Here is a 54,097-nt window from a genome sequence, read left to right on the forward strand (position 1 = left end):
GGGGCGGGTCGCGGGGCAGCGGGCTGGGGCGCGGCGGTCTCAGGAGCGGACATGGTGAATCCGTTTCGGCGTCGCCGCAGGGGACCACGCCAACCGGCAAGGTTTCGTTACCCACGCGCGCAGACAGGGGCAGCGTGTCGCCCCGTCGTCACCGCCGGGTTAAGGGCTGCGGGGTCAGGGTCGGCCCAGCAGTCCGGCGGATCCCGATCCGCCGGTCCCCGAGATTGATGGCAAGGATGATGAGATGGCCGTTCTCGCCCATGAACTGACCGGAGCCGGAGCGATGCGCGCGCGGGTGCGGCACGGCCTCGCCGCGGAGGTCTTCCCCGATCTGGCCGCCGCCGAGGCGCTGTGGCGGTCCCTCGAGGCCGATCCGGCCGTCCTGGCCACGCCCTACCAGCGCTTCGACTGGGTCGCGGCCTTCGCCCGGACCGCGCCGGGCGCGGACCTGCGGATCGTGGTCCTGCGCGACGCCGCCGGGCGTCCCCGCGTGCTCCTCCCCCTCGTGGTCGCCCGCGAGGGCGGGGCGACCGTGGCCCGGGTCGTGGGCGAGAAGCACGCCAACTACCACATGCCGCTCTTCGCCTCGCGCGAGGCGGCCGCGATGCCGCCGGAGGACCTCGCCGAGGCCCTGCACCGGTTCGGCCGGGAGGCCGGGATCGACGTCTTCGCCCTCTCGCACCAGCCCCGCTTCTGGGACGGCGCGGCCAATCCCCTGCATCACCGGGCCGAGCCCGCCCCGAGCGACGCCTACGGGCTGATCCTCGGTCCCGATCCGGAGTCGACGCTGAAGCGCGTCTTCAGCAGCGATGCCCGCAAGAAGCTGCGCGCCAAGGAGCGCAAGCTGGTGGAGGCTTTCGGTCCCGTGGCCTGCCGGCGCGCCGAGACCCCCGAGGACGCCGAGCGCGTCCTCGCCGCCTTCTACGTCCAGAAGGCCGCGCGCTTCGCCGCCATGGGTCTCGCCGACCCCTATGCCGATCCGGCGGTGCGGGACTTCCTCGCCCGGGCGGCCTCCCCGGCGGGCGGGTCGGCGATCGAGGTGACGTCCCTCGTCGCCACCGAGACCGGGCGCATCTTCGCGGTCTTCGCCGGGGCGGTCGACGCCCAGCGCTACAGCGGCATGTTCACCGCCTTCGACGCCGACCCGGCGGTGAGCCGCTCGAGCCCCGGCGACATCCTGCTGCACCACCTCATCGGCGACCAGACGGCCCGGGGCCGGCGGACCTTCGACCTCGGCGTCGGCGAGGCCCGCTACAAGAGCAGCATCTGCGACGAGACCATCGCGCTCGGCGAGGTCGTCCTGCCGGTGACCCTGCGCGGCCAGGCCTTCGCCCTCCGGACCCGCGCGGTCGCCCGCCTCAAGCGCCGCATCAAGCGCGACCCGCGCCTGACGGCCCTGGTGACGCGCCTGCGCCGGCGCCGGGCGGTGGCGGAGTAGCGGTCCCGCCGAACGCGCGGCACCGCCCTTCCGCGGATGCGGGGGCGGTGCCGGGTGGTTCGACGATCGGGGGTGGCCGGGTTCAGGCGGCCGAGAGGCGCAGGGGCATCGCCTCCTCGGCGAAGGCGGGCGCCTCGGGGGCCAGGGCCGCGGCGGCCTGATCCTGGGCCACCAGGATCTGGCCGGCGCCGGACGCCTCGGCCAGGGCGTAGAGGTCGAGGAGGTCGGCATCCTCGGGGTCGCGGTCCGAGGCGATGATCGCCGTATCCATCAGGCTGCCCGCCACCGCCAGGATGTCGCGGGCGGTGCGGGCCTGCGGCGTGCCGAGGCGGCACACCACCCAGTCATAGGCCTGGGCCAGGGCGTCGAGGGTGATCGCCAGGGCCTGCGGCTCCTCGGCCAGGACCGCCGCGTCGACGAAGCCCCGCGGAATCGCATGCAGGCGCGAGCCGGGGATCGACTGGATCACGTCGAGGAAGGCGGCCTCGCCGGCCACCAGGTCGGTGAGGCCGACATCGTCCGCACCGCAGGCGGGGCCGTTGAGATCGAGCACCACGACGCTCGCGCCGGTCGCGAGGCTGCTGCCGAGGCTGACGGCGAGGCCCGCCTCCCGGTGCCTGGCCGGCACGGCCTCGATCACCAGGACGGCGCGGCCCGCGCCGGACCGGGCCGGACCCGCGCCGGTGCGCAGGCGGGCGATGAGCGGGTCGAGGGCGTAGGCACCCGCATCGGTGGCGGTTTCGGCGGAAGTCTCGGCAGAGGTCGCGACTGAAGTGTCGGCGGGGGTCTGGACGGCCTCGGTCCGTGCCGGGGTGAGGGTCGGCCGGGTGGGTGCCGCCTCGGCCGTCGGGGCCGCGCCGGCGGCCGTCAGCGGGGCGGCGTCGGAGCTGCCGGCCTGCGCCGTGGCGCTGGCGCCCTGCCGCGCCAGGGCGAGGGAGGCTTCGGGGAAGGCGAAGGGCTGGCGGCCATAGGCGGGGCGCTCCGCCTCCGCCTCGGACTCCTCCTCGCGCCGGCGGCGGCGGCCCGGGCCGTCGGGATCGCCGAGGAGGTGGTGGGCGATGACGCCGCCCATGGAGAACAGCAGGCCGAGCACCGCCGCCAGGAGGACGATCGGCAGCTTCTTCGGGAAGGACGGCGTCTCGGGAGTGATGGCGCGCGAGACCACGCGGGCATCGGCCGGGGCGGCGCTCTCGGCGTCGCGGGCCGAGGCCTCGCGGTAGCGGGCGAGGTAGGATTCGAGCTGCTCGCGCTGGGCCTTCGCCTCGCGCTCCAGGGCGCGCAGCTGGACCTCGCTGGAATTGCCCTTCGAGACCACCTCGCGCTGCGCGTCCACCGCCGCACCCAGGCTCTCGACCCGGGCCTCGGCGATGCGGGCATCGTTCTCCAGGGTGCGGACCACGCGCTCGGCGGTGGCCTTGATCTGGGCGTCGAGGTCGGAGATCTGCGCGGTCAGTTCCTTGATGCGCGGATGGGCGGACAGGAGGGTCCGGGATTCCAGGGCGAGCTGGTTGCGCAGGGTGATGCGCTGCTCGACGGTGCGCCGGATGATCTCGTTGTTGGCGACGTCCGGGATCTCGAAGGCGCGGCCGTCCTTGATCATCTCCTTGATCAGCTTGGCGCGTCCGGCGAGGTCGGCCTTGGCGGTGCGGGCCTGGGAGAGCTGGGTCGAGAGCTCGCCGAGCTGCTGGGCGCCGAGGGGCTGGCCGCTGGCGCCGCCGGTGGCGATCAGCCCATGGCTGGCGCGATAGGTCTCGACCTTGGCCTCGGCCTCGGCCACGCGGGTGCGCAACGTCTCGATGTTGCCGCCGAGCCAGGTCGAGGCGTAGCGGGCGGTGTCGGTCTTGGCCGCATCGAGGGAGGCGATGTAGAGCTCGGCGATGGTGTTGGCCGCCTGGGCCGCGAGGTGCGCGTCCTTCGAGCGGAACTCCACCGTGAGGATGCGCGACTTGCCGGCCGGGTAGACGGTCAGGCGGTCGAAGTAGGTCTCCAGCATCCGCTCCTCGGGCGGACGCTCCATCGGGTTCTTGGCCAGCCCGATCATCATCAGGGCGCGCTGGAGCGGGCCGAAGCCGGCGACGCCGGGATCGAACTCCGCATTGCCCGCCAGGGACAGCCGGCGGATCGCCTCGCGGGCGAGATCCCGCGACATCACCACCTGCACCTGGCTCGCCACCGCCTGCTCGTCGATGGGCTGGGGCTGCTCGCCACGTTCCTGGGCGGTGCGGGTGTAGGGCGTGTCGCGGCTCTCCAGCAGGATCTTCGCCTCGCCGGTGTAGCGCGGCGAGACCACCTGCACGAAGGCGATGGCGCCGATGGTGACCAGGGCGGTCGGAACGACGATCCAGCGCCAGGACCGGCGTAGCACGCCTGCGAGCTGAGACAGCCCCAAGCCCTCGCTACCGGCAGGAGACGCATCGCGCGTGGGCTCGAACAGCGAAGAGCGGGGCATGGCTCGATCTTTACGCAAGGCAAGGATGTCGACCGCGAAGAGGCCGGCTTTCCACGACTAGACCGGCTTAAGGTTGACCGGACGTTAAGAACCGCGCGTTTCGTGCGGGCCGGTGCGGGACGTCAGTCTTCGTTAACCATATCGGCTTAGGGCTGGAGTCGAATTCTCCTCACGACGGCAGTAGTGATGAACCGGCGATCACTCCTCTTAGCTCTTACGTCGAGCCTGGCGCTCGGCGGCTGCCTGCGCCCGGATTTCCGGACCGATCAGCTCGACACGACGGGCACCGGCTCCATCGGTGCACGCTACACCCTCTCCGCCGGCGACCGCCTCCGGGTCATCGTCTTCGGCCAGGACAACCTCTCCAACATCTACGCGGTCGACGGGGCCGGCAACATCGCCATGCCGCTCATCGGTCTCGTGAAGGTCGGCGGCCAGCCCACCAGCCAAGCCGCGCGGACGATCGAGGCCAAGCTCTCGGCCGGCTTCGTGCGCGAGCCCCACGTCACCGTGGAGGTGGACGCCTACCGGCCGTTCTATATCCTCGGCGAGGTCACCACCTCGGGCCAATACCCCTACGTCAACGGCATGGCGGTGGAGACCGCGGTGGCCATCGCCGCCGGCTTCGGTCCCCGCGCTGCCCGCGACTACGCCGTGCTCACCCGCGAGGGCCGGGACGGCCTGGTCTCCGGCATCGTGCCGATGACCTACCCGGTGCGCCCCGGTGACACCATCGTGATCAAGGAACGCTTCTTCTGAGAGCCCGCCTCCCGGCCGCGGCCGGATGCGAACGATGCTGCCGGGGCGGTTAGGACTCGCCTAACCGAATCGAGAACTATTCCGCTGATCCGGGCCTTCGCACGCCGCGGCGCGAGCCCGGCCTTAACGGTCCACGCACCGGTGGCGCGCCAAGGTCTCCCGACGGACGAGCGGCCGGGCCGCTCGCGCTACGGTGCGTGGAGCAGCTGTCGTGAACGCGTTCCCTCTCGGTCAGTCCGGTGCCAGCGGCCCGGGCGCGGCCCTCAGCGCCGCCTCGGGCGGCCTCCCCGCCCAGCGTATCCTGCACGTGTTCCGCGCGCCCGTGGGCGGGCTGTTCCGGCACGTGGTCGATCTCGCCCGCCTGCAGGCCTCGGCGGGCCACCAGGTCGGCCTCGTCTGCGACGCCTCCACCGGCGGCGAGCGCGCCGCCCAGGCCCTGGCCGAGCTCGCGCCCTGCCTCGCCCTCGGCATCACCCGCCTGCCGATGCGGCGCAACCCGCATCCCTCCGACCTGGCGGCGCTTCGCACCATCGCCCGGCGCGCCGCGGCGGTGGGGGCCACCGTCCTGCACGGGCACGGGGCCAAGGGCGGCGTCTACGCCCGCATGGCCGTGGTGCCCGGCCCCGCGCCGATCCGCGCCTATACGCCCCACGGGGGCAGCTACAACTACAAGCCCGGCACCCTGCGCCACCGGTTCTACATGGGCCTCGAGCGCCTGATGGGTCTGCGCACCGACGTCTTCCTGTTCGAGAGCGAGTACGTCGCCGGGCGCCACCGGGCCTATGCGGGGGACCCGCGCCGCATCACCCGCATCGTCCATAACGGGATCAGCGAGGCCGAGTTCGCCCCCATCGTGCCGGCCGCGGAGCGGGTCGACCTAGTCTATATCGGCGAGTTGCGCGACGCCAAGGGCGTGCCCTTCCTCCTCGATGCGCTCCTGCGCCTGCGCGCCGCGGGCCGCCCCCTGCGGCTGCTCATGGTGGGCTCCGGCCCCGATTCCGCCGTCCTGGCCGATCGCGTGGTGGCGATGGGCCTCGGCGAGGCGGTGTCCTTCGAGCCGCCGCAGGCGATCCGCCCGGTGCTGGCCCGAGGCCGGCTCATGGTGGTGCCCTCGCTGGCCGAGTCCCTGCCCTACGTGGTGCTGGAGGCGGCCGCCGCGTGCCAGCCCCTCGTCGCCACCAATGTCGGGGGCATCCCGGAAATCTTCGGGGCCGCGGCCTCCGACCTGGTGCCGCCCCGCGACGGGCCGGCCCTGGCCGAGGCCATCGCGCGGGTCCTCGACGAGGATCCCGAGGCCTCCCGCCAGCGCTTCGAGACCCTGGCGGCCTCGGTCCGGGCCCGCTTCTCGATGACCCGCATGGGCTCCGACGTGCTGTCTGGATACGCCGCGGCCCTGCGCGCCCGGGTTCCCGGCGCCGGCCATGCCGTCGCACCCACGGCTCCGTGATTCCCCGTCGCGGACCCCCGGCCCCGTGACGTCCGTTTCTCCGTCCCGATTCGACCCCCAGCCCCGCTCCCCGTTTCCAAGACGCGTACCCGAGCCCGGAAATCAGCCATGAGCGCCTTCGATGTCCGTGACCTGCTGGAGGCCGCGGGCCGCTTCGGACCCCAGTCCGAGGGTGGTCCGGCCGCGGCGCTCCCGCCCGCCGAGGCGCGGCTGCACCCGGCCGCCCCGAAGCTGCTCTCGCCCGTGGTGCTGGCCGGCTGCGTCCGGATCGGGGAATTCGCCCTGATCGCCGGGATCGGGATCGCCATTCAGCGCCTGCAGCTCGCCGGGATCGTGCCGCTGTCGCCGCGCTACCTCGCCGCCGCCCTCGGCCTGGCCGCCCTGGCCGTCTGCCTGCTCCAGGCCGCGGGGGCCTACCGCATGGCGGCCTTCCGCACCCTGCGCGGCTCCGCGCTGCGGCTGGTGGGCGCCTGGTCGCTGGCCTTCCTCCTCGTGGCCACCGCCATGGTGTTCGCCAAGATCGCCGACCACTATTCCCGGGTCTGGATGGCCAGCGTGTTCGTCGCCGGACTCGCCGCCCTCCTGACCGGGCGCTTCGCCCTGGCGCGGTTCATCACCGCCCAGAAGCAGCGCGGCCATTTCGACCGCCGCACCGCCATCGTCGGCGGCGGCCCGGTCGCCGAGGACCTGATCCGCGCCCTCGACGCGGAATCGGATTCCGGCGTGCGCATCGTCGGCGTGTTCGACGATCGCGGCGATATGCGCTCCGACACGGTGGTGGCGGGATACCCGAAACTCGGGACCGTGAGCGACCTCGTCGCCTATGCCCGCACCACCCGCCTCGACCTCATCATCTTCACGATCCCGATCGCCGCCGAGGACCGCATCCTGCAGATGCTGGCCAAGCTCTGGGTCCTGCCGATCGACATCCGGCTCTCGGCCCAGGCCTCGAAGCTGCGCCTGCGCCCGCGGGCCTATTCCTATCTCGGCGCGGTGCCGGTGCTCGACATCTTCGACAAGCCGATGGCCGACTGGGACATCGTCGCCAAGAGCATCTTCGACCGGGTGGTCGGCTGCGCGATGCTGGTGGCCCTGGCGCCCATGATGCTGGCGGTCGCCCTGGCGGTGCGCCTGACCTCCACCGGGCCGGTGCTGTTCCGGCAGAAGCGCTACGGCTTCAACAACGAGCTGATCGAGGTCTACAAGTTCCGCTCGATGTACGTGAACCAGAGCGATGCCGGCGCCGCCCGGCTGGTGACCCGGGACGATCCGCGCGTCACGCCCGTGGGCCGCTTCATCCGCAAGACCTCGCTGGACGAGCTGCCGCAGCTCTTCAACGTCATCAAGGGCGAGCTCTCCCTGGTGGGCCCGCGGCCGCACGCCCTCCAGGCCAAGGCCGCCAACACCCTCTACGACCAGGTGGTGGACGGCTACTTCGCCCGCCACAAGGTCAAGCCCGGCATCACCGGCTGGGCCCAGGTCAACGGCTGGCGCGGCGAGACCGACACCAGCGACAAGATCCAGAAGCGCGTCGAGCACGACCTGCACTACATCGAGAACTGGTCGATCCTGTTCGACGTGAAGATCATGCTGGCGACCCCGGTCTCGCTGTTCCGGACCAAGAACGCCTATTGAGAAACGCCCGCCGACGCGGCGGGTCCACCGCCCCCGAAACGCGACAAGGGCCGCCCCCCGGGAGGGGAGCGGCCCTTGTGCCGTTCAGGGGAACGGGGCGGAGAGGGCCTACGGCAGGGCGCCGGCCTTCTTCTTGACCTCGGTCATCGTGTCCTCGCAGCCCTTCATGTCGCCGGCCTTGTCCTGGGCGCGGGCCTTCGTGATCAGGTCACGGGCCTCGGCGACGCCGCCGGCGCTGGCCTTGGCAGACGGATCCGTCGGCTTCACGTTCGGCGCCTTGTCGAGGGCCTTGTCCGAGTGGGACGAGGTCGGGCCGCCGGGCGGCTCCTTGCCGGTGACCTGCTCGGCGCCGGCGCTGTCGAGGCGGCGCTCGATCGTGGCGATCTGCTCCGAGCAGGACGAGGCGAAGGCGGGTCCGGCCGCACCGAGCAGGATGAGGGCGGCGGGCAGGACGGTGGTGATCCGCATGGATGGGCTCTCCGGGGTAGGGTGGGCACGCAGGTCCGCGGCCCGGGTCGGGGTGTCGCGAGAGAAGCGCCGGCCGGCGGACAGAGTTCCTTTCCGGATCGCCCTCGCCTGGAGGCCCAAGCGTCGCAGGGTGTGGGCTGCGTCGCAGGCTCGGGACGACACCGGAAGGCTGGGGGCTGCGTCGCGGACCCGGCAATGCGAAGGGGCGCGGATCGTTGCCGATCCGCGCCCCCGCTCGTCCGCCCGACCCGGTCTGTCGGGCTACCAGGTCACGCGGACGCCGCCATAGGCCGAGAGCGGCTGCACCAGGGTCGTGGTGCGCGGATCGTTGATCACGAAGTTGCCCGCCACCTGTCCGGTCTCAGCGAAGGTGCCGAAGTTGGCATAGCGGTTGTTGAACAGGTTCGTGACCAGGGCGAAGACCTGCACGTTCGGGCTGATCTGGATGCTCGTGTTCAGGTTGGCGGTGAAGTAGGCCGGCAGCTTGCGGTTGATGTTCGACTCGTCGCCGCGGAAGTAGGACGACGAGAACGCCTGGAAGTTCATACCGAAGGTCCAGATCGGCGTGATCAGGTAGTTGAACCCGGCCTTGAACTGGTGGTTCGGGATCAGCGGGACGTTGTTGCCGCGCCGGACGTTGATCAGGCCGTCATCGGCGAGCGGGTTGTTCGGGGAGGACAGCTCGCCCTCGAACTGGAAGGTGGCGTCGATGAGGGCGTAGTTGCCGTAGAGGCTCAGGCGCTCGCCGACATACTCGCCCGAGACCTCGATGCCCTGGCGCTGGGTCGCCGGCACGTTGACGAAGTAACCGCGGGCGGCGTTGCCCGGCACCGCGACCTGCAGGATGTCGTTGCGCAGGTCGGTGCGGAAGGCGCCGATCTTGTAGTTGAACAGGCCGTTCTCGTAGAAGTTCGGCACCGTGCCGCGGAAGCCGACCTCGTAGGTCTGGCCGGTGACCTGCTTGAGCGGCGGATCGGCCACCAGCGAGTTCGGCAGCAGGCAGGGCCGGTCGGGATTGGCGCAGGCGAGCTCGAGGGGCGTCGGGGCGCGGTTCGACTCGGAGTAGCCGCCGTAGAGGTTCAGCCAGGGGAAGAAGCGGTAGGTCGCGCCCACCACCGGGTTCACCTTGGTGAAGTAGTGCGTCCCCGTCACGTCCGGCGAGAAGCCGGTCTGGTCCTGGGTCGCGATGCGGGCGAAGTTCAGGCGCGCACCGGCGGTGAGCGACAGGGCGTCGGTGACGTCGAAGGTGTCGAGGGCGTAGAGGCCCATGTAGAGGTTCGAGCCGGTGACGTTGCTCGGCGCGATGCCGAGGGCCGCGGCCGTGCGGAGCGCCTCGGTGCCGAGGCCCGGGATCGTGCCGTAGTTCGGGTTCAGCGGATTCGTGGTGACGCTGAGGTCCGGATTGATCACCCCGAGGGAGCTCGACGACTTGTAGGTGTAGTTGGCCGCATCGATGCTGCCGCCGACCACGAAGGTGTTGTTGTGGCCGAAGACCTGGTCGCGGTTGGCCGCCTGCAGGGTGCCGCCGTAGCCGGTGGCCTCGGTGCGGATCGTGTCGAGGGTGCCGTAGGGCACGCCCGCCGTGAAGGGGATGCGCTGGCCCTGGCGGCCCAGGATGGTGAACTGGTCGCGGAAGGCGCGGTCGCTGAGGCCGCCCCGCTCGAAACCGTCATCCTCGAAGCAGAGGAAGCCGCGGTTGCTGGAGCGCGTGCTGCACTGCTCGAAATTGCCGTCGTTGCCGTCGATCACGAACTGGCTGAGGCGGCGGACATAGGCGTTGCCCTGCAGGTCCCAGGTCGGCGAGATCGCGACCTTGCCGGTGACCTGGATCTGGCCCTGCTCGGTGGAGATCGTCTGGGGCGAGGTGAAGATCGCCCGCTCGTCGGCGCGGGTGAAGTCCACCGGCGTGGCGGCGGCGGCACCGAAGAAGGTCTTGGCGCCCGACGCGATGATGTGGAACTCGGAATCGAGGGTCTTGTGGCCGAGATCCGCGTAGACGCGGCCGATCTCGGAGGGCGACTTGATGCGCCAGCCCTCGTCGCGCAGGCCCTCGCCGGCGAAGTAGAAGCTCCAGGGGCCGATGACCTCGCCGTATTGCAGCGAGCCCAGGATGCGCCCGTTGGAGCCGCCGCTGACGGTGATCTCCTTGCCCTGCCAGGTGAAGCCGTTCTTCATCTCGATGTTGACCGCGCCGCCGAGGGCGTTGAGGCCGAAGACCGGGTTGCCGGTGACGATGTCGATCCGGTTGATCGCCACGGAGGGGATCAGGTCCCAGTTCACCACGTCGCCGAAGGCTTCGTTGATGCGCACGCCGTTCTGGTAGACCGCGAGGCCCTGCGGCGCGCCCTGGAGCGGCGAGGCGTCGAAGCCGCGATAGGTCAGGGTCTGGCGGAAGCTGTTGCCCTGCCCGTCCGACAGGTTCACGCCCGGCGTCTTGCGCGCCAGGGTGAAGGTCGGGTCGAGGGTGGCGCGGTCCTGCGCGAAGTCGGCCGCGGTCACGGTCTCGACGGTGTTGGGGATCTTGTAGAGCGATTGGCCGCCGCCGCCGCCCGTGGCGCCGACCGGGGTGGTCGCGACCACGTCGAGCTCGCTCAGCGTCACCGATTGCTGGCCGCCGGCGCCCTGCGCCAGCACGGCGCTCGGCAGCAAGGCCACCGACAGCAGCAAGCTGCTCCGCAGTGTCCGCTTCGTCATCCCCAGTCCCCCAAGATCGTCTTCGTGTGCCTGCCCCTTGGTCGGGGCTTCGAAGACAGTCTTGCGAGGATCGGCTGCTGAGAACAATCGCGCGCCGCGCGGATTCAGCGCTTTTGCGCGTTCCCGGCTTCGTTGGTCACATGGCGTGGCGCAACGGACACGATTTTTCTTACGATTTCAAAGGTTTGGGGAGAGTTCAGCAAGTCGCCCGGGAGGAAGTGGCAAGCGGTCCGGGGCCGCCAGGGCCCCGGACCGTCCGCCGCGTCAGAGGCGGGCCTGGATCTTGCGGGCGATCTCGCCGAGACGCTGCTCCAGCAGGGTCGGGACCTCGCAGACATAGGTCAGCGACTGGCTGCGTTCCTGGAAGATGCGCCGGTCCCAGGTGAACTTGGTCTCCAGCTCCGAGGCGTCCTTGGGGATGTCGCGGGCGTCCTGGACGCTCGGGGAATCCTTGGTGGCGCTGATCTGATCGGCTTCGTCGCGGATACGCTCGGCCATGCGGCGCTGGCCCTGGGCGTAGCGGCCGATGCCGGCGATGACCTTGTTGCGCTCGCCGTTGATCACCTCGAAGACGCCCGCAAAGACCCGGGTGAGGCGCTTCTCCTTGTCGGCACCGGCCTTGGCGGCGAAGTCCTCGAGCAGCGGATCGACCTCGGACAGGGGCGTGCGCCGCGAGGCGATCTTCTGGGCCAGGGCCGCGGCCTCGAAGTCGTCGCCCCAGGGGCCGGCCGCCTCGAGGTCCGGCCCGGTCCAGACCGTGCCCGGGCTCAGGGTCGAGACCTTGCGCTGGACGCAGGGCCAGTCCGGGTCGGATTTCGGCTGGGCGAGGGCCGGGCCGGCACCGAGGCCCAGGAGGGCGAGGCCCGCGAGGGTGCGGAGGGGGAGCGTGCGAGAAATCATCAGGAATTGTCTCCGGCCGGGCCGCCGCGCCGGGCCATGATGCCACGGCCCGGATCGTAGGCGACGACGGCGAGGGTGAAGAAGGCGAGCGTGGTCCCCACGACCACCGCGCAGGCGATCGGCTCGAACTGCCCGTAGAGGGCGAAGCGCACGAGCTGCACGGCGTGGGAGAAGGGATTGAGCTGGCAGATCCAGTACAGGGTCTCGGAGGATTCGCGGATGCGCCAGAGCGGGTAGAGCGCCGAGGAGGCGAAGAACATCGGGAAGATCACGAAGTTCATCACGCTGGCGAAGTTCTCCAGCTGCTTGACCATGGAGGAGAGCAGCAGGCCGATCGCGCCGAGCATCAGCCCCGAGGCGATGAAGGCCGGCAGCGCCGCCACGTAGCCGATGGCCGGGATGTCGAGTTCCCAGAACCACGCGATGGCCAGGAAGGCGTAGGCCTGCACCACCGAGACGGTGACGCCGGCGATCAGCTTGGCGAGCAGCAGGAGCCAGCGCGGATAGGGGCTCGTCAGCAGCACCTTCATCGAGCCGACCTCGCGGTCGTAGACCATCGAGAGCGAGGATTGCATGCCGTTGAAGAGCTGGATCATCACCGCGAGGCCCGGCACCACGTAGACCTCGTAGAGCACGTAGGTCTGGTAGGGCGGCTCGATCGAGACGCCGAGCGTGTTGCGGAAGCCCGCCGCGAAGATGAACAGCCAGACCAGCGGCCGGACCAGGGCCGAGAAGAAGCGCTCCTTCTGGTTGAAGAAGCGCAGCAGCTCCCGGCGCACGATGCCGCCGAGGCAGATGAGGTAGCCGACGGCGTCGAGGCGCCCGAGATGCGGCACCGGCGTCTCCGCCGGCGCGACGACCGGGGGCGGGGTCGTCGCGGTGGCGCGGGCAGCGGGGCTCGGAGTCATGGCGATGGGATCCGTGGGCGTGCTCATGCGGCCTGCCGCGCGGGTTCGGCGACGAGGCGGCGGAAGGCCGCCTCCAGGGTCTCGTCGCCCTGCGCGATGGAGCCGGCGGTGCCGCGGGCGACGATGCGGCCCCGGTGCAGCACGACCGCGTCGTCGCCGGCGTCGATCTCCTCGAAGATGTGGGTGGCCCAGAGCACCGACAATCCCTCCTCCCGCACCAGGGCGCGGACGATGGCGACGATGTCGGCGCGCGATTCGAGGTCGAGGCCGACGGTGGGCTCGTCGAGGAGGAGGAGCCGGGGCTCGTGCACCAGGGAGCGGGCGATCTCGATGCGCCGGGACTGGCCGCCGGAGAGGGTCCGCACCTTGTCGTCGCGCCGGTCGCTCAAGCCCACGCGGTCGAGCAGCGCGGTGATCCGCGCCTTGGCGGCCTTGCGGGCGATGCCGTGCAGGCTGGCGTGGTAGAGCAGGTTCTGCGCGACGGTGAGGTCGGTGTCGAGGGTGCGGGCCTGGAACACCACGCCGAGGCGGGCGAGGGCCCGGCTCGGTTCCCGGTCCAGGGCATGGCCGAGGATCGAGACCTGGCCGTCCTGGTTCGAATACAGCCGGGTGATCACCGAGAACAGGGTCGTCTTGCCGGCCCCGTTCGGCCCGAGCAGGGCGGTGAAGTGCCCGCGCGCGACGCTCAGGGAAACGTCGGACAGGGCCGCCCGCGCGCCGAAGCGGTGGCTGACATGGGCCACATCGAGGGCGGGACTCGCACGCTCTCCGGAACTCATGGCTTCAAGGCCCGCTCGGCGTCGCCGACCGCGTCCAGGCACTCGTCGAATTCGCCCTCCCCCATCTCGCGCTCGGCCACCCGCAGGGCCTTCTTGAGCTTGGGTTGGACCGCCTCCGGGGCGGGCTTGGCGAGTTCGGCCTGGATCATCGCGATGCCCTCCACGCAGGCGGCCTTGTCGTCCGCCAGGGCGGCGACGCTCCCGAGGGCGAGGAGGACGGAGAGGGCGAGTACCGGGGGCGCGCGCATCACGGGGGTCCTACTTCACGGTGAACTTGCCGGTCATGCCCTTGGATTCGAGGCCATGGACCGACCAGGGATACTCGCCGGGCCGGATGGCCACGAACTCGATCGCGATCTCGCCCGGATCGTCGAATTCGAAATGGTCCGGCGGGCCGCTGCCGTGGATCTCCAGGTGCTGAATCACGATCTGGTTGAACCAGATGTTGCGGAAGAACTCGGTGGCGTAGAACTTGTACTCCTGCCGGCCCTTGGCGACGATCCGCAGGCGATAGGCCTTGCCGGATTCGAGCTCGATCTCCTTGTTCTCCACGACGAAGTCGTTGCCCTCCTCGTTGCCGAGGACGAGGTCGGGCAGGTTCTGACGCTTCTTCGTCAGGTCGAGGGCCTGGGCCGGCGCGATCCAGGCGGGGCCGCCGGCGAGGATCGCCGCCAGGGCGAGGGCGGTGCGCCGCATCGTCCGCTTCATGTGTTGTCCTCCCGTTTGCCGCCCCGGGGCGGTGCCGCCTTGGGGGGTGCCGCCTTGGGGCGGTCGTTGCTGGCGCTCTGGCGCTGGCCCCTCCCCGCGGAGGGAGGGGCCCGTGCCCTAGTTCGGCGAGACCGTGACCCCCCAGGGCAGAAGCCCCACGGGGATGCTCTTCACCACCTTCTCGGCCGCCACGTCCACGACCGAGATGTCGTTCGAGGAGCCGTTGGTGGAGAACAGCAGCTTCTGGTCCGGGGTGAAGGCGAGCTGCCAGACGCGCTGGCCCACGGGGAGGTACTTCTCCACGGCGTAGGACTTGGCGTCGATCACCGCGATGCGGTTGGCCGGGCCGAGCGCCACGAAGGCTTTGCTGCCGTCCTTGGTGATGCGGATGCCCACGGGCTGGATCGCCTCGTCGTTCACGCTGGGAATCTTGAAGGTGATCTTCTTGATGACCCGGCGCGCGGCGACGTCGATGACGCTGATGGTGCCGCCCACTTCGGCCGAGACCCAGAGATACTTCCCGTCCGCCGTGAACTCGGCGAAGCGCGGGCGGGCATCGACCAGCACGTTGTCGATCACCGCGAAGGTCGTGGTGTCGATGAAGTGGGCCATGTTGGTGGTCTCGGAGGTGTTCACCAGGATCTTGCCATCCGGCGACAGGCCCATGCCCTCGGGCTCGACGCCCACCGGCACCTCGGCCATGACCTTGTTCTTCTCGATGTCGATGACGGTGACCTGGCTGTCGTCCTCGTTGGCGACGTAGAGCAGGTTGCCCTGGGGGCCGAGGATGAACTGCTCCGGGTCTGGCCCCGAGCGCAGGGAGCGCACGACCTTGCCGGTGCTGGTGTCGAGCACGTCGATGCGGTCGTCGTCGCTGGCGCAGACGAACAGCTCCTTGCCGTCCCGGCTGGTGGTGACGCCGCGCGGGCGGCGGCCGACCTTCCAGGTCCCGGTCACCGCCATCGTCTCGGTGTCGATGACGCTGACCGAGTTGCCCTTCTCGTTTGTGACGTAGACCGTGTAGGCCTGCGCCGGGCTGGCCAGCGAGAAGCCGGCCAGGACGGTGCCGGCCAGCAGCGCCAGGCCCAGTACCGATCCGGACACGTGTGCCCTGTCGCCGCGGCTCATGGGGTTCCTCCTCGGGGCCATCGCTGTCTCGTGCGCGATTGATTGGGCGTTACTATAGTGCAGCCCCGTCTCACGGGGAGCGCGGGACCGCAAGCGGGCGGGAGACCGTGTTGCCGCAGGCGGCCCGGCGGATCCGGGCCTCGCGCGAACGTGACGGGATCAATCGGGGAACTTGCAGGTCGTCTCCGGTAGGTCGATGCCGAGGGTGTCGAGGGGCGTGCGCTGGTGCGTGAAGCCCTGCTCGGGCGCCACCGAGACCATGGCCTTGGGCTGCACCACGATGATGGGCTGGCGCAGCTGGTGATCCCAGGGGCGGTAGCTGAGGGAGACGCCCTTGTAGGCCGGCAGGCTGAAACCCGGGTCGGCGAAGTAGGGCGCGAGCACCGCCGGGTCGGCGGTCTTCTTCTGGGTCGCCGCCTCGCCCACCGAGCGCACCGCCGCCCAGGCCTGGTAGTCGAGGGGCCGCATCAGCCGCCCCGCCTGCCGCCGGAAGCGGTTCTGCGCCTGGGCCGCGCCCCAGGTCTCCAGCATCGGGTGCCAGGTGGTGGCGATCAGCCCCTGCGTGCCGGCCACGGGGCGCGGGTCGACGGTGCGGAACGGAACGTAGTCGCCCCAGTCGCCGGCCTCGTCGGCCACCACCGCGATGTCGTAGTCGAGCCCCCGGGTGAACACCATCGCCTCGGACCGGGTCGGGGTGTCGCCCCGCGCCTTGGCCAGGGGGCCGAAGGTCCAGGGCTTCTCGGCGTTGATCTTCAGGGCGAATTTCCGGGCGGCGTTCTTGAACGCGTCGGCGTAGAGGCGGTCGTTCTCCCCCGGTCCGACGATGAGGAACATCTTGCGCCAGCGCATCAGCGTGAAGAACTGCGCCAGGGCATCCGTCTGCATCGCCCGGCTCGGCAGGACGTGGAAGACGTTGCGGCGGCAATCGGCCCCGCGTAGGCGGTCGTCGGGGGCGGCGATGTTGAAGATCGTGACGCCCTGCCCCTTCAGCGCATCCGTGATGGCGAGGAGTTCGGCCGCCGGCAGCGCCACCACGAGGTAGCGGATGCCCCGCCCCGCGAGGTCCCGGGCCGCCGCCACCCCATCCTTGTCCCCCGCCTTGTCCCCCGCGAGGGCGACCTCGTCGAGGACGTAGGTCTGCTTGGTGAAGCGACCGGTGTTGTTGTTGTCCTTGACCGCCATCCGGGCGCCGGCGACGCCCTCGTCCTCCGGCACCGCCTCGGCGTCGTAGGAGGAGGGCGCGGGCTCGGGCCGGTAGATCAGGCCGATATGCGTCTCGCTCGGAGCGATCCCCGGCGCGGCGGGAGGCGTGGCCGGCTCCTGTGCCGAGGCCGGGGCGAGGCCGCACAGCCCGAGGCTGAGGGCGAGCGGGGCGAAGAGGAGGCGTGCGGGGCTGAGCATGTGGCCGGGAGGCTAACAACATTGCGCCGCCGCGCTCAATCGCGGATTGCTAAGCGGTTCTTAAGGGCGCCCCGCCGAAACCTTGCGCCGACCTCGCGACGGCGCGGCGGCATTTGCGCGCCGGGCCGTTTCCGGGCAGATCTCGCGGAACTGAGGCACCGGCGGGATCACACGGGCGCCCGGCGCGTTCCCGTGATCCGTTCCCGCGGTCCTTCCGTCCCCGCCCCCAGCGGAGAGCTTCGCCCATGGCCCCGTCCCCGATCCGCGCCGTGCGCGGGCTCGCCCTCGCCGCCCTCCTCGCCACCGGCGTTCTCGCGGGTCCCGCCCGGGCCGCGCCGGAGAAGGCCGCGATCTTCGGGGTCGAGTTGTTCGATCCCGGCGTGGTCGGCGGTCGCAAGGCCCGGCCGGACGAGGTGCGGCGTCTCGGCCTCGTCACCGACGAGCTGCGCAAGGCCCTGGCCGACAGCGTCGAGCCCGTGGATGTCGCCCCCCAGGCGGCCGAGATCGCCAAGCAGGCGCCCCTCTACAAGTGCGACGGCTGCGCCGCGACCATCGCCAAGACCCTCGGGGCCGACCTCGCGGTCAGCGGCTACGTCGAGAAGGGCTCCAACCAGATCTTCAACCTCACCGTCACCATCGCGGAGGCCGCCACCGGCAAGGTCATCCGGGGCGGCCGGGTGGTGATCCGCGCCGACACCGACGACACCTGGGCCCATGCCATGCGCTGGGTGGTGAAGAACCGCCTCCTCACCGAGCCCTTGCCGAACCGTTCCTGACCGGGCGGCGTTTCGAGAGACGGGGATTTCCCTTATCCCCGCCCATGCGCTAGGTCCGCGTTCAGGCCGGAAGCGCCAGCTTGAGGCCGAACTTGCCCCGGCCGCGCCACCCTGGGCGCGGCGCTTCCCGACCCGGGCGTCGTCGATGGCCTCCTCCCGAGGCCCCGAGCAACCGAAACCCGCGCTGATGTCCGTGCCCCGCGTGTCCCGATCCTTCGATCTCCGGTCCTTCGACGCCGACGCGCCGGCGCCGCGGCTCCTCGTGAGCGTGCGGAACGCGGACGAGGCGGACCTCGCGACCGGCGCGGGCGCCGACCTCGTCGATGCCAAGGACCCCGAGCGCGGGGCGCTGGGGGCCCTCCCCGCCGCGACCGTCCGCGCCATCGTGGCGCAGGTGGGCGGCCGCACCCTGGCCAGCGCCGTGGCGGGCGAGCCGGACCGCGCGGCCCTGGTTCCCGCCATCGCCGCCATGGCGGCCACCGGCATCGACGTGGTGAAGGTGGCCGTGGGGGACGCCGTGTCGGCGGACGACCTCGCCCGGGCCGCCGAGGCGGCCTCCGGACGCCTGATCGCCGTGCTGTTCGCGGAGGCCGGCGATGCCGCCGCCCTCGTGCCGCGCCTGCGCCGGGCCGGCTTCCTCGGTGCGATGATCGACACCGCGGGCAAGGACGGGCGCCGGCTCACCGACCACCTGACCCTGCCGGCGCTGGCGGCGTTCACCCGCGCCTGCCGCGATCACGGCCTGATCTCGGGCCTCGCCGGCTCCCTGGCCCTCTCCGACATCGCCGTCCTGGCCCCCCTCGGGCCGCATTACCTCGGCTTCCGCGGCGGCCTCTGCGGCGCCGGCGACCGGCGTCAGGCCCTCGATCCCGTCCGGGTGGCGGAGGCCGTGCGCCTGATCCGCGCCTCGGCCCGGCGGGACGCCGCCTGATGCGGAAACCGGCCGCCCCGATCGTGGTGAAGCTCGGCGGCAGCCTCGTCGCCGACGCGCCCCGCCTGCGGGCCTGGCTCGCGCACCTCGCCGACGGCGCCGCGGGGCCCTGCGTCGTCGTCCCCGGGGGCGGACCCCTCGCCGAGGCGGTGCGCACATCCCAGGCGGCCCTCGGCTTCTCCGACGCCCTCGCCCACCGCCTCGCCCTCGACGCCATGGGCCGCATGGCCGAGATCTTCTCGGCGCTCGAGCCGCGCCTCGTACCCGCCCGCGCGCCGGAGGACCTCGCGGCCCTCCTGGCGTCCGGGCTGGTCCCGGTCTGGGACCCGGCCGACCTGAAGGCCGGCCACCCCGACATCCCCGAGACCTGGGACGTCACCTCCGACAGCCTCGCCCTCTGGCTCGCCGCCGCGATCGGCGCGTCGCGCTGCTGCCTGGTGAAGTCCGCCGACCGGCCGGCAGGGACGACGGACTGGGCGGATCTCGCCGCGAGCGGCCTCGTCGACGCGGCCTTCCCGGTTTTCGCGGCCCGCTATGCCGGGCCCATCGCCATCCTGGGGCCCGGCGCGGCCTGTCCGCCCGCGGCCGCCTCCGAAAGGGCCGCCGCATGAGCGCGCCCGAGCACCTCGTCTTCATCACCGGCCGCATGGCCAAGGCGCGCCTGGAGAAGGTTGCCGCCACCCTGCCGCCGGAGCGCTACGCCTGGAGCATCGCCGATGCCGGCGTGAAGGTCGCTGCGCTGATGACGGAGGAGATCATCCGCCGCCGGGTGACGATTCCGGACGGGGCCAGCCGCATCATCCTGCCCGGGCGCTGCCGGGCCAACCCGGAGGCGCTGGCGGCGCATTTCGGCCTGCCGGTGGAGCGCGGCCCCGACGAGATCGTCGACCTGCCGGCCTATCTCGGGCTCGCCGGGCGCACGGTCGATCTCTCCCGCCACGACCTGCGCATCTTCTCCGAGATCGTCGACGCCTCGAAGATGACGCCCGAGCAGATCCTGGCGAAGGGCCTCGACCTCGCCCGGCGCGGGGCCGACGTGATCGATCTCGGTGGCCTGCCGGACACCGACTTCCCGCATCTCGAGGCGTGCGTACGGCTGCTCAAGGGCGCCGGGCTCAAGGTCAGCGTCGATTCGTTCTCCCTCGACGAGCTGACCCGGGGCGCCCGGGCGGGGGCCGACTACCTGCTCAGTCTCAACGAGCAGACCCTCGACCTCGCCTTCGAGACCGACGCCGTGCCGGTCCTGGTGCCGGTGCGTCCCGACGACCTGGCCTCCCTCGATCGCGCCATCGAGCGCATGGAGAAGGCGGGGCGGCCCTACATGGCCGACCCGATCCTGGAGCCGATCCATTTCGGCTTCGTCGAGTCGATCGCCCGCTACCACGAGACCCGGCGGCGCTGGCCCGGCATCGAGATGATGATGGGCACCGGCAACCTCACCGAGCTCACCGAGGCCGACAGCCTCGGCGTCACCGCCCTCCTGGTCGGGATGTGCTCGGAGCTCGCCATCCGCAACGTGCTCATCGTCCAGGTCTCGAACCACACCCGCCGGACGGTGGAGGAGCACGACGCCGCACGCCGGGTGATGTTCGCGGCCCGCGCCGATTCGGCCCTGCCCAAGGGCTACGGCCGCGCCCTGCTGGCGCTCCACGACAAGCGGCCCTACGTGCAGACCCCGGACGAGATCGCGGTGCAGGCGGCCGAGGTGAAGGACCCGAACTACCGCATCGCCGTGGCGGAGGACGGGATCCACGTCTTCAACCGCGACATCCACGCGATCGGCACCGACGCGATGGCGTTCTTTCCCGACCTCCAGAGGACCGGCACCGTGGGCAGCGACGGCGCCCACGCCTTCTATCTCGGCGGCGAGCTGACCAAGGCCGAGACCGCCTGGCGGCTGGGCAAGCGCTACGTCCAGGACGAAGCCCTGGCCTGGGGGGCGGCCGCCGACGCCGCGGTGGAGGACACCACGGCCTTCAAGAAGGCCGGGCACACGAAGCATTCCGGCTCGGCCGCCGCCGAGATCGCGGCCCGCGACGCCACGCCGCCCGAGGCCGGGGCGGTCGCGCCCGAGACGACGGGACCCGGCGAGACCGGGGCCGGCGACGCGGTGTCGGAGACCCCCCCGGAGGGCGGCGGCCGCATCGTCTGCGGCAAGTTCGTGCCCGACGCGCCGCGCGCCGCGACGGGAAAGGCGTGACCCCATGCCCCTGATCCTCGAGACCGTCGTCACCACCACCGACCGCGCCGGCGCGCTGCACCTGGTGCCGTTCGGGCTGATCCAGGACGGCGCGGACTGGATCCTGGCGCCGTTCCGGCCCTCCCCCACCATCCGCAACCTCGCCGACAATCCGGTCTTCGCCGCCTCCAGCCCCAGCGACGTGCGGGTGATCGCCGGGGCCGTCACCGGGCGGCGCGACTGGGCGACCGTGCCCTGCGCGCGGATCCCCGGCCGGCGCCTCGCCGAGAGCTTCGGCCATGCCGAGTTCGAGGTCGCCGCCGTCGAGGACGATCCCGTGCGACCTCGCTACCGGGGACGGATGGTCCACGCGGCGGCACACGTGCCGTTCTTCGGCTACAACCGGGCGCAGGCGGCGGTGCTGGAGGCGGCGATCCTCTCCACCCGGCTGCACATGCTGGAGCCTGACAAGATCCTGACCGAGATGCGCTACCACGCCATCGCGATCGCCAAGACCGCCGGGCCCGCCGAGCGCGAGGCCTGGGACTGGATCGAGGACAAGGTGGCCGCGGCCCTCGGCCGCGACGACCGCATCCTCGAGCGTTCCCCCCCAGCACCCTAGAACGTGCTTTCCCGAGGAGACGAAGACCCGATGAAGTTTCTCACTCTGACGACCGTGGCGGCCTTCGCCCTGGTGTCGTTCGGCGCCCAGGCGCACGGCCCGACCCGCAAGAAGGTCGAGGAGACCGTCGAGATCAACGCGGCCCCGGACAAGGTCTGGGCCGTGATCGGCAATTTCCAGGACATGAGCTGGCTGCCGCCGGTCGAGAAGACCGAGGGCAAGGGCGGCAACGAGATCAAGGCCACCCGCACGCTGACGCTCAAGGGCGGCGCCACGGTGGACGAGGAACTGTACAAGTACTCCGCCGAGAAGATGAGCTACTCGTACCGGATCACCAAGGTCGACGTGAAAACCCTGCCGGTGAACGACTACTCCTCCACCATCAAGGTCGAGGATGCCGGCGGCGGCAAGTCCAAGGTGGCCTGGGACGGCGCGTTCTACCGCGGCTACATGAACAACGATCCGCCGCCCGAGCTGAACGACGAGGCCTCGCAGAAGGCCGTGCGCGGCCTCTACCGCACCGGCCTCGACGCCCTGAAGGCCAAGCTCGAGAAGAGCGGTTCTTGATCGCATCGCGAACGGGGACGGGCCGGCACTTCGCCGGCCCCTTCCGCCCCGGCGTCCCGGGGTTTGGCCTCCCCCTGCTCGGCCTGCTGCTGCTCGGCGCCCCGGCCCGGGCCGATGAGGCCCTCGTCACCGCGCAGGGCGCCAACACCCTGGCGATCGTCGATCTCGAGGCGGGCAGCGTCGCCGCCCAGATCCCGATCGACGGCGCGCCCGCCGGCATCGCCCTCTCTCCCGACCGCCGCACGGCCTTCGTCACCCGCCCCGAGGGGCCGGGCCTCGCCGTGGTCGATCTTGACACCCGTACCGTGACGGGCACCCTCGCCCTGCCCGGCGGCCCCCTCGGCATCGCGGTCAATCCGAAATCCGGGGCGGTCTACGTCGCCGACTGGTACGGCAGCCGCATCTTCGTCGTCTCGCCGGACGGTGCGCGCCTCGACACCGAGATCCAGGTCGGCGCCTCGCCCTCCGGCATCGCCGTGACCCCCGACGGCGCCACCCTGCTGGTGGCGAACCGCGAGGGGGATTCGGTCTCGGTGGTGGACGTCGCCACGGCCCGGGAACTCCAGAAGATCCCGGTCGGCCAGCATCCGTTCGGCATCACCCTCGATGCCGAGGGGGGCCGCGCCTACACGGCCAACGTGACCTCGAACGACGTCTCGGTGATCGACGTGCCCGGCCGGCACGAGATCGGCCGGGTGACCACGGGCGAGCGGCCCTACGTCATCGCCCTCGCGGGTCCGCGCGGCTTCGTCACCGACCAGTATTCGGGCACCGTCACGGTGTTCAACCTGAAGACCCTCACCAACGTCGCGGCGATCGAGGTCGGCGATCACCCGGAGGGCATCGCCGCCTCTCGCGATGGCCGCACCCTGACGGTGGCGAACTGGGGCTCGAACACCCTGAGCCTGATCGACGCGACCACCCTGAAAGTGACGGGCGAGATCAAGGTCCCGGACGGGCCGCGGTCCTTCGGGGATTTCCTGCGGTGAGGGTCGGAGGCTGGGGACGCCGCGCGTGAAGGGCCGGCGCGTGTCGCGCGCGGACCCGGGCCTTTCGCCCCGGAGCGGACGTCCCGCCCGCGACCCGACCGCGCCGTTCGGCCCCGACGCCACCGGTCCGAGCGCGGCCGTCGATGCTTCTGCCCGGGTCCTCCGCGTATGGCCTGGTCCACGTGAGGTCGGTGCCGATCGCACGGACCGTGACTCCGCCCTCAACGGGTTCGGGCGTTCCTCTGCGTTTCGACGCCAGGTCTATCGAGGAAGGCGATGATGCTGTCAGCGACCGCCTGAGGGGCCTCGCGGGCGGGGAAATGGCCGACACCGTCCAGAACGACCCGCTGGTAGCCGTTCGCGAAAGAGCGCGCTTGGCCTTCCGACTCTCCCGGCGGGTCGCATCGATCCGCACCGCCCTGGATCATGAGCGTGGGCACCTGGAGGAGGTCCGTCGCGTCGACTGCGTCGCGCAGGGACGTGTAGCGCGGGTCGAGTTTCTCCGGCTTCCAGCGGCTCCGATAGCCATGGAGCGTGATGGCGACCCAGTCCGGATTGCGGAAACTGCCCGCCACGGCCGCGAACACCGCGTCGTCGAACCAACCCGTCGGTCCCCACGTGTCCCACTGGATGCGCGCGAAGCGTTCCGGATCGTCCCGTACCGCCGCCGCGCCCGCGTCGGTCGTCATGAACCACTGGTACCACCAGCGTCGGCTCTGCTCGAACGACGGCGTGGCGAAGCGCCCGCGCGGCGCATAACCGATCGCAAGCGACGTGATCGAGGACACCCGCTCCGGCGCGAGCGCCGCCAGGATGTAGGCCGCCCGGCCGCCCCAGTCGTGGCCGACAACCGCGCAGCGGTTCCAGCCGAGCGCGTCCATCAGATCGAGAGCGTCCCGGGCGATCGCCACGCCGGTCCCGTCGCGGGGGGATTGGTCAGCAAGAAAGCGTGTCGGCCCGAAGCCGCGAAGCCAGGGGGCGACCCAGCGATAGCCTTTCTGCTCCAAGAGCGGGGCGACGCCGCGCCAGCCGGTGGCATCATCCGGCCATCCGTGCAGGAGCAGAATCGGTCGACCGTCCCGAGGGCCTCCGCTCTCGAAAGCGATGTCGAGGAGTTCGGTCTGGATATGGTCCACCGCAGTGCTCCGTATTCCGCACGAGTGAATTGCCCCGGCAGCGGCCGACCGCCGGGAGCAGGTATCGTCCAGGCATCCCGCGGATCAGGGCTGCGAGAAACCACCGGCGACGACGATGTCCGTGCCCGTCACCCCGGTGTGCCGCCGAAGTCGGGATGACCGGCGAAGGCGGCCGCCAACAGGGTCACAAAGCTGCGCACCTTGCTGGCGATGTTGCGGTTGGCCGGATAGGCGGCGTGCACCGGGATGACCGGCAGATTCCAGTCTGTCAGAACCGGGACGAGCGCGCCCGCGCGGATTGCCGGACCGACCACGAAGGCGGGCTCCAGCGTGATGCCCGCCCCGGCCAGGGCGGCGGCCAGCAGCGTCGGGCCGTTGTTGCACTCCAGAAGGGGCCGGATCGGGAAGTCGGCCACCGCACCGTCCCGCTCGAACCGCCACTTGCGGCCCCAGCGCAGCGCGGAGAAATGAAGGCAGGCATGGGTCGCGAGGTCCTGCGGTATCGCCGGCGGGCCGCGGCGGGCGAGATAGGCCGGAGATGCGCAGGCGATCAACGGGGACGTACCGATCTGCCGCGTAACCAGCGTCGGCTCGACCGCGAGCGCACCGCGGATCGCCACGTCGAAACCCTCCCCGATCAGGTCCACGGCATCGGTGGACAGCTGAAGGTCGATCGACACGGCCGGGTTCTCGGCGAGGAAGCGCGCGACCACCGGGGCGACATGATCGGGGCCGAGGTCCGGAGGGGCTGCGATCCGCAGGCGGCCGACCGCCTCGGTCTGGAAGGCCGTCGCCGCTTGCCCGGCAGCCCGCACACGATCCTGGATGTCGGCGAGCGCCTCCCGGTAGACCGTCCCGGCTTCCGTCAGCCGCACGGCGCGCGTGGAGCGTTGCAGCAGCTGGACGCCCAACCGCGTCTCCAAGGCGCGGATCTGCGCACCGACCGCGGAACGCCCCATCTCCAGGTCGTTGGCTGCCGCCGTGAAGCTTGCGCGCTCGGCAACGGCAAGGAACGCCATGATCCCGGCCAATGGATCGGTGGTCTTCATATGTCCACCCATGCGCCAACCGATGTACGATCATCGATCTTATCGCGGCGGATCGCAATCGGTAGCTCTGGGGAACCCCAACCCGACCGACAGGACGTTCGCATGGCCGCTGCCCTCTGGTTCACCACCGCCCGCCTGACCATCCATCTGTCGCAGAACGACAATGCCGATGGGCTTACGCTGATCGAGCACCACATGATGCAGGGCTTTGCCGTGCCGCTGCATGTCCATCAGGACGAGGATGAAAGCTTCTACATCCTGCAGGGCGAGGTCCGCATGCAGATCGCCGACGAGGTTCGTCGCCTGACACCGGGCGACGCGATCACGGTCCCGGGTGGAACGCCGCACTCGTTCCGGGTCGTCTCGCCCGAAGCGCGCTTCCTGTCGATGACGACGGGTGGGTTCGAGGCGATGATCCGCAGCCTGGCCCGGCCGGCGGAAACAGACGGCCTGCCGCCCCAAGCCGAGCCGACCGACGCGGAGGTCGCGGCGCTGGTCGCGGCCTGTGCTGCGCACGGCATCGCGTTTCAGGGACCTGCGGTCGCGTGAAGCGCCGGGTGGCGGCTCGTGCGGATCGCCTTTCCAGAAGGCGCCAGTCCGGAAGCCACGCCACCCGGACGGAGCGCATCCTCGACCAAGCTGCCGCGAGGCGGACCTTTCGAGAGGCTCGGAAGGGGCGCAAGCGGACGGAACCGCGCTGTCGGGCTCCGGCCACGCGAGCCTGCGCCCCCTGCCCTCACGCCGCCGCGGGCGGCTCCGGAGATTCGGGCTCCTCCGGCGAGTTCAGGATGTCCTCGAGTTCGTCCACCAGCATGTCTATCTGGTCCGACGTCGCCAGCACCCGCAGGGTCTGGCCGGATTCGGTGGCGAGGGCCAGCTCGATGCCGCCGCCGGAACGGCTGGCGAGGATGCGGGCGAGTTTCTGCGGCGTGCTCATGCGCGGGGTCTCTCTCCAGGAACTTGCGTCGGCCAGGAACTCGGGTCGGCCAAAAACTCGGGTGGGCCAAAAACTCGGGTGGGCCAGGATTTCAGGTGGGATCGGCCGCCAGCAGCGCCACGGCGACGGCGGGGCCGCAGGTGGAGGCCCAGTCGGCCCCGGCCTCGGCGAGGTGGCCGGCGATGAGGTCGGTGAAGGCGTGGGCCGGCCGGCCGAGGCGCGCGGCCAGGCGTTCGGCCAGGAAGCGGCCGGCGCCGCACACCACCACGGGCGCTCCGTCGGGCAAGGCCTGGCGGGACAGCACCAGGGCGGCCGAATCGTGCAGTAGCCGGAGCTGCCGTTCGGCGAAATGGGCCGCCAGGGCGCGCCACTCGGCGGCGCTGCCCTCGTCGCGGTCGCGCCCGACGATGCGGGCGAGGCGGGTCTCGCTCTCGGGGATCGACTTGCCCTTGAGGTCGACGCTGTGCTGCTGGTCGGCGCCCTCCGGCAGGTCGCCGAGGATGCGGTGGATGTCGGCGGCCGTGGCGAAGGTCTCGGCCATCAGCCCGGTGCGCCGGCCCCGGAACGGGGCGTGGTCGGCCAGCGCCACGAGATGCGAGCGCACCACGCCGGTATAGACGAGTTCCCCCGTCTCCAGGCGCTCGGCGTCGCTGTAGCCGGCCGCCACCGGCGCCCCGGCCGCGATCGGGATCAGGTCGGCCGTGGTGGAGCCGATATCGACGAGGAGCCCGTCGGCGACGTGGCGGCCGATCAGGGCCGCGGTGGCGTGCCAGTTCGCCGAGGCGATGTCGCCGGCCTGCGCGGCGGCGGCTTCCGGGGCGAGCAGGCCGGAACGGCCGCCGTAGATCCGCACCCGGCCGCTGAGATGAGCCTCGGCCCAGGCGGAGATCTGCCGCACACCGTCGGTGCGGCCGGCGAAGCAGTCGGTGAGTTCCCCCGTCATGGTGACGACGTGGTCGGCCGTGTCCCGCGCCCAGTCGGGCAGCTGCGCCAGGGTTTCGTCGAGGGCGGGCAGCCCGCGCCAGAGGCGGCAGGGCGCCTGGACCACGGCGACCACGCGGCGATCGCGGACCAGGGCCGCCTTGACATGGACCCCGCCGAGATCCCAGCCGATCACCGGCATGTCGGGAAATGCGGCGGGAGATCCGGATGGTGGTGTCACGGGCGGGCCTGAACGCGGGAGGAAGCCGAATGGCGGACGAATTCGAGATCATTCCAGTGCTCGACCTGCGCCACGGAGCCGTGGTGCGGGCGCGGGCCGGCGACCGCGCCTCCTATGCCCCGATCGTCACGCCCTTGGCAAAGGGGTCGGCGCCGGCGGACGTGGCCCGCGGGCTCCTGGCGGCGGTGGCGGCGCGGATCCTCTACGTGGCGGACCTCGACGCGATCGTCGACGGGGCGGCCCCCGATCGGGCGAGCCTCGCCGCCATCGCGGAGGCCTGTCCCGGCACCACCCTGTGGGTTGATGCGGGATTCGCCGATGCGGCCGGGGTCGAGGCCTTCCTCGAGACCGGGCTCGGCCGGCCGGTGATCGGCAGCGAGAGCCAGGCGGATGCCGGACTCGTCCGCGCCCTGGGCGCGCGGGCGGTGTTCTCCCTCGACACGCGGGAGGGCGAGCGCCTCGGGCCTTCCAGCCTGCACGACACGCCGGCGCACTGGCCGCCCGACGTCATCGTGATGACCCTCGGGCGGATCGGCGTCGGGGCGGGTCCGGATCTCGACCGTCTGGCGGCGGTGGCGGCGGCGAGCCCGGCGACCCGCCTCTACGCGGCGGGCGGGGTGCGGGGCCCGGCGGATGTGGAGGTCCTGCGCCGCCGCGGTGTCGCCGGCGCCCTGGTGGCCTCGGCCATCCATGACGGGGCGCTGCGCGGCTGACGGGTTGCCCAAAAGAGAGGGGCGGCCTTCGGGCCGCCGGGTATCCAACGAAGAGAGGCGGCCCGAAGGCCGCCGCGTATCCAACGAGGAGGGGCGGCCCGAAGGCTGCCGGGTATCCAAACGAAGAGGGGCGGCCCGAAGGCCGCCCCGTGTCGTGTTCATCGTCCGAGGAAGATGGAAGCCAGTCGCTGGAGCAGGCCCCGCGGTGCGGGCGGAGGCGCGCTCTGCCCAGGACTGCCCCCGATCTAAGCGTTCGACGCGAAGGGGTGCGAAGCGGAGTTGCGCTGCTCGGTGACGACGGCGGCGGTGGGCTCGCCCTTGACGGCGCGCTCGATGGAGAGCTTCACGGCGTCGTAGTTGTACTTCTGGATCTTGGCGTCGTCGGCCGCTTCCCAGTGGATGAACACGCCGACCAGGATGAACAGGTCGTCGGCCTCGTCGGCGGGGATGATGCCCTCAGCCACGCAATCCTGAACGGCCTTGGCGACGCCGTGCTGGGCGGGGCCGAACATCTGGACGGCCTGACGGGCGTCGTTGATGGTGACCTTGTTGAACATCAGGGTGTTCGGCTTGCAGGGCAGGTTCGGCGCGATGACCGCGAGCAGGCTGGTGAAGCCGTGCTTGTTGTTCACGAGGCCGTTGCAGAACGCGGCTTCGGCCGGCGAACCGCGCGGTCCGATGATGAGATCGATGTGGGCGACCTCGTTGCCATCACCGACGAGGGCCTCGCCGACCATAACCTTGTTGATCTTCGCCATGTGGGGTTTCTCCCAAAGTCTTGAAAAGACGTGGCCGCTCCCGAGCTCAGGGGGCGGCCGGCAGCTATCCTTGTTCACGGCGTCCAGTCCATCGAGGGACCGGACCGGTTAGCCCGGATCGCGGCGCGGACCCTACTCTGGGGCCTTGCCGGGAACAACCCTGCGCAGGCCGGTCGGCCTGGCAATTTATTCATCGGTGGATGGAACCTTCGTTTGAAGCCCCGAAAACCTGTCCAAGGGGCCGGGATCAGGCCTCGGCCCGGAGAAGACGGTCGAGGAACAGCGTCGCCACCGTGAAGTCCGCGCTGGTGCCCGGATTGAGCCGCTCCGCCTTCCAGGCGCGGTCCCGGTCCAGCAGGGCGTCCACCGGGGCCGCGCCGAGGTCGAGGGCCAGCAGCGCCTCGGCCTCGGCGCGCAGGGCCTCCGCGCGGTCGGGGCCGTGCTTGCGCGCCACGTGGCTGTCGGGCACCCGGGCGAGATAGGCGAGATACAGGGCGGTGGTGCACCAGGGGGGGCTGAGATCCCGCGCCCGGGCCGCCGCCAGGGCCGGCAGGCCGATCGCGAACAGGTCGGCGAATCCCGTCCCGTAGGCCCGCGCGATGGCGTCGCGCGGGGCGGCCTCCGCCATGGCGGCCCGGAGCGAGGCGGGGCCTTGTGGATCGGGACCCTGCGAATCGGTGACGTCGTGACGCTCGGCCCGGCCGAGGCCGCCCGGATTGGCCCGCCGGATCGCCGCGAAGACGTCGCGGGCATCGGCTGCGTCGAAGCCGTCGAGAACGGTGGCGAGGGCGGCGCGCAGCGGACCGGCCGTCTCCGCCGCCCGGGCGAGGGGCGCGCACAGGAGCACGATGCCCAGGTTGGTGTTCTGGCCGACGCGGTCCATCGTCGCCGCGACGGCCCGGAGCACGCGCCGGCCCACCGGCGCACCCGCCTCGGCCAGGGCCGGGGCCGAGACCTCGGCGCTCGTCACGAAATCCGCCACCGCCATGCGGTGGCCGTCGGCGAAGGCGTGGACGTTGCCGGGCTTCAGGGCGTCGAGCTCGTCGAGGCAGCTCGCCCGGTAGGCGGCGGCGACGGCCCCGGGCGCGATCATCCGAGGGCCGCGACGAGGCGGGGCGGACGGGCGGCCCGCACGGCGTTGAGGAAGCCGCGGGCGACCGCGAGGGCGATGTCGACCTCGGTCACCTGCTGCAGCCCGGACCAGGCCGGCATCGAGTTCACCTCCAGCACGAGGTAGCCCCCCTGCCCGTCCTCGACGAGGTCGATGCCGGAATAGTCGACGCCCACCGCCGCGGCGGCCCGCTCGGCGAGCTCGGCCGCGGCGGGCGGCATCGTCCAGGCCAGGGGCCGGCCCCCGCGATGGACGTTGGTGATCCAGCCGTCGCCCTCGCGGATCATGCCCGCGATGGCGCGGCCCTCGCAGACGAAGACCCGGTAGTCGCGCCAGAGACCGTCGCTGCGGGCGATGTAGCGCTGGAGATAGTAGACCCGCGACACCGCCTCCTCGTCCGGCAGGTCCTCCGGGCGCTCGATCAGCTGGAGGCCCTCGCCCTGCGAGCCGAAGAGCGGCTTGAGCACCAGGGGACGCCCGGGGCGGGCCTCCCGGGCCACGACCTCGGCGGCGGCGTCCCGCTTCGAGAGCACGAAGGTCTCCGGGGTGGGCAGGCCGGCCCGGTCGATGAGCAGGCTCGTCATCGCCTTGTCGACGGAGCGCTCGATCGCGCTCGGGGAATTCCACACGGTCGTGCCGCTGGCCACCAGGGCGTGCAGCACGCCCAGGCGCATGGTGGTGGCCTCGAAGGTGCCGCCCGCGATGGTGCGCAGCAGGACGCCGTCCGGCAGGGTCTCGAAGCCCGGCACCCGCAGGGGCTCGGGGCCCCCCGTCACCACCGCGACGTCGGCCATCGAGAACAGCACCGGCGCGGCGCCGAGCTGTTCGAGGGCGGCCCGCAGGCGCGCCTTGTGCCAGTTGCCGTTGTCGGCCGCGAGCCCGATCCGCATTGTTCTCTGCCAACCTCGACGTCGATCGCTTCTTCCTGCCGCGGGAGAAGGTGGCCTTCCGCGGGAGAAGATGGCCCGCCAAGCGGGTCGGATGAGGGGAGCGCCCGTGTCGGGGAGGTTCCCCCTCCCCCACCTGCTCCGCAGGCCCCCTCCCCCGCGCCGGGGGGAGGGGTCACGACCGGCGCCTTACCGGAACGACGCCTCGACCAGCTCCGGCATCAGCTTGCCGCCGCGGAAGCTCTTGCCGGTGGTGACGGAGGTGACGATGACCTCGGCGGGGCTGAAGAGCGCGCCGTCGATCTTGTAGAAGTCGCCGTTCACCCGGGCGAAGATGTCGGCGAAGGGCGCGCCGTGATCGGCCGAGTTCGACGACGGGACCTGCTCGGCGAGCTGCTGGGCGTCGGCGTCGTCGGCCTCCACGAAGAGCTGCACGCGGCCGCCGTAGATGATGGCGTCGTTGGTGCGGCCCATGGCCTGGATGAAGTCCGGGTGCTGGGGCGAGAGCGGGGCGGAGCCGATGCCGTCGACGATCTTGTGCAGGTCGAAGCCGACGGTGTGGGCCTTGTGCAGGGCGACCTCGAGGACGCGGGCGACGACCTGGGTCGAGCCGGCCAGGCTCTGGGTCGGGGCGTAGATGAAGGTCAGCTGCTCGGGCGCCAGGCCGGTGGCCTCGGACACCTTGGCGATGACGGAGGCCGGCGGGCCGCCGGCCGCCTCGAGCACCAGGGCGGTCTGGGTCGCGCTGTCCTTGTAGCCGAGCTCGCCGTAGAGGTCCTCCACCACCGCGACGGCGCGGCCGGGGCCGGAGCCGAGGGCGAAGAAGCCCGAATCCCCGGTCTCGTCGGCCAGCGACCAGCCGGCATACTGGCTGCCGAGGCAGGCGATGACCGGATCGGCGGCGTGCACGATCACCGAGTAGGGCCAGGACGCGATCGGGCCCGACGGCGCGATCGAGACGGTGCCGAGGCCGCCGAGGCAGATCTCGGCGATGCGGCGCCCGGCCTCGATGGAGCCGCGCACGCTGGCGCCGGCATCGACCATGCGGGCGCCGTGCTCGGTGGTCACGGAGAGGCGCAGGGCCTCGGCATCGGCGACCAGCCGCTCCACCAGGGGGGCGGTCAGGGCGTTGACGCTCGGAAACGGGAATTTCGCGCCGCTCGGGCTGGTGGTCATGGGTGTCCCTCCGTCAGGGCGAGCAAGGTCCGCACTTCGGCGGCCCGGCCTCGCAACATCGCTCTCGTGGCGGCCGAGTCCGGCCCTGTGGCGAACAGGGTGCACAGCGGTGCGTGGCGCGCCACCATGGTGCCGGGTCTTGGGCGGTCGCGCACGAAATCCGGCCAGGAGATCGGCGGCATCGGCGCGTAGCCGCTGGCCGCGTAGCAGATTTCCGTCGCCGCCGCATCCATTGGTGCGGGTTCGGCCTCGGGCAGTCGGCCGAGGCTCGCCGCGATGTGCTGGGCGAGGAGGGGCGTCGGGCGCCGGTCGAGCACGTCGAGGGTGGCGCCCGGGCGCGGGTTGATTTCGGTAAGCCACCAATCCGGCCCGTCCACGAGGCAGTCGGCGCTGGCGAGCCCCGTGAGCCCGGTCGCCCGGGCGAGGCGCCCGATCCCGGCCGCGATCGCCGCCGCGTAGTCGGGCGCGAGCACCGGCGGCTCCCGGCGCGCCCGCTCCAGGGCGCCGGCATACCGGAAGGGCCGGAGGGGGGACGGGGCGCTCCACTGCTCGGTGACGCCCACCAGGCGGATCGCGACACCGTCGGCCAGGATCGCCAGGGACACGGCGCGTCCCGGCACCCGGGCCTGGAAGTAGGCCCCCGCCGGCGCGGGCCCGCCCGGCGCGCCGCGGATATGCGTGCCGCCCGATCCCCCTGCCCGCTTGAGGAGCCAGGCGGCCCGATCGGGCACCGGATCGCGGGTGACGGCCGGGTGCGGGACACCCTGCGCCCGGCAGAGCGCCGCGAAGGCGAAGGGGTCCTTCAGGGTGGCCACGCAATCCGGGCCGGCGCCGAGGAGGCGGTGGCGCTGCGCGATGGCCCGCATCAGGTCGGGGGCGGCCTCGAAGCCGCTGCCGAGGACGAGGCCGAGGGGCGTGCCCGCTGCCTCGGCCGCGAGGGAATCGAGCGCTTCGAGGACGGCGTCGCCGCCGAGGCGTCCGGCCCCGAACCGCCCGTCGGCCTGGCGATAGCCCGCGGCCAGGGCCCGGGTGTCGGCATCGCCGAACAGGTCGAGGACCAGGGGCGCCAGGCCGGCGCGCCGCGCCGCCTGGGCCAGGGCGCGGCCGGACTGGGCGGCGATGAGGAGGGGCCGGCCGGCGGGGGCCGGTGCCGTCCCCGAGGGGCCGGCCGTCAGCCCGCCACCTCGACCGCCAGGGTGTAGGCGTCGCGGAAGTCGAGGCAGAGCGGCGCGTCGGATTCCAGCATCCGCCGGAACAGGCGGGATTCGGTCTGGTATTTCACGTTGCCCACCGCGAGCGCGCCGATGCCGACGCCCCGGCCCGTCGGCAGGGGCACGTCGATGGCGTTGACGTCGATGCCGGCGATGCCGGCGGGCGGCACGGCGTTGACGTCGGAGGCCACGAGGAGCTTCGGGGCGGATTCGAGATCCTCGGCGGTGAGGATCGGGATGCCGGCCGGGCCGGCCGAGAGGATGACGTCGGCGTTGGCGATGGCGGCGCGCCGGGCGGCCACGGTGGAGCCGTCCACCGCCTCGACCTCGACGTCGAAGCGCCAGCGCATGGTGTTCGAGATCTTGCTGACGCGCTCCTCGCCGTCATGACCGACGAGGACGGCCTTGGCGCCGTGGAGCGCGCCGATCACCGCGGCGACGTAGGCGACGACGCCGGCACCGCCGAAGATGACGATGCGCTTGCCCTCGAGGCCGGTGTCGAACTTCGCCTTCAGGGCGCGGGTCACCTCGGCCACCATGGCGGCGCCGGTGGTGAAGGAGCCGGCCGGATCGGCGAAGATGTGGTTGGCGAAGGGAGGCACCAGGGCCTTCCTGGCCCGGTCCACCATGTCCAGGGCGTCCTCGGCGTTCTTGCCGCCGATGAAGATCCCGGTGCGCACGCCGTCCTGGGGCGCGCGCGAGAAGATCGAATCCTGGACCAGCGTCGTCACGTCGGCGAGCGTCGCATTCGTGTAGGTGGCGACGGTTTCGAAGCCCGCATCCACGGCCATGTTCACGTCGAACGGGCTCATGTGCTTCAGGGGCGTGATCATGTGCAGGATCGAGCGGGCCATCGTCGGACTCCCTTCGTGCTGTGACGCGGCCCGATCGTGCGCGGAGGCGTCGAATTGTCAAAGCCCGCCGCGGTCGGGTGGGCCGAAGCTGGGCTCTACAGGGATTCGTCTTAAAGCGCGGTGACCGACGCGCCGGTGTTGCGTCCCCGGGCGATCAGGAACTTCAGGGGCCCCGGCCGCTCCAGCATGCCCACGAGGGCGCGGGCCTCGGCCTCCGAGGGCACCAGGGCGAAGCCGGTGGGCCCCCAGGAGCTCTGGCCGTAGCCGGCGAGGCCGAAGTCGGCGACCGCGGCGAGCGCCTCGGCCACGGCGGGGCTGGCGAAGCGCCCGCCCTGGTGGGGCGCGAAGTGGTCGCCGATGAGCTGCTGGATCCGGGTGATGCCGGCGCCGAACCCGTCCGGTTCGGCCGTGACCGCCGCGGGCAGCACCTGCATCAGCACGATGCGGCAGATCTCGGCCGCCTGCGCCTCCGGGAAGCGCGGCAGTTCGCGGAAGGCCGCGACTTCGCGGGTGCCGTGGACGCCGGTCATCCCGGTGTCGAGGATCAGCACCACGCGCCAGGCCTCCGGATAGGCCAGCCGGGCGATCACCGGCGGCGGGTTTCCGTCGGGATCGCGGCCGCCATCGACGATGAGGCCCCCGTGCGTGAAGGCCGCGAGGCCGACGCCCGAGCGGTTTCCCCGGTCGAGGGCGTTGGCGAAGTCCTCCGGCGCGAAGGGCCGCCCGGCGAGGCCCGCCAGGGCGGCCGCCACGCTGAGCGCCAGCTGGGTGCCGGAGCCGAAGCCCGCATGGGCGGGGATCGCCGATTCGATCGTGAGCGCGGCGTGTCCGGCGATGCCGAGATGGCCCGCGGCCGCCAGCGCGTAGGCGGCGGCCCGGCGTGCCTCCGGCCCGGTCACGTCGAGGCGCTCGGCCGGCCGGGCCGTCAGGGTCACGGCGGGGGCGTCGAGGGCGAGGCCGATGCTGCCGAAGCGCCGCCCGAGGCCGCCATGCAGATCGAGGAAGCCGAAATGCAGGCGGGCGGGCGCGTGCACGCGAAGGCCGGTGCCGGGTCCGCCCGGACCGCTCGGGATCCGCATCAGGTCGATCCCCTCCATCGCGCCCCGTCCTCCCCGCTCCAAACAGCCCCGTGCCCCGGCGGGCCGCTGATGCCGCGCCGCCGGCTTCTCCCACGGAGCGCCGACCCGTCGCAAGCGCGTCGGGCAAATCTCCCGCCGCCGTGTCGGGCGCCCGATTCGCATCGCGCGGTTCAGGGGGGTGGCCTGCGAGGGGGGTTGCCTGGGGGGCGGCGCCGATGCAAACGTGCCGCCCCAACGACATGGACTGGCTCAGTCCCGCCGCGCGCGACGCCGAACACGGTGCGCGCCGGGCCCTCGATTTTCCAAGGTGCAACGCATGGCGGCCTGGGTGAAGGGTGGTGCGACGGATGCGGACGCGGCGGTGGAGGCCGCCGCCACGCTCCTCGCTTCAGCGCAGAATGCTGTCCTGGCGGGCCTCTGCGCCGAGTTGAGCGCGGTGCGCGCGGCCTATCATCTCGCCGACGCCATCGGGGCCTCCGTCGACCCCGTGGCCGGTCCGAGCCTCTACGCCGAGCTCGGTCCCTTGAGCCGCACCGGCGCCATGACGACGACGCCCGCCGAGGCCGTCGGCCGGGCCGACGCGGTCCTCATCGTCGGCAACGTCCCGTGGGATCGTCCGATCGTCCAGGACATCGCCGGGGCGCAGGCGACCCGGGGCCGCGCCGCCGGCTCCGAGCGGGTGATCCTGTCGCTGGGCGGCCCGCGCAACGGCGCCACCCGGCACGTGGCCTACCCGGCCGAGGCCGGCGGCCTCGCGGTCTCGATCGCGCACCTGCGCGCCTTCCTGAAGGGCAATCTCGGCGGCGAGGCGGCCTATGCCGATCTCGCCCGGCGGCTCAGCACCGCCCAGTACGGCGTCGTCCTCTACGACCCGGCCGAGACCGGCGAGCTCGGCGTCGAGATGCTCCAGGGCATGATCAAGGACCTCAACGAGGTCACGCGCTTCTTCGGCCTGCCCCTGTCCGACCCCTTCCAGGGCCGCGCCCTCCTGCAACTCGCCGCCTGGACCACCGGCCAGGCGCCCCGGGTCGGCTTCGGCCGGCACGTGCCCGAGCACGATCCGTGGCGCTTCGACAGCGCCCGCCAGATCGCCGCCGGCGAGGCCGACGCCGCCCTCTGGCTCGCCTCCCTCCCCGCCCCCCGTCCCGACTGGCTCGGCACCCTGCCGAGCGTCGCCATCGTGGGCGTCGGCAGCCCCGAGGCCGGCGGCGACGTCGCCGACGTGGTCTTCGCCGTGGGCGTACCGGGCGAGACCGCCGGCGGCAGCCTGTGGGACGAGCGCCGGGCCGCGATCACCTACGCGCCGGCTTTCGGCCCGACGGCCGAGCTGAGCGCGGCCGGCATCCTGACCGCCATCCAAGATCGTATCCAACAACGCCTCGGGCAGAAGAAGGGCGCCGCATGCTGATCCGGATTCACGGAGGCCGGGTCGTCGACCCGACGGCCGGCCGCGACGCGGTCGGCGAGGTCTGGATCGAGAACGGCCGCGTGGTGGCCGCCTCCGAGCGCGCGCCCGACCGGACCATCGACGCCACCGGCTGCGTGGTGATGGCCGGCGGCGTCGAGGTGCACTCGCACATCGCCGGCGGCAACGTGGTGATGAGCCGGCTGCTCCTGCCCGAGCTCTACGCCAGCGAGGCCGCCCCCGAGGGCCATCCCTTCGCCCATGCGGGCGGCTCGGCCGCCTGGATCGGTGCGAACTACGCGCGGATGGGCTACACCCTGGCGGTCGAGCCCGCGATGCCGCCCGCCAACGCGCTGGCCACCCAGCTCGAGCTCGCCGACATCCCGCTCCTGGACCGCGGCGCCCTGACGGTGATGGGCAACGACGACCACCTGCTCCAGCTCCTGCGGGCGCGCGAGGGCAAGGCGGCGGTGCGCGACCTCGTCGCCCTCTCGGTGGCGACCTCGCGGGGCCTCGGCGTCAAGTGCATCAACGCGGGCGGCGCCTCGGCCTTCAAGGACGGGATGCTGAAGCTCAGCCTCGACGACGAGATCCCGGTCTACGGCCTCTCCACCCGCAAGATCATGGGGGCGCTCCTCGACGCGGTCGAGGAGATCGGCGTGCCGCACCCGCTGCACGTCCACTGCAACAACCTCGGCATCCCGGGCGCCGACGAGTCCTTCGTGGACACCCTGGAGGCCGCGGAAGGGCGGCGCATCCACTTCGCCCACGCCCAGTTCTACGGCTACGGCGTCGCCGATCCCGAGAACCCCCTGACCGGCGGCTTCCGCTCGGCGGCGGAGCGCATCACGGAGGCCATGGAGGCGCACCCGAACGCGACCTACGACGTCGGCCAGGTCGCCTTCGGCCAGACCGTGACGATCTCGCTCGACATCCTGCGCCAGTTCGCGGGCCGCAAGGGCGCCAACCCGAAGAAGTGGATCCTCACCGCGGGCGACGCGGAGGGCGGCGGCGTGGTGCCGTTCCTCTACAAGCCGCGCGGACCGGTGAGCTCCCTGCAATGGGCGATCGGCCTCGAGCTGATGCTCCTGTCCAAGGAGCCGGAGCGCACCATCCTGACCACCGACCACCCGAACGGCGGTCCCTTCACCGACTATCCGCGGATCATCCACTTCCTGATGGACAAGGAGGAGCGCGACCGCGAGATCGCCGGCCTGCACAAGGTCATCGCCGAGCGCTCCGGCCTCTGCGCCATCGAGCGCGAGTACAGCTTCTCGGAGATCGCCCAGCTGACCCGCTCGGGGCCCGCCAAGCTCCTCGGCCTCGCCGATCGCGGCCACCTGCGCGAGGGCGCCCGGGCCGACGTCGCGGTCTATCGCGACGACCCGGATCGCACCGCCATGTTCGCCCGCGCCAAGCTGGTGCTCAAGGACGGCGAGACCATCGTGGAAGAGGGCGAAGTCGTGGCCTGGCGCTCGGGCCGCACCCTGGAACTCGCCGTCGAGTCCGACAAGGCGATGGTGGCCCGCTCCGAGACCTACCTGCAGGACCGCTTCGGCACCGGCCTCAAGAGCTTCGCGGTGCCCGACGAGGCCTTCCCGAAGCCGGATGTGTTCGCGGAGGTCGCATGTCGCCCATGAAGAACATGTCGGGCCTGAGAAACATGTCGGGCCCGAGAAACATGCCGGCTGTGGACGGGCGTCGCGTAGGGATGGGTGACTGAGATGACGGACCTCACCCTCAACGGCATTCCGGTGATCGACACCTTCGCGGAGGCGTTCGACGTCGCCGGAACGGCGATCATCATCACCAACGACACCCCCAAATGGGCGATGATCGCCGCCACCGTGATGACCGGCTTCGCCACCTCGGTGATCGGCTGCGGCGCCGAGGCCGGGATCGACTGCGAGCTCTCCCCGGAGGAGACCCCGGACGGGCGCCCCGGCGTGCGCTTGCTGCTGTTCGGCTTCGAGCCGAACGGCCTCAAGGACCAGCTCCTCAAGCGGGTCGGCCAGTGCATCCTGACCTGCCCGGGCACCGCCTGCTACGCGGGCGTCGACGGGCCGACGAAGATCAAGCTCGGCGGCGCGATCCGCTACTTCGGCGACGGCTTCGCCGTGGCCAAGCGCCTGACCGACCCGGTGACCGGCAAGGCCCGGCGCTACTGGCGCATCCCCGTCATGGACGGTGAGTTCCTGTGCGAGGACTTCGTCCGCGCGGTGGACGGGGCCGTCGGCGGCGGCAACCTGCTGTTCCTCGGGCGCAAGCACGCCGACACCCTCAAGGTCGCCGAGATCGCGGTCGAGGCCGCCCGCGCGGTGCCGGGCGCGATCCTGCCCTTCCCGGGCGGCATCGTGCGCTCCGGCTCGAAGGTGGGCGCCCGCACCAAGGGCATGATGGCGTCGACCAACGACGCCTATTGCCCGACCCTGAAGGGCCGGGCCGGCACCGAGCTCTCGGCCGAGGTCGGCGTCGTGCTGGAGATCGTGATCGACGCGCTGACCTCCGACGGCGTCGCCGAGTCCATGCGCGCCGCCCTGCACGCGGCCACCGAGGCCGGGGCCGCCCACGGCCTCGTGGCCGTCACGGCCGGCAATTACGGCGGCAATCTCGGCCGCCACCATTATCACCTGAAGAACCTGCTCTCGAAGGAGCCGGGCAGCGAGGCTGGAGCGGCATGAGCACCCTCACCCTGCGCCAGGAGCCGCCGGAGCGGCTCGATCTCCTGCACGTCACCCCGCTGTCCCTGCGCGGCCTCAGCGAGGCCGAGGCGGCCAGGCTCCCCGTCGGCACCGGCCGGCGCGGCCTGACGCTGGGCGACTGCTTCACCCTCGCCCTCGACGGCTCGGACGACCTCGTCATCGAGGGGGGCTCGTCGCGCCTCGACCGGGTCGGCGCCGCGCTCAGCGGCGGCCGCATCCGGGTGGTCGGCGATGTCGGCCAGCGCCTCGGCGCGGGCATGCAGTCGGGCTCCGTCACCGTCACGGGGTCGGCCGGTCCCTTCGCGGGCTCGGGCGCCACCGGCGGCACGATCACGATCGAGGGCGATGCCGGCGATCACGCGGGCGGCGCGGTCTACGCCGCCAAGGCGGGCCTCGACGGCGCCACCCTGGTGATCCACGGCGCCGCCGGGGACTATCTCGGCGACCGCATGCGCCGCGGCCTGATCCTGGTGGGCCGGGCCGGCGCCTATGCGGGCGCGCGGATGATCGCCGGCACCATCGCGGCCATGCACCTCGGCGACCATCCGGGCTTCGGCATGCGCCGGGGCACCATCCTGGCCGGCGGCGTCGGCGCGTTGAGCCCGAGCTTCGTCGAGACGGGCACGCACGATCTCGTGTTCCTGCGCCTCCTGGCCCGCTCGCTCCGGCCCCTGAGCCCGGCCCATGCCGACCTCGCGGCCGGGGCGCTCACGCGCTACTCGGGCGACCTCGCGACCCTGGGCAAGGGCGAAGTGTGGGTGGCGGCGGCCTGAGGCCGGCCCCGCCCGCGGGCCCGGAGGATCCGTCCCCCGGGCTTGCACAATCCTCCCGATCGGACGACCATCGTCGGCCGCGGGGCGGCACCATAGTGCCGGATGCCCCGCGCCAGTCCCGCGCGAACCCGGCGTCCCCATGCTCATCCTGCTCTCGATCTGTCTCCTGTCGCAGCCCTCGCAATGCCGCGAGGACAAGATCGACCTCTCCTACGAGGCGCGCAGCCCCTTCATCTGCCTGCGCAATTCCCAGAGTGCCATCGCCAAGTGGCAGGAGGAGCACCCGGAATGGCACGTCACCCGGTGGCGATGCGCCGTCCGGGGCAGCCAGCCGCGCGATCTCTGAGGGTCGGCGCCGGGCGCGGAACGACGCTGTGCTTGCGGCTGGGGCGGCCCAAAGCCTAGAGATCCTGACGGCTCCCCGGTGACGACAAGATCGCCCGAGCCGTCGGACAGATCAGACGCGCACGCAGGGCCGGTGGTCCGCGGGGATGTCTGGCGGCGGGATCGGGAAGAACTGGCAAGACCATGCTGGCCACCTCAAACCGGATGCGACGGCGCGCCTCGGATCGCCTGATCACGCCGCATGCCGGTTTCGGGCGGCCGGCAGTCATCATAGTGGCAGTCACCACGGCGGCAGTCACCACGGCGGCAAATCCATGCGCTCGCTGAAGGTCCGGTTCGCGCTGCTCCTCGGCGCCACCGCGCTCCTCGTCGTCCTGGCCGCCCTCGGGGTCCTCGCCTCGATCAGCGCGGCCGAGCGCACCATCGACCGGACGCTCGCCGCCCAGGGACGGCTCGAACTCCTCGTCGAATTGTCGGGGCGCATGACTCAGTACGGCCTGGCCGCCCTGGAGGCGGTGAGCAACCCGGACGCGCAGCCGGAAGGCCTGGCGGTGGCGCGCACCAACGTCGACCGCGCCCTGGTGGCGGTGGACGAGGCCCTGGGGCGTTCCATTGCGTCCAGCGACGACCCCCTCGACCGCACCCAGTACGCCGCCCGTACCCGGCCCCTGGCACAGCTGCGCGCCGCCCGCGCGGTCCTCGACCGGCAGGTGACCCAGGTGCTGCGGCAGTCCGAGGACGAGTCGCGCAAGGCGGCGATCCGGGGGGCCCTGAACGGTTTCGGCGCCATGACGGGGCAGCCCCTGTCCTTCCTGATCGAGGTGGAGCGGCGCTCGATGATCGCCGGTTCCGACGCGGCGCGCGCGCTCTCCAGCACCCTGCGGGTCGCCTCGCTGGCCGCGGTGGCGGGGGCGCTCGCCATCGTGCTCCTGCTCTACCGGGCGGTGACCCGTCCGGTGCTGGCCCGGATCGAGGCGGTCCGCCGGGCCGCCAGCGCCGTCGGCCGGGGCGAGCTCGACACCCGCCTCTCGGTGGCCACCCGGGACGAGCTCGGCCTGCTGGTGGCGAACTTCAACCGCATGGCCGCCCGCCTCGCCCGGCGCGAGGGCCGGCTCGCCGCCGACCGCGCGGCCCTGGAGGACACGGTGGCGGCCCGCACCCTCGACCTGCGCGCCGCCAATGCCCGGCTGGAGGCGGTGGATCGCTCCCGCCGGCGCTTCTTCGCCGATGTCAGCCACGAGCTGCGCACGCCCCTGACCGTCATCCTCGGCGAGTGCGACATCGCGGCCCGCTCGGCCGGGCGGCAGGTCGACGTCACCCCCGTCTTCGCCACCATCCGCAAGCGCGCCCTGCGCCTGAAGCGCCGGGTCGAGGACCTGCTGCGCGTGGCCCGCTCCGAATCCGGGCAGATCGAGCTCGATCGGCGCCCGGTGGGCGCGGGGGAGATCCTGGCGGAGGCCGTCGACGGCATGGCCTCGGAGGCCGCCCGCCGCCGCGTGGCGCTGAGCCTCGATCCGGCCGAGACCGACCCGATGCTGCTCGCCGACCGGGAATGGCTGCGCCAGGTGGTCGAGAGCCTGATCGACAACGCCCTGCGCCACGCCACCGGGCTCACCCGGGTGGTGGTCGCCCTGGCGCGGGCGGACGGGGGGCACGCGGTCGTGACGATCACCGACGACGGGCCGGGCTTCCCCGATCTCGGCGACGGCCTGTTCGAGCGCTTCCGCCGCGACAGCCCCACGGGCGAGGCCGGCTTCGGCATCGGACTGGCCCTGGCGCGCTGGGTCGTGGAGCGTCATGATGGCACCATCCGCCTCGGGGCGGGTCCGGGCGGGCGCGGTGCGCAGGTTGCCCTCGACCTGCCCGCGCTGCCCGCCAGCGACGCCGAGCATCCCCCCTCGCCTCACCCGACGGGCGCCCAGGAGACCGTGGCATGACGCGTGTACTGATCGTCGAGGATGACAGCGACATCCGCGCCATGCTCGCCCGCGGCCTCGAGGCGGAGGGCTTCTCCGTCGGCGTCGCCGGACGGGTCGACGACGCCCTCGCGGCCGCCCGCGCCGAGGCGCCCGAGGCGGTGGTTCTCGACATCACCCTGCCGGACGGCTCCGGCCACGACGTCTGCCGCTCCCTGCGCGAGGGCGGCTATCCGGGGCCTATTCTCTTCCTCTCCGCCCGGGACGAGGTCCGCGACCGCGCCGAGGGCCTGGCCCTCGGGGCCGATGACTACATCGTGAAGCCCTTCGTCTTCGACGAGCTCCTGGCCCGCCTCCAGACCCACCTGCTCCGCCGCAAAGCCTCGGAGGAGCCCCGCACCCTGGTCACGGCCGGCAAGCTGATGCTCGACCTGACCGTCCGGCAGGTGGGCTTCGCGGATGCGACGGCGCGCCTCACCCCGCGGGAGGCCGAGCTCCTCGCCCTGCTGATGGACAACGCCAACCACCCGGTCTCGCGGGGCGACATCTTCGACAAGCTCTGGGCCGGCCAGGGCGGCCTCTCGCTGAATGTCGTCGATGTCTACGTGGGTTACCTGCGGACCAAGCTGTCCGACTTCGTCCGCCTCGGCGGCCCGGTCATCGTCACGGTGCGGGGCCGGGGCTTCATGCTGGACCTGAAGGGACAGGATTTCCGGCACTGAAACGGGCACGCCGCGTTAAGGCCGGTCGCGGATTCGCGGGGGTGGACGGGAGAAACCGGCAATTTAGCGCTTGAACTGCCGGGCCAAATTGTCGATACCAGCGCGGCGACAGAAATCACTGCGCCGTCAGTGTCTTACGATCTTCTTAGAGGCGATCGGGATGCTGCTGACGTTCAGAAGAAACTTTCAGGAGAAACACCATGACCTGGGCTGCCCCCATCGTTTCCGAGATCTGCGTCGGCATGGAAGTCACCAGCTACGAGTCGGCTGAGATCGACACCTTCAACTAAGTTTCGCCGAACCCGAGGGTCCCAAGGCAGCGTCGGTTCCACCATGCATGTCCTGATCCTCGGTTCAGCCGCGGGCGGCGGCCTTCCCCAGTGGAATTGCCGCTGCCCGATCTGCGCCCTCGCCCGCGAGGACGAGACCCGCGTCAGGCCGCGGACCCAGTCGAGCATCGCCGTCTCCCCCGATGGAGAGCGCTGGCTCCTGGTGAACGCCTCTCCCGATATCCGCCAGCAGCTGTTCGACAATCCTGCGATGCACCCGCGCACCGGATTGCGGCACTCGCCGATCCATGCCGTGCTGCTGACCAACGGCGACGTCGACCACGTCGCCGGCCTGCTGACCCTGCGCGAGGGCCAGCCCTTCATCCTCTACGGCACCGCCGGGATCCTCGATTCGGTCAACGCCAACCGGGTGTTCGACGTGATGGCGGCGGGCGTCGTCGCCCGCGAGCCGATCGCCCTCGACCGGCGCTTCGAGCCGGTGCCGGGCCTGCACGTCACCCTGTTCGCGGTCCCCGGCAAGGTGCCCCTGTGGCTCGAGGACGAGACCCTGGAGATCGGCGCCGAGACCGAGACCACGGTCGGTGCGATGATCGAGGCCGGCGGGCGTCGGCTCGCCTACATCCCGGGCTGCGCCCGCGTCACCGCGGATCTGAAGGCCCGCATCGCCGGGGTCGACGCCCTGCTGTTCGACGGGACCGTTCTCCTCGACGACGACATGATCCGCGCCGGTGTCGGCACCAAGACCGGCTGGCGCATGGGCCACGTGCCGATGACCGGCGCGGGCGGCTCCATCGCGGCCCTGTCCGACGTCGCGATCGGCCACCGTGTCTTCGTCCACATCAACAACACCAACCCGGTGCTGGTCGAAGGGTCCGACGCGCGGCGCGAGGTCGAGGCCGCGGGCTGGACCGTGGCCCATGACGGTTTGACGCTGACCCTTTCGTGAGGCGTCCATCTGGCAGTTTAGTGCCGACGACATACATTGTGTCCGATTGAATTGCGTCGGTGCGCCCGCGGCCTTCACGGGGCGCGGCGCGATTGATAAGAAAAGTTCCTAAAACCGCTCCACGCTGATCCGCGAGCCACGCCATGACCGCGCCCTTCCCCACCCCGAAGACCGACGAGGCCCAGCGCCTGCTCTCGCCCGAGGAGCTGGAGGCGGCCCTGCGCGACATCGGTGCGCGCCGCTACCACAACCTGCACCCGTTCCACCGCCTGCTGCACGACGGCAAGCTCAACAAGGATCAGGTCCGGGCCTGGGCGCTGAATCGCTACTACTACCAGGCGATGATCCCGGTGAAGGACGCCGCCGTGCTCGCCCGCATGACCGACGCGTCCCTGCGCCGGGTCTGGCGCCAGCGCATCGTCGACCATGACGGCGACGCGCCCGGCGACGGCGGCATCGAGCGCTGGCTCAAGCTCGCCGAGGGCGTGGGCTTTGCCCGCGACTACGTGGAATCGACCCACGGCATCCTGTCGGCCACCCGGTTCTCGGTCGATGCCTACGTGCACTTCGTCAAGGAGCGCTCGCTCCTCGAGGCGATCGCCTCCTCGCTGACCGAGATGTTCTCGCCGACCATCATCTCGGAACGGGTGGCCGGGATGCTGAAGAACTACGACTTCATCACCAAGGACACGCTGGCCTACTTCGACAAGCGCCTGACCCAGGCTCCGCGCGACGCGGACTTCGCCATCGCCTACGTCAAGGAGCACGCCACCACGCCGGCCCTGCAGCGCCAGGCGATGGACGCGCTGACGTTCAAGTGCAACGTGCTCTGGACCCAGCTCGACGCCCTCTACTTCGCCTACGTCGCCCCCGGCCTGATCCCGCCCGACGCCTGGACCCCCGGCACCGGGCTGGTGCCCGAGCCGGCGGTGTCGCAGGCGGCCGGGACCGGCACCCTCACGGCGCAGGACGTGCCGCGCCTGCCCCGCGGCGTGCGCCTGCGCCACGACGCCGTGCGCAACCAGCACGTCCTCCTGGCGCCGGAGCGCACCTTCGATCTCGACGCCAACGCGGTGGCGGTGCTCGAACGGGTCGACGGGCAGCGCAGCGTGCGGGACATCGCCGTCCTGCTGGGCGAGACATTCACGGCGGACCCCGCCGTGATCGAGGCCGACATCCTCGTGATGCTGAACGATCTGGCCACGAAACGGGTCCTAGAGCGATGAACGCGATCACGCCGAACGCCCCCACCCTGCCGGCCCCGGTCGGGCTCCTCGCGGAGCTCACCCACCGCTGTCCCCTGCGCTGTCCCTACTGCTCGAACCCGCTCGAACTCGACCGGCGCTCGGGCGAGCTCGACACCGCGACCTGGCAGCGGGTGCTGACGGAGGCGGCGGGTCTCGGCGTGCTGCACGTCCACCTCTCGGGCGGCGAGCCGACGGCGCGCAACGACATCGTCGAGATCACCGCGACCTGCGCGAAACTGGGGCTGTATTCCAACCTCATCACCTCCGGGGTCGGGGGCGCCCTGCAGAAGCTCGACGCGCTCTACGACGCCGGCCTCGACCACGTGCAGCTCTCGGTGCAGGGCGTCGATGCGGCCAATGCCGAGAAGATCGGCGGCCTCAAGAACGCGCAGCCGCAGAAATTCGCCTTCGCCGAGCGGGTGACCCAGCTCGGCTTGCCGCTGACGCTGAATTCGGTGATCCACCGGGGCAACATCCACGAGGTCGAGGGCTTCATCGACCTCGCGGTGAAGCTCGGGGCCAAGCGCCTGGAAGTCGCTCACACCCAGTATTACGGCTGGGCCTACGTCAACCGCGCCGCCCTGATGCCGAACAAGGCCGAGGTCGATCGCTCGATCCGCATCGTCGAGGCCGCCCGTGAACGCCTGAAGGGCCAGCTCGTCATCGATCTCGTGGTGCCCGACTACTACGCCAAGTACCCGAAAGCTTGCGCCGGGGGCTGGGGCCGCAAGCTGATGAACGTCACGCCCCAGGGCAAGGTGCTGCCCTGCCACGCGGCCGAGACGATTCCGAACCTCGAATTCTGGTACGTGTCCGACCATTCGCTCGGCGACATCTGGGCAAATTCGCCGGCCTTCACGGCCTATCGCGGCACGGACTGGATGAAGGAGCCCTGCCGCTCCTGCGATCGGCGGGAGAAGGATTGGGGCGGCTGCCGCTGCCAGGCCCTGGCGCTCGCCGGGGATGCGGCGGCCACCGACCCGGCCTGCTCCCTCTCGCCGCTTCACGCCAAGGTGCGCGATCTCGCCACCGAGGAGGCGGCGGAGACGCCGCCCGACTACGTCTACCGGACCATCGGCAGTAACGTGCAGCCCAATGTGCGTACGCCGCTGAATGAGGAAGCGCCGCTTTGAAGCCCGTCACACTTGCCGCGTTCGTGATGCTCGCGGGCGCGCCCGCGCTCGCCCAGACCGCGCCCCCGGCGCCCGAGACGCCCGCCGTCACCAAGGCCAACACCGCGACCGCGCCCAATGCCGCGGACCTGCTCTTCGAGCAGCCGCAGATGAAGAACGTCCCGCCCGGGTCGAAGCTGACCTACGATTACCTGCGCCGCAGCGGCATCTCGAAGGGTCCGTTCGGGCCGCCCCTGAACGACACGATCAAGCTCGGGGTCGAGCCCGGCAACGCCGCGGACAACCGCAACATCCGGGTGGAGATGTTCTCCGGCGCCAACCGCTTCCCGGCCGGCCCGTTCGAGGACATGCCCGGCAACCCGGTGATGACGCTCTTTCTCGAGCATCACCTCATGGACCTCGCCCGCGTCCTGATGGCGAACCCGCGCTACATCAAGAACGCCATCCGCAAGGGCCTGCGCGACAACGCCACCGTGACGGCGACGCAGATCGACTACAAGGGCCGGAAGGTCGACGCCTGGCGCATCGAGACCCAACCCTTCGTCGACGACAAGATGAAGGAGCGCATGCGCGGCTTCGAGAACCTGAAATACACCTTCGTCACGTCCGCGGCGGTACCCGGCGAGCTCGTCTCGATCGAGGCCCAGTCCAAGAACACCGACGGTGGCGAACTCCTGCAGGAGAACCTGACCTATGATCCGAACGCTGGTTAAGCGTCTCCCGCGCCTCGCCGTCGGCGCCTGCGCCGCGGCTCTCCTGGCGGGTGCGGCGGGTGCGGCCGAGCCCGAGAACGACTATCCCACCGAGGCCCGGGCCGATTACATCTTCGGCTGCATGGCGGCGAACGGCCAGTCGCGCGAATCCCTGTCGCGCTGCTCCTGCTCCCTGGACGCGCTCGCCTCGCTCCTGCCCTACGACAAGTACGTCCAGGCCAGCACCGTACTCTCGCTGCGCCAGGGCATCGGCCAGCGCACCACCGCGTTCAAGTCGACCAAGGTCTTCGACGACCAGGTGGCCGAACTCCGCCGGGCTCAGGCCGAGGCCGAGATCCGCTGCTACCGCGGCGGAACCTGAGCGGGCTTCCTGGAGGTCGCAGCGTCGCCGCCCCGAGTCGGCGACGCAGGACCGGTCTCCGTTCGTCGCCGGCCCCGGTATGGGCGTTGCTCCGATCCGGCAATGCGTTCAAAGACAGCGGCATCCCGGCCGCGGACGCGCCCCGGACGCGCCCGCCTTCGAACCCGAGCATCCCGTGCCCCCAGACCTGCCGGCTCCGCTGACGACGCTTCTGCCCGATCTCGGTCGGCGCGTGCTCGTGATGGGCATTCTCAACGTCACACCCGATTCCTTCTCCGATGGCGGCCGTTTCGACGATGTCGCCGCCGCCCGTACGCAGGCCGAGGCCCTGGTGGCGGAAGGCGCGGCCCTGGTCGATATCGGCGGTGAATCCACCCGCCCCGGCCACGTGCCGGTCTCGGCCGAGGAGGAGCAGGCCCGGATCCTGCCGGTGATCCGCGACCTCGCGCCCCGCCTGCCCGTCCCGATCTCGGTGGACACCTACAAGGCCTCCACCGCCCGGGTGGCGCTGGCGGCCGGCGCCCGCATCGTCAACGACGTCTGGGGCCTGCAGCGGGAACCCGATATCGCCCGGGTGGCCGCCGACCACGGCGCGCCCGTGATGATCATGCACAACCGCGAGACCGTCGATCCCGCCATCGACATCGTTGCCGACATGCTGCGCTTCTTCGAGCGCTCGCTGGCCATCGCGCGGACCGCCGGCCTGCGCGACGGCGACATCGTGCTCGACCCCGGCATCGGCTTCGGCAAGAGCTGGGCGCAGCACCTCGAGGCCCTGCGGCGCCTGCCCGAGATCGTGGCCCTCGGCTTTCCGGTCCTCGTCGGCGTCTCCCGCAAATCCCTGCTCGGGCGCCTGCACGACGCCGAGACCAAACCGGTGGACCGGCTCTTCGGCTCGATCGGCAGCCACGTTCTCGCCGCCACCCTCGGGGCGCAGATCGTGCGCGTCCATGATGTCCGGCCGCATGTCGATGCCCTGCGGGTGGTCGACGCCGTGATGGGACGATCCGCATGAGCGACCGTATCCTGGTCGACCGGATCGCGGTCTTCGCCTTCCACGGGCTCCTGCCGGAGGAGGCCCGCCTCGGTCAGCGCTTCTACGTCTCCCTCGATGTGCGCCTCGACCTCGGGGTGGCCGGGCGCTCCGACGACGTCGCGCACACCGTGAGCTACGCCGACCTGACCGAGATCGTGACCCGGATCGCCACGCAGCGGCGCTTCGCGCTGATCGAGGCCCTGGCCGAGGCCATCGCCGGCGAGATCCTCGACCGGCACCCGCCCATCACCGAGATCCGGGTGCGCGTGGACAAGCCGAGCGCGCCGGTCCCGGCGGTGATCGACGGCGTCGCCATCGAGATCGTACGCCGCCGCGAGGCCGCCCGATGAGCGGCGCATCGGCCTGGCACGCCGCCTATCTCGGCCTCGGCAGCAACATCGGCGACAAGGCGGCGACCCTGGCCGATGCGGTGGCGCGGCTGGCCGCCACGCCGGGCATCCGCGTCACCGCGCGCTCGTCGGACTACCGCACCCCGCCCTGGGGCGACACCGATCAGGACTGGTTCCTCAACGCCGCGATCGGGATCGAGACCAGCCTGACCCCGCACGAACTCCTGGAGGCGGGCCTCGCCATCGAGGCGGCCATGGGCCGCGTGCGCGAGCGCCGCTGGGGCCCGCGGGTGATTGACATCGACGTGCTGTCCTACGAGGGCGCGGCGATCTCGGATGCGCGTCTCGTGCTGCCGCACCGCTTCGTGCGCGAGCGTGCCTTCGTGCTGGTGCCCCTGGCCGAGATCGCCCCCGCCCTGCGCATCGGGCCGGAGACGGTCACCGAAGCGCTGGCCAAGCTCGACGCCAGCGGCATCGAGCGGGTCTGATCAGGGCCGGGTCTCCCTTCGCGTGCGGATGTCGACCGGGTGCCTCGCGTGCCGCCATCGCGTCATCGGTGACGCGCACGGGCTTTCGGTGCTGGTGGATGGCGTCGAGCGCGAGCACGCATGGAACGACGATGGCGGCGGTGGATCCGATCCGCCGCCGCCATCGTGGTTTCCTCAGCCCTGATCTTGCCCGCAAGCGTCGCGGGCAAGATCAGGGGCTGGGTGCGTCGAGGAGCTTGTTGCCCTCTTCCTCCAGCAACGGCACGTCGAAGTCGCGCAGCACCTTCTCGATGTCCGCGCGGCGCTTGCGCAGGATCGTGTTGAGGGTGCGCTTCCAGTCGTTCTCTTCCAGGCGGACCCCGAGGGCGATCCGGAAGGTGAGCGGCGGCCGGTCGGGCTCCTGCAGCAGCGGCACCACCGTCATCGGCACGCCGCTCTGCTTGGCGAGCCAGCCGGCGGCCGGTCCCCAGAGGATGGCGGCATCGATGCGCTTCTCGGCGAGGTCGGCGATGACTTCGGCCGAGACGGTCTGGTGCTTGCGCGCCGGATCGAGCTGGTAGGGTGCGTAGGCCTTCATCGCGCTGACGAGACCGACCTCGCCCATGCGGTTGACCGGGGGCGTGCCGCCGATGACGCCGATGGCCTTGCCCTTCAGCTTGGGATCGTCGAGGCGCGTCACCCCGTCGAACTCACCCGTGCGGGTGACCAGCGTGTAGGCGGAGCGGTAATAGGGGTTCGAGTGCTGGACGAGTTCCCCGCCGGCAGCCGAGCCGATGATGATGTCGCAGAGGCCCGTTCCGAGGGTGTTGCGGACGAAGCCCGGACCCTGCGTCAGCCAGTAGTACCGGATCTTGACCTTGAGCTCGTCGGCGATGATCGCCGCGATCTTGTTCTCGAACCCGTCTTCCTTGCGCTCGGAGAACGGCATGTTGCCGGGATCTCCGCAGACCCGCAGGGTGTCCGTGGTCACGAGATCGGGCAGCGACTGCGCCGCGGCCTCTCGCGCCCCTGCCGAGATCAGCAGGAGCGCGAGGGCGAGACGTGTCCGGGTGCGTGAGCGCGCCATCAGCCGCCCAGGCACTCCTTCTCGGCCGTCTTGGCGGCCTCGGGCTTGTCTTCCTTGTCGCTCGGACGGACGCGCGGCATGGCGCCGGAGGCCCGGGCCTTCAGGTAGACGTACAGGTCGTCGGCGTAGCACATGACGTTCTTGTTGTCGCCGAAGGCCGGCATGACCTTTTCCTGGCCCGCCTGCGTGTCGCGCTTTCCGCCGGCGAGGATGCCGATGAACTCCTCGTAGCCGATCGTCTTCAGCGAGTCCTTCAGCGCGGGGGCGTAGGTCGAACCCATGGCGTCGGGGCCGTGACAGACATGGCACTCGGCGTGATAGCGACGGTAACCGGAGTAGGCGTACCAGTCGAACTTCTTGCCGTCGTTGGTGATGTGGAAGGTCGGGTGACCTTCGGCGTCCTGATACTTTCCGTCCTCAACCTTCACGGCTGCGAACTTGTCGATCAGCTTGGAATCCTTCTCGGGCGCGTTCGGATCGAGCTGATTGGCCAGGGCCGGATCAGCCTTCTTCGCATCCTGGGCCTGGACGGCGAGGGTCGAGACGGACGCAAGGGCGATGGCCGCCACGAGAGGACGGATGGCGGCTTTGCTGATGATATGCAACGACGTTTCTCCCAGGAACTCCACGTCGGCTGACGAGCCGCGTGTTTCACATCTTGTTCTTCCAACTCTAATCACAAAGGTGCCGGCGCGGAAACCCGCGCCGGCACCCCTGGCCTTACCGTAACGTGCGACCGATTAGTTCGGCAGCGAGAAGACGGTCAGCTGACCACCAAGGTTGGTGTAGTTCGACAGAGCAGCGTAGCCACCCACCGCGCCGAGACCGGCGTTCGGGTCGGTCAGGCCGGCCGCGAGGCCGATGCCAGCCCAGCCACCGACACCCGACAGGATGCCGACGAACTGCTTGCCCTTGTGGCTGTAGGTCATCACGTTGCCGATGATGCCCGACGGGGTCTTGAACTTGTAGAGTTCCTTACCCGTCTTGGAGTCGACAGCCTTCAGGTAGCCTTCCAGGGTGCCGTAGAACACCACGTCACCGGCGGTGGCGAGAGCGCCCGACCACACCGAGAACTGCTCCTGGTTCGACCACTTGATCTTACCGTTCACACCGTCCCAGGCGATGAAGTTACCCATGCCGCCGTGGCTGTTGGGGGCCGGGTACATGGCCAGCGTCGCGCCGACATAGGGCTGACCCGGGGTGTAGGAGACCCGGAACGGCTCGTAGTCCATGCAGACGTGGTTGGTGGGCACGTAGAACAGGTTGGTCTTCGGCGAGTAGGCCGCAGGCTGCTGGTCCTTGGTGCCGAGAGCGGCGGGGCAGATACCCTTGGAGTTGGTATCTTCACCGTTCTGCTCGGTGGAGTACTTGGCCTGGACGAGCGGGCGACCGTAGGTCTTGGAGCCCTTGTCCATGTCGACCTTCGAGGCCCAGTTCACGACCGGATCGAACTTTTCGGCGACCAGGAGCTCGCCGGTGGCGCGATCGAGGGTGTAGCCGAAGCCGTTACGGTCGAAGTGGGTCAGGAGCGGACGCTCCTTGCCGTCAACCTTCTGATCCGTGAGGATCATCTCGTTGATGCCGTCGTAGTCCCACTCGTCGTGCGGGGTCATCTGGTAGACCCACTTGGCGGCGCCCGTGTCGGGGTTACGCGCCCAGATGGTCATGGACCACTTGTTGTCGCCCGGACGCTGCTTGGGGTTCCAGGTCGAGGGGTTGCCCGAGCCGTAGTACATCAGGTCGAGCTTGGGATCGTAGGAGAACCAGCCCCAGGTGCAGCCGCCGCCGGTCTTCCACTGATCGCCTTCCCAGGTCTTCAGCGAGGAGTCCTTGCCGACCGGCTTGCCCAGCGACGTGGTCTTCTCGGGATCCATGATCATGTCGGCGTCGGGGCCCTGGGAGTGGCCGCGCCACACCTTCTTGCCCGTCTTGGCGTCGTAGGCGGTGACGTGGCAGTTCACGCCGAACTCGCCGCCGGAGATGCCGACGATGATCTTGTCCTTCACCGGGAGAACGGTGGCGGTGTTGGTCTCACCCTTCTTGGGGTCGCCGTTGACGACGGACCAGTTCACCTTGCCGGACTTGGCGTCGAGCGAAACGACCGTGGTGTCGGCCTGGTGCAGGATGATGGCGCCATCGGCGTAGGCGAGACCACGGTTGACCGTGTCACAGCACATCACCGGGATGACCGACGGGTCCTGCTTGGGCTCGTACTTCCAGACGATCACGCCGTCCTTGTCGAGGTCGAGGGCGTAGACGATGTTCGGGAAGGGGGTGTGGACGTACATCATGTTGCCGACGACGAGCGGGGAGCCCTCGTGGCCGCGCAGCACGCCGGTCGAGAAGGTCCAGGCCACCTGGAGCTGCTTGACGTTGCTGGCGTTGATCTGGTCGAGCTTCGAATAGCGCGTGTTGGCGTAGTCGACGGTCTGAAGGACCTGCTCGGCCGGGTTGGCCGTGCGCTTCAGGACGTCTTCGTTGGCGAACGCCGTGGTCGAAGCGACCATGCCGGCGCCGAGTGCGAGAAGATGTACCGCTCTCATGGATTCCTCCGACAGATCTTACAGCCGTCATCATGCGGAAAATCCGCAGGATCACGCCGTGATCTGACTGTTTGCGACAGGGATAGGTTCGCCTCGGTAGCGGACGCCAAACCCTTATGTCCGAACCGTGAAAGGCCGGGGCGGGGTCTGTGTAGTCAGGGGCCGCTATCCCTTTGCGGCGCCCCTCGAAACCGAAGCTTGAATGAACTCTAAGAAAAATTCCGGCGGCGTCAACACGCTTGCGCCCCGTGCTTCCAGGCTTCGCACAAGTCCTCGTGAGCCCTCACGCGACATTCGGACAAACTCACGCTTCGCGGCACGGGATTGTGCGATGCAATATCTGAAATTGCTAAGACAAAGCGTTTTAAACACTTTGGCGCCATCATCATGCGTTCGGTGCATGTAGCCTCAGCTTGGCAAGGTGCGGCATGCGGGCGAAGGGGTGTTGATCGTAGATGAGGCGATACGCTCACGCGCCAGAGAGAAATAAAATTCAGTTTCTGATTTATATTTCTGAGAGCTTCGCTGGTTCGGTGGCGGGCGTTGCCTGGATCCAGCCTCCGGGAAGCCCCGGGGGCCGGCCCATCGGATGCGCGGTCTCGCCGCATCAGGCTCTGTGAGAAGTGGGGACATCGCCGGATGCGGGCGCGAGCCCCGTCCGATCCAGGGCGAATCAGCTTGCGATGACGCCGGGGAATCGCCCTGCGAGGGAGGCTCGGTTCGCCTCCACCCAGCCGCGGTCGCGCTGGCCCCGTGGTCGGTCGAGGGCGATCGTGCCCAGGAGGCTCGCCGGCCGTCCCGAGACCAGGAGCAGGCGATCGGCGATCTCGAGGGCTTCGGCGACGTTGTGGGTGACCATCAGGACGCCCATGCCGGAGGCCTCCACCGCCGCGACCACCAAACCCCGCAGGGACGCCGCGGCGTTGTCGTCGAGGGAGACGAAGGGCTCGTCGAGAATGAGGATGCGCGGCTTCTGCGCGAGCGCCCGGGCGAGCGAGACCCGCCGGGCCATGCCGAGCGAGAGGGCGCCCGGGTAGCGGCCGCGCCAGGGAGTCAGTCCGAGGGACTCGAACAGGGCGTCGAGGTTCTGCGCGCGCGCCGGACGCGGCAGGGCGAGGCGGACATTCTGCTCGACGGTGCGCCAGGGCAGCAGCCGCGGCTCCTGGAACGCCATGGCGATGCCGGCTTCGTCCGGCGGCGGCGTGACACG

At 71.1% G+C, this 54,097-nt stretch carries 55 protein-coding genes (1 of these 55 cut by a window edge); 30 read left to right on the top strand and 25 right to left on the bottom strand.

From position 1 onward, the window contains the following. Positions 1 to 244 precede the first annotated feature (244 nt). Positions 245 to 1,438, top strand: a complete 1,194-nt coding sequence (locus AC0IY1_RS07025; protein ID WP_471768684.1) for a GNAT family N-acetyltransferase — start codon at positions 245 to 247, stop codon at positions 1,436 to 1,438. 82 nt (positions 1,439 to 1,520) lie between these two features. On the opposite strand, the gene AC0IY1_RS07030 is transcribed toward AC0IY1_RS07025, so the two are convergent. Further along, positions 1,521 to 3,887, bottom strand: coding sequence for a GumC family protein (locus tag AC0IY1_RS07030; RefSeq protein WP_471768686.1), 2,367 nt, complete (start codon positions 3,885 to 3,887; stop codon positions 1,521 to 1,523). A 186-nt stretch (positions 3,888 to 4,073) separates the two neighbouring features. Between AC0IY1_RS07030 and AC0IY1_RS07035 the strand changes: the two genes are divergently transcribed. The 3 genes from AC0IY1_RS07035 (at position 4,074) to AC0IY1_RS07045 (ending at position 7,728) form a co-directional block, all read left to right on the top strand. Continuing rightward, entirely contained in the window at positions 4,074 to 4,646 is a 573-nt protein-coding gene (locus AC0IY1_RS07035; protein ID WP_055951446.1) for a polysaccharide biosynthesis/export family protein, read from the top strand. 211 nt (positions 4,647 to 4,857) lie between these two features. Then, the gene (locus AC0IY1_RS07040) at positions 4,858 to 6,093 is read left to right on the top strand and encodes a glycosyltransferase family 4 protein (protein WP_471768688.1); all 1,236 of its coding nucleotides are present in this window, start codon (positions 4,858 to 4,860) and stop codon (positions 6,091 to 6,093) included. A 108-nt stretch (positions 6,094 to 6,201) separates the two neighbouring features. Then, positions 6,202 to 7,728, top strand: a complete 1,527-nt coding sequence (locus AC0IY1_RS07045; RefSeq protein WP_471768690.1) for an undecaprenyl-phosphate glucose phosphotransferase — start codon at positions 6,202 to 6,204, stop codon at positions 7,726 to 7,728. Between the two features lie 108 nt (positions 7,729 to 7,836). Here AC0IY1_RS07045 and AC0IY1_RS07050 read toward each other — a convergent pair whose 3' ends face one another. The 9 genes from AC0IY1_RS07050 to AC0IY1_RS07090 all read right to left on the bottom strand — a co-directional run bounded on the left by AC0IY1_RS07050 (position 7,837) and on the right by AC0IY1_RS07090 (position 16,714). After that, positions 7,837 to 8,196, bottom strand: a complete 360-nt coding sequence (locus AC0IY1_RS07050; RefSeq protein WP_471768691.1) for a hypothetical protein — start codon at positions 8,194 to 8,196, stop codon at positions 7,837 to 7,839. A 261-nt stretch (positions 8,197 to 8,457) separates the two neighbouring features. Next, complete coding sequence (locus AC0IY1_RS07055; protein ID WP_055951460.1) at positions 8,458 to 10,890, bottom strand: TonB-dependent receptor; 2,433 nt, start codon at positions 10,888 to 10,890, stop codon at positions 8,458 to 8,460. Positions 10,891 to 11,154: 264 nt separating this feature from the next. Continuing rightward, positions 11,155 to 11,790 (bottom strand): hypothetical protein, encoded by a 636-nt coding sequence (locus AC0IY1_RS07060; protein ID WP_055951463.1) that lies wholly within the window; start codon positions 11,788 to 11,790, stop codon positions 11,155 to 11,157. Further along, complete coding sequence (locus AC0IY1_RS07065) at positions 11,790 to 12,698, bottom strand: ABC transporter permease (protein WP_471768849.1); 909 nt, start codon at positions 12,696 to 12,698, stop codon at positions 11,790 to 11,792. Before AC0IY1_RS07065 ends, AC0IY1_RS07060 begins: the two co-directional genes overlap by 1 nt. Before the next feature lie 23 nt (positions 12,699 to 12,721). Further along, positions 12,722 to 13,477: an ABC transporter ATP-binding protein gene (locus tag AC0IY1_RS07070; RefSeq protein ID WP_055951466.1), complete on the bottom strand. Its 756-nt coding sequence runs from the start codon at positions 13,475 to 13,477 to the stop codon at positions 12,722 to 12,724. Next, positions 13,474 to 13,725: a hypothetical protein gene (locus AC0IY1_RS07075; RefSeq protein ID WP_471768693.1), complete on the bottom strand. Its 252-nt coding sequence runs from the start codon at positions 13,723 to 13,725 to the stop codon at positions 13,474 to 13,476. Before AC0IY1_RS07075 ends, AC0IY1_RS07070 begins: the two co-directional genes overlap by 4 nt. Positions 13,726 to 13,735: 10 nt before the next feature. Then, positions 13,736 to 14,185, bottom strand: coding sequence for a cupredoxin domain-containing protein (locus AC0IY1_RS07080; protein ID WP_055951472.1), 450 nt, complete (start codon positions 14,183 to 14,185; stop codon positions 13,736 to 13,738). Positions 14,186 to 14,302: 117 nt separating this feature from the next. Continuing rightward, positions 14,303 to 15,313 carry a YVTN family beta-propeller repeat protein gene (locus tag AC0IY1_RS07085; RefSeq protein ID WP_471768695.1) on the bottom strand — a complete coding sequence of 337 codons (1,011 nt, stop codon included), beginning with the start codon at positions 15,311 to 15,313 and terminating at the stop codon, positions 14,303 to 14,305. A 159-nt stretch (positions 15,314 to 15,472) separates the two neighbouring features. After that, positions 15,473 to 16,714 (bottom strand): ABC transporter substrate-binding protein, encoded by a 1,242-nt coding sequence (locus AC0IY1_RS07090; RefSeq protein ID WP_471768697.1) that lies wholly within the window; start codon positions 16,712 to 16,714, stop codon positions 15,473 to 15,475. Between the two features lie 245 nt (positions 16,715 to 16,959). On the opposite strand from AC0IY1_RS07090, the gene AC0IY1_RS07095 reads away from it, so the two are divergent. The 7 genes from AC0IY1_RS07095 (at position 16,960) to AC0IY1_RS07125 (ending at position 22,778) form a co-directional block, all read left to right on the top strand. Then, a complete protein-coding gene (locus AC0IY1_RS07095; protein WP_471768699.1) occupies positions 16,960 to 17,490 on the top strand; it encodes a DUF3280 domain-containing protein in 531 nt (176 codons plus the stop codon). Between the two features lie 187 nt (positions 17,491 to 17,677). Continuing rightward, complete coding sequence (locus AC0IY1_RS07100; protein ID WP_471768701.1) at positions 17,678 to 18,421, top strand: (5-formylfuran-3-yl)methyl phosphate synthase; 744 nt, start codon at positions 17,678 to 17,680, stop codon at positions 18,419 to 18,421. After that, a complete protein-coding gene (locus tag AC0IY1_RS07105) occupies positions 18,421 to 19,032 on the top strand; it encodes an amino acid kinase family protein (protein WP_471768703.1) in 612 nt (203 codons plus the stop codon). Before AC0IY1_RS07100 ends, AC0IY1_RS07105 begins: the two co-directional genes overlap by 1 nt. Continuing rightward, positions 19,029 to 20,621, top strand: a complete 1,593-nt coding sequence (locus tag AC0IY1_RS07110; RefSeq protein WP_471768704.1) for a DUF6513 domain-containing protein — start codon at positions 19,029 to 19,031, stop codon at positions 20,619 to 20,621. Before AC0IY1_RS07105 ends, AC0IY1_RS07110 begins: the two co-directional genes overlap by 4 nt. A gap of 4 nt (positions 20,622 to 20,625) precedes the next feature. Continuing rightward, positions 20,626 to 21,222, top strand: a complete 597-nt coding sequence (locus tag AC0IY1_RS07115) for a DUF447 domain-containing protein (RefSeq protein WP_055951487.1) — start codon at positions 20,626 to 20,628, stop codon at positions 21,220 to 21,222. Between the two features lie 30 nt (positions 21,223 to 21,252). Further along, a complete protein-coding gene (locus AC0IY1_RS07120; RefSeq protein ID WP_055951490.1) occupies positions 21,253 to 21,789 on the top strand; it encodes an SRPBCC family protein in 537 nt (178 codons plus the stop codon). A 74-nt stretch (positions 21,790 to 21,863) separates the two neighbouring features. Beyond that, on the top strand, positions 21,864 to 22,778 hold the full coding sequence (locus tag AC0IY1_RS07125) for a beta-propeller fold lactonase family protein (RefSeq protein WP_471768851.1): 915 nt from the start codon (positions 21,864 to 21,866) through the stop codon (positions 22,776 to 22,778). Positions 22,779 to 22,999: 221 nt separating this feature from the next. Here the strand turns inward: AC0IY1_RS07125 and AC0IY1_RS07130 are convergent, their stop codons facing one another. Continuing rightward, positions 23,000 to 23,914: an alpha/beta fold hydrolase gene (locus tag AC0IY1_RS07130; protein WP_471768706.1), complete on the bottom strand. Its 915-nt coding sequence runs from the start codon at positions 23,912 to 23,914 to the stop codon at positions 23,000 to 23,002. A 128-nt stretch (positions 23,915 to 24,042) separates the two neighbouring features. Beyond that, complete coding sequence (locus tag AC0IY1_RS07135; RefSeq protein WP_471768707.1) at positions 24,043 to 24,963, bottom strand: LysR substrate-binding domain-containing protein; 921 nt, start codon at positions 24,961 to 24,963, stop codon at positions 24,043 to 24,045. A gap of 102 nt (positions 24,964 to 25,065) precedes the next feature. On the opposite strand from AC0IY1_RS07135, the gene AC0IY1_RS07140 reads away from it, so the two are divergent. Further along, on the top strand, positions 25,066 to 25,512 hold the full coding sequence (locus AC0IY1_RS07140) for a cupin domain-containing protein (RefSeq protein ID WP_471768708.1): 447 nt from the start codon (positions 25,066 to 25,068) through the stop codon (positions 25,510 to 25,512). A 187-nt stretch (positions 25,513 to 25,699) separates the two neighbouring features. On the opposite strand, the gene AC0IY1_RS07145 is transcribed toward AC0IY1_RS07140, so the two are convergent. Together AC0IY1_RS07145 and AC0IY1_RS07150 are read right to left on the bottom strand one after the other, a co-directional pair. Further along, positions 25,700 to 25,900 (bottom strand): hypothetical protein, encoded by a 201-nt coding sequence (locus tag AC0IY1_RS07145; protein ID WP_055951500.1) that lies wholly within the window; start codon positions 25,898 to 25,900, stop codon positions 25,700 to 25,702. Positions 25,901 to 25,991: 91 nt separating this feature from the next. Further along, on the bottom strand, positions 25,992 to 27,023 hold the full coding sequence (locus AC0IY1_RS07150) for a hydantoinase/oxoprolinase family protein (protein WP_471768710.1): 1,032 nt from the start codon (positions 27,021 to 27,023) through the stop codon (positions 25,992 to 25,994). 68 nt (positions 27,024 to 27,091) lie between these two features. On the opposite strand from AC0IY1_RS07150, the gene AC0IY1_RS07155 reads away from it, so the two are divergent. Continuing rightward, complete coding sequence (locus AC0IY1_RS07155) at positions 27,092 to 27,775, top strand: HisA/HisF-related TIM barrel protein (protein ID WP_471768711.1); 684 nt, start codon at positions 27,092 to 27,094, stop codon at positions 27,773 to 27,775. Positions 27,776 to 28,020: 245 nt separating this feature from the next. Here the strand turns inward: AC0IY1_RS07155 and fae are convergent, their stop codons facing one another. The 5 genes from fae to AC0IY1_RS07180 all read right to left on the bottom strand — a co-directional run bounded on the left by fae (position 28,021) and on the right by AC0IY1_RS07180 (position 32,573). Then, a complete protein-coding gene (gene fae / locus AC0IY1_RS07160; RefSeq protein WP_055951505.1) occupies positions 28,021 to 28,533 on the bottom strand; it encodes a formaldehyde-activating enzyme in 513 nt (170 codons plus the stop codon). A 247-nt stretch (positions 28,534 to 28,780) separates the two neighbouring features. Then, complete coding sequence (locus tag AC0IY1_RS07165; RefSeq protein ID WP_471768713.1) at positions 28,781 to 29,626, bottom strand: triphosphoribosyl-dephospho-CoA synthase; 846 nt, start codon at positions 29,624 to 29,626, stop codon at positions 28,781 to 28,783. After that, complete coding sequence (locus AC0IY1_RS07170) at positions 29,623 to 30,534, bottom strand: ATP-grasp domain-containing protein (RefSeq protein ID WP_471768714.1); 912 nt, start codon at positions 30,532 to 30,534, stop codon at positions 29,623 to 29,625. The genes AC0IY1_RS07165 and AC0IY1_RS07170 overlap by 4 nt, the downstream gene beginning before the upstream one ends. A gap of 186 nt (positions 30,535 to 30,720) precedes the next feature. Continuing rightward, entirely contained in the window at positions 30,721 to 31,707 is a 987-nt protein-coding gene (gene mch, locus AC0IY1_RS07175; protein WP_471768716.1) for a methenyltetrahydromethanopterin cyclohydrolase, read from the bottom strand. Beyond that, a complete protein-coding gene (locus tag AC0IY1_RS07180; RefSeq protein ID WP_471768717.1) occupies positions 31,704 to 32,573 on the bottom strand; it encodes an ATP-grasp domain-containing protein in 870 nt (289 codons plus the stop codon). Before AC0IY1_RS07180 ends, mch begins: the two co-directional genes overlap by 4 nt. Here AC0IY1_RS07180 and AC0IY1_RS07185 point away from each other — a divergent pair. Further along, positions 32,550 to 32,909 (top strand): hypothetical protein, encoded by a 360-nt coding sequence (locus AC0IY1_RS07185; protein ID WP_471768719.1) that lies wholly within the window; start codon positions 32,550 to 32,552, stop codon positions 32,907 to 32,909. The two genes, AC0IY1_RS07180 and AC0IY1_RS07185, sit on opposite strands and share 24 nt — an antisense overlap. On the opposite strand, the gene AC0IY1_RS07190 is transcribed toward AC0IY1_RS07185, so the two are convergent. Together AC0IY1_RS07190 and AC0IY1_RS07195 are read right to left on the bottom strand one after the other, a co-directional pair. Then, on the bottom strand, positions 32,879 to 33,772 hold the full coding sequence (locus AC0IY1_RS07190) for an NAD(P)-dependent methylenetetrahydromethanopterin dehydrogenase (RefSeq protein ID WP_471768720.1): 894 nt from the start codon (positions 33,770 to 33,772) through the stop codon (positions 32,879 to 32,881). The genes AC0IY1_RS07185 and AC0IY1_RS07190 overlap by 31 nt on opposite strands. Positions 33,773 to 33,882: 110 nt before the next feature. Beyond that, a complete protein-coding gene (locus tag AC0IY1_RS07195) occupies positions 33,883 to 34,869 on the bottom strand; it encodes a beta-ribofuranosylaminobenzene 5'-phosphate synthase family protein (RefSeq protein ID WP_244477277.1) in 987 nt (328 codons plus the stop codon). A 298-nt stretch (positions 34,870 to 35,167) separates the two neighbouring features. Between AC0IY1_RS07195 and AC0IY1_RS07200 the strand changes: the two genes are divergently transcribed. The 16 genes from AC0IY1_RS07200 to folK all read left to right on the top strand — a co-directional run bounded on the left by AC0IY1_RS07200 (position 35,168) and on the right by folK (position 49,278). After that, positions 35,168 to 36,259, top strand: a complete 1,092-nt coding sequence (locus AC0IY1_RS07200; protein WP_471768722.1) for a formyltransferase — start codon at positions 35,168 to 35,170, stop codon at positions 36,257 to 36,259. After that, entirely contained in the window at positions 36,253 to 37,896 is a 1,644-nt protein-coding gene (locus tag AC0IY1_RS07205) for a formylmethanofuran dehydrogenase subunit A (protein WP_471768724.1), read from the top strand. Before AC0IY1_RS07200 ends, AC0IY1_RS07205 begins: the two co-directional genes overlap by 7 nt. Before the next feature lie 84 nt (positions 37,897 to 37,980). Then, positions 37,981 to 38,937, top strand: coding sequence for a formylmethanofuran--tetrahydromethanopterin N-formyltransferase (gene fhcD / locus AC0IY1_RS07210; RefSeq protein WP_471768725.1), 957 nt, complete (start codon positions 37,981 to 37,983; stop codon positions 38,935 to 38,937). Beyond that, a complete protein-coding gene (locus tag AC0IY1_RS07215; RefSeq protein ID WP_055951538.1) occupies positions 38,934 to 39,731 on the top strand; it encodes a formylmethanofuran dehydrogenase subunit C in 798 nt (265 codons plus the stop codon). The genes fhcD and AC0IY1_RS07215 overlap by 4 nt, the downstream gene beginning before the upstream one ends. Before the next feature lie 139 nt (positions 39,732 to 39,870). Beyond that, a complete protein-coding gene (locus AC0IY1_RS07220; RefSeq protein WP_055951540.1) occupies positions 39,871 to 40,077 on the top strand; it encodes a hypothetical protein in 207 nt (68 codons plus the stop codon). Positions 40,078 to 40,390: 313 nt separating this feature from the next. Further along, complete coding sequence (locus tag AC0IY1_RS07225) at positions 40,391 to 42,013, top strand: sensor histidine kinase (RefSeq protein WP_471768726.1); 1,623 nt, start codon at positions 40,391 to 40,393, stop codon at positions 42,011 to 42,013. Continuing rightward, positions 42,010 to 42,714, top strand: coding sequence for a response regulator transcription factor (locus tag AC0IY1_RS07230; RefSeq protein WP_055951546.1), 705 nt, complete (start codon positions 42,010 to 42,012; stop codon positions 42,712 to 42,714). The genes AC0IY1_RS07225 and AC0IY1_RS07230 overlap by 4 nt, the downstream gene beginning before the upstream one ends. Before the next feature lie 200 nt (positions 42,715 to 42,914). Further along, positions 42,915 to 43,004 (top strand): pyrroloquinoline quinone precursor peptide PqqA, encoded by a 90-nt coding sequence (gene pqqA, locus AC0IY1_RS07235; RefSeq protein ID WP_055889187.1) that lies wholly within the window; start codon positions 42,915 to 42,917, stop codon positions 43,002 to 43,004. 43 nt (positions 43,005 to 43,047) lie between these two features. Beyond that, complete coding sequence (pqqB, locus tag AC0IY1_RS07240; protein WP_471768728.1) at positions 43,048 to 43,950, top strand: pyrroloquinoline quinone biosynthesis protein PqqB; 903 nt, start codon at positions 43,048 to 43,050, stop codon at positions 43,948 to 43,950. Between the two features lie 143 nt (positions 43,951 to 44,093). After that, positions 44,094 to 45,176 carry a pyrroloquinoline-quinone synthase PqqC gene (gene pqqC / locus AC0IY1_RS07245; RefSeq protein ID WP_055951552.1) on the top strand — a complete coding sequence of 361 codons (1,083 nt, stop codon included), beginning with the start codon at positions 44,094 to 44,096 and terminating at the stop codon, positions 45,174 to 45,176. Then, positions 45,173 to 46,330, top strand: a complete 1,158-nt coding sequence (pqqE, locus tag AC0IY1_RS07250; protein WP_055951555.1) for a pyrroloquinoline quinone biosynthesis protein PqqE — start codon at positions 45,173 to 45,175, stop codon at positions 46,328 to 46,330. Before pqqC ends, pqqE begins: the two co-directional genes overlap by 4 nt. A gap of 26 nt (positions 46,331 to 46,356) precedes the next feature. Next, entirely contained in the window at positions 46,357 to 47,043 is a 687-nt protein-coding gene (locus AC0IY1_RS07255) for a hypothetical protein (protein ID WP_055951601.1), read from the top strand. Next, on the top strand, positions 47,024 to 47,404 hold the full coding sequence (locus AC0IY1_RS07260) for a hypothetical protein (protein ID WP_055951558.1): 381 nt from the start codon (positions 47,024 to 47,026) through the stop codon (positions 47,402 to 47,404). The genes AC0IY1_RS07255 and AC0IY1_RS07260 overlap by 20 nt, the downstream gene beginning before the upstream one ends. A 241-nt stretch (positions 47,405 to 47,645) precedes the next feature. Continuing rightward, the gene (gene folP, locus AC0IY1_RS07265) at positions 47,646 to 48,419 is read left to right on the top strand and encodes a dihydropteroate synthase (protein ID WP_244477280.1); all 774 of its coding nucleotides are present in this window, start codon (positions 47,646 to 47,648) and stop codon (positions 48,417 to 48,419) included. Continuing rightward, positions 48,416 to 48,790 (top strand): dihydroneopterin aldolase, encoded by a 375-nt coding sequence (folB, locus tag AC0IY1_RS07270; RefSeq protein ID WP_471768730.1) that lies wholly within the window; start codon positions 48,416 to 48,418, stop codon positions 48,788 to 48,790. The genes folP and folB overlap by 4 nt, the downstream gene beginning before the upstream one ends. Next, complete coding sequence (folK, locus tag AC0IY1_RS07275; protein ID WP_103710179.1) at positions 48,787 to 49,278, top strand: 2-amino-4-hydroxy-6-hydroxymethyldihydropteridine diphosphokinase; 492 nt, start codon at positions 48,787 to 48,789, stop codon at positions 49,276 to 49,278. Before folB ends, folK begins: the two co-directional genes overlap by 4 nt. 211 nt (positions 49,279 to 49,489) lie before the next feature. Here folK and xoxJ read toward each other — a convergent pair whose 3' ends face one another. From xoxJ to AC0IY1_RS07295, 4 genes are all read right to left on the bottom strand, one after another. Further along, on the bottom strand, positions 49,490 to 50,344 hold the full coding sequence (gene xoxJ, locus AC0IY1_RS07280; protein WP_103710180.1) for a rare earth element methanol dehydrogenase accessory protein XoxJ: 855 nt from the start codon (positions 50,342 to 50,344) through the stop codon (positions 49,490 to 49,492). Beyond that, positions 50,344 to 50,949, bottom strand: a complete 606-nt coding sequence (locus tag AC0IY1_RS07285; RefSeq protein WP_156375633.1) for a c-type cytochrome, methanol metabolism-related — start codon at positions 50,947 to 50,949, stop codon at positions 50,344 to 50,346. Before AC0IY1_RS07285 ends, xoxJ begins: the two co-directional genes overlap by 1 nt. Positions 50,950 to 51,084: 135 nt before the next feature. After that, a complete protein-coding gene (gene xoxF1 / locus AC0IY1_RS07290) occupies positions 51,085 to 52,887 on the bottom strand; it encodes a lanthanide-dependent methanol dehydrogenase XoxF1 (protein WP_103710182.1) in 1,803 nt (600 codons plus the stop codon). A 673-nt stretch (positions 52,888 to 53,560) separates the two neighbouring features. Next, a protein-coding gene (locus AC0IY1_RS07295) for an ABC transporter ATP-binding protein (protein ID WP_471768732.1) crosses the window boundary here: on the bottom strand, positions 53,561 to 54,097 show its 3' portion. It continues 240 nt past the right edge of the window; only the last 537 of its 777 coding nucleotides appear in the window; its start codon lies beyond the right edge, outside the window; the stop codon is at positions 53,561 to 53,563.

The organism is Methylobacterium sp. AC690 (genome assembly GCF_979256535.1).

Excerpts from the sequence above, each read along its gene's own strand:
- AC0IY1_RS07025 (WP_471768684.1), top strand. The coding sequence starts at position 245 with ATGGCCGTTCTCGCCCATGAACTGACCGGAGCCGGAGCGATGCGCGCG.
- AC0IY1_RS07030 (WP_471768686.1), bottom strand. The coding sequence starts at position 3,887 with ATGCCCCGCTCTTCGCTGTTCGAGCCCACGCGCGATGCGTCTCCTGCC.
- AC0IY1_RS07035 (WP_055951446.1), top strand. The coding sequence starts at position 4,074 with ATGAACCGGCGATCACTCCTCTTAGCTCTTACGTCGAGCCTGGCGCTC.
- AC0IY1_RS07045 (WP_471768690.1), top strand. The coding sequence starts at position 6,202 with ATGAGCGCCTTCGATGTCCGTGACCTGCTGGAGGCCGCGGGCCGCTTC.
- AC0IY1_RS07050 (WP_471768691.1), bottom strand. The coding sequence starts at position 8,196 with ATGCGGATCACCACCGTCCTGCCCGCCGCCCTCATCCTGCTCGGTGCG.
- AC0IY1_RS07055 (WP_055951460.1), bottom strand. The coding sequence starts at position 10,890 with ATGACGAAGCGGACACTGCGGAGCAGCTTGCTGCTGTCGGTGGCCTTG.
- AC0IY1_RS07060 (WP_055951463.1), bottom strand. The coding sequence starts at position 11,790 with ATGATTTCTCGCACGCTCCCCCTCCGCACCCTCGCGGGCCTCGCCCTC.
- AC0IY1_RS07065 (WP_471768849.1), bottom strand. The coding sequence starts at position 12,698 with ATGACTCCGAGCCCCGCTGCCCGCGCCACCGCGACGACCCCGCCCCCG.
- AC0IY1_RS07070 (WP_055951466.1), bottom strand. The coding sequence starts at position 13,477 with ATGAGTTCCGGAGAGCGTGCGAGTCCCGCCCTCGATGTGGCCCATGTC.
- AC0IY1_RS07075 (WP_471768693.1), bottom strand. The coding sequence starts at position 13,725 with ATGCGCGCGCCCCCGGTACTCGCCCTCTCCGTCCTCCTCGCCCTCGGG.
- AC0IY1_RS07080 (WP_055951472.1), bottom strand. The coding sequence starts at position 14,185 with ATGAAGCGGACGATGCGGCGCACCGCCCTCGCCCTGGCGGCGATCCTC.
- AC0IY1_RS07085 (WP_471768695.1), bottom strand. The coding sequence starts at position 15,313 with ATGAGCCGCGGCGACAGGGCACACGTGTCCGGATCGGTACTGGGCCTG.
- AC0IY1_RS07090 (WP_471768697.1), bottom strand. The coding sequence starts at position 16,714 with ATGCTCAGCCCCGCACGCCTCCTCTTCGCCCCGCTCGCCCTCAGCCTC.
- AC0IY1_RS07095 (WP_471768699.1), top strand. The coding sequence starts at position 16,960 with ATGGCCCCGTCCCCGATCCGCGCCGTGCGCGGGCTCGCCCTCGCCGCC.
- AC0IY1_RS07100 (WP_471768701.1), top strand. The coding sequence starts at position 17,678 with ATGTCCGTGCCCCGCGTGTCCCGATCCTTCGATCTCCGGTCCTTCGAC.
- AC0IY1_RS07105 (WP_471768703.1), top strand. The coding sequence starts at position 18,421 with ATGCGGAAACCGGCCGCCCCGATCGTGGTGAAGCTCGGCGGCAGCCTC.
- AC0IY1_RS07110 (WP_471768704.1), top strand. The coding sequence starts at position 19,029 with ATGAGCGCGCCCGAGCACCTCGTCTTCATCACCGGCCGCATGGCCAAG.
- AC0IY1_RS07115 (WP_055951487.1), top strand. The coding sequence starts at position 20,626 with ATGCCCCTGATCCTCGAGACCGTCGTCACCACCACCGACCGCGCCGGC.
- AC0IY1_RS07120 (WP_055951490.1), top strand. The coding sequence starts at position 21,253 with ATGAAGTTTCTCACTCTGACGACCGTGGCGGCCTTCGCCCTGGTGTCG.
- AC0IY1_RS07135 (WP_471768707.1), bottom strand. The coding sequence starts at position 24,963 with ATGAAGACCACCGATCCATTGGCCGGGATCATGGCGTTCCTTGCCGTT.
- AC0IY1_RS07140 (WP_471768708.1), top strand. The coding sequence starts at position 25,066 with ATGGCCGCTGCCCTCTGGTTCACCACCGCCCGCCTGACCATCCATCTG.
- AC0IY1_RS07145 (WP_055951500.1), bottom strand. The coding sequence starts at position 25,900 with ATGAGCACGCCGCAGAAACTCGCCCGCATCCTCGCCAGCCGTTCCGGC.
- AC0IY1_RS07150 (WP_471768710.1), bottom strand. The coding sequence starts at position 27,023 with ATGCCGGTGATCGGCTGGGATCTCGGCGGGGTCCATGTCAAGGCGGCC.
- AC0IY1_RS07155 (WP_471768711.1), top strand. The coding sequence starts at position 27,092 with ATGGCGGACGAATTCGAGATCATTCCAGTGCTCGACCTGCGCCACGGA.
- fae (WP_055951505.1), bottom strand. The coding sequence starts at position 28,533 with ATGGCGAAGATCAACAAGGTTATGGTCGGCGAGGCCCTCGTCGGTGAT.
- AC0IY1_RS07165 (WP_471768713.1), bottom strand. The coding sequence starts at position 29,626 with ATGATCGCGCCCGGGGCCGTCGCCGCCGCCTACCGGGCGAGCTGCCTC.
- AC0IY1_RS07170 (WP_471768714.1), bottom strand. The coding sequence starts at position 30,534 with ATGCGGATCGGGCTCGCGGCCGACAACGGCAACTGGCACAAGGCGCGC.
- mch (WP_471768716.1), bottom strand. The coding sequence starts at position 31,707 with ATGACCACCAGCCCGAGCGGCGCGAAATTCCCGTTTCCGAGCGTCAAC.
- AC0IY1_RS07180 (WP_471768717.1), bottom strand. The coding sequence starts at position 32,573 with ATGCGGGCCATCGCGCAGCGCCACCGCCTCCTCGGCGCCGGCCCGGAT.
- AC0IY1_RS07190 (WP_471768720.1), bottom strand. The coding sequence starts at position 33,772 with ATGGCCCGCTCGATCCTGCACATGATCACGCCCCTGAAGCACATGAGC.
- AC0IY1_RS07195 (WP_244477277.1), bottom strand. The coding sequence starts at position 34,869 with ATGGAGGGGATCGACCTGATGCGGATCCCGAGCGGTCCGGGCGGACCC.
- AC0IY1_RS07200 (WP_471768722.1), top strand. The coding sequence starts at position 35,168 with ATGGCGGCCTGGGTGAAGGGTGGTGCGACGGATGCGGACGCGGCGGTG.
- AC0IY1_RS07205 (WP_471768724.1), top strand. The coding sequence starts at position 36,253 with ATGCTGATCCGGATTCACGGAGGCCGGGTCGTCGACCCGACGGCCGGC.
- fhcD (WP_471768725.1), top strand. The coding sequence starts at position 37,981 with ATGACGGACCTCACCCTCAACGGCATTCCGGTGATCGACACCTTCGCG.
- AC0IY1_RS07215 (WP_055951538.1), top strand. The coding sequence starts at position 38,934 with ATGAGCACCCTCACCCTGCGCCAGGAGCCGCCGGAGCGGCTCGATCTC.
- AC0IY1_RS07220 (WP_055951540.1), top strand. The coding sequence starts at position 39,871 with ATGCTCATCCTGCTCTCGATCTGTCTCCTGTCGCAGCCCTCGCAATGC.
- AC0IY1_RS07225 (WP_471768726.1), top strand. The coding sequence starts at position 40,391 with ATGCGCTCGCTGAAGGTCCGGTTCGCGCTGCTCCTCGGCGCCACCGCG.
- AC0IY1_RS07230 (WP_055951546.1), top strand. The coding sequence starts at position 42,010 with ATGACGCGTGTACTGATCGTCGAGGATGACAGCGACATCCGCGCCATG.
- pqqA (WP_055889187.1), top strand. The coding sequence starts at position 42,915 with ATGACCTGGGCTGCCCCCATCGTTTCCGAGATCTGCGTCGGCATGGAA.
- pqqB (WP_471768728.1), top strand. The coding sequence starts at position 43,048 with ATGCATGTCCTGATCCTCGGTTCAGCCGCGGGCGGCGGCCTTCCCCAG.
- pqqC (WP_055951552.1), top strand. The coding sequence starts at position 44,094 with ATGACCGCGCCCTTCCCCACCCCGAAGACCGACGAGGCCCAGCGCCTG.
- pqqE (WP_055951555.1), top strand. The coding sequence starts at position 45,173 with ATGAACGCGATCACGCCGAACGCCCCCACCCTGCCGGCCCCGGTCGGG.
- AC0IY1_RS07255 (WP_055951601.1), top strand. The coding sequence starts at position 46,357 with ATGCTCGCGGGCGCGCCCGCGCTCGCCCAGACCGCGCCCCCGGCGCCC.
- AC0IY1_RS07260 (WP_055951558.1), top strand. The coding sequence starts at position 47,024 with ATGATCCGAACGCTGGTTAAGCGTCTCCCGCGCCTCGCCGTCGGCGCC.
- folP (WP_244477280.1), top strand. The coding sequence starts at position 47,646 with ATGGGCATTCTCAACGTCACACCCGATTCCTTCTCCGATGGCGGCCGT.
- folB (WP_471768730.1), top strand. The coding sequence starts at position 48,416 with ATGAGCGACCGTATCCTGGTCGACCGGATCGCGGTCTTCGCCTTCCAC.
- folK (WP_103710179.1), top strand. The coding sequence starts at position 48,787 with ATGAGCGGCGCATCGGCCTGGCACGCCGCCTATCTCGGCCTCGGCAGC.
- xoxJ (WP_103710180.1), bottom strand. The coding sequence starts at position 50,344 with ATGGCGCGCTCACGCACCCGGACACGTCTCGCCCTCGCGCTCCTGCTG.
- xoxF1 (WP_103710182.1), bottom strand. The coding sequence starts at position 52,887 with ATGAGAGCGGTACATCTTCTCGCACTCGGCGCCGGCATGGTCGCTTCG.